The sequence below is a fragment of the Paenibacillus profundus genome, assembly GCF_021369635.1.
Classification (GTDB): domain Bacteria; phylum Bacillota; class Bacilli; order Paenibacillales; family Paenibacillaceae; genus Paenibacillus_B; species Paenibacillus_B profundus.
On the sequence record NZ_JAJNBZ010000013.1, the window covers coordinates 1 to 54,538 of the forward strand.

45 protein-coding genes and 1 riboswitch are annotated in these 54,538 nt (G+C 52.0%); of the genes, 11 read left to right on the forward strand and 34 right to left on the reverse strand.

Annotation, left to right across the window (positions count from 1 at the left end):
- Positions 1 to 493 precede the first annotated feature (493 nt).
- The 10 genes from LQV63_RS16035 to iolC form a co-directional block, all read right to left on the reverse strand.
- Complete coding sequence (locus LQV63_RS16035) at positions 494 to 2,005, reverse strand: tetratricopeptide repeat protein (protein ID WP_233697492.1); 1,512 nt, start codon at positions 2,003 to 2,005, stop codon at positions 494 to 496.
- Positions 1,992 to 2,411 (reverse strand): RNA polymerase sigma factor, encoded by a 420-nt coding sequence (locus LQV63_RS16040; protein ID WP_233697575.1) that lies wholly within the window; start codon positions 2,409 to 2,411, stop codon positions 1,992 to 1,994. The genes LQV63_RS16035 and LQV63_RS16040 overlap by 14 nt, the downstream gene beginning before the upstream one ends.
- A gap of 392 nt (positions 2,412 to 2,803) precedes the next feature.
- The gene (locus tag LQV63_RS16045; protein WP_019420217.1) at positions 2,804 to 3,676 is read right to left on the reverse strand and encodes a sugar phosphate isomerase/epimerase family protein; all 873 of its coding nucleotides are present in this window, start codon (positions 3,674 to 3,676) and stop codon (positions 2,804 to 2,806) included.
- Positions 3,677 to 3,921: 245 nt separating this feature from the next.
- On the reverse strand, positions 3,922 to 5,511 hold the full coding sequence (locus LQV63_RS16050; RefSeq protein ID WP_019420218.1) for a solute:sodium symporter family transporter: 1,590 nt from the start codon (positions 5,509 to 5,511) through the stop codon (positions 3,922 to 3,924).
- 39 nt (positions 5,512 to 5,550) lie between these two features.
- A complete protein-coding gene (locus LQV63_RS16055; RefSeq protein ID WP_233697493.1) occupies positions 5,551 to 6,618 on the reverse strand; it encodes a Gfo/Idh/MocA family oxidoreductase in 1,068 nt (355 codons plus the stop codon).
- Between the two features lie 173 nt (positions 6,619 to 6,791).
- Complete coding sequence (iolE, locus tag LQV63_RS16060) at positions 6,792 to 7,688, reverse strand: myo-inosose-2 dehydratase (RefSeq protein ID WP_019420220.1); 897 nt, start codon at positions 7,686 to 7,688, stop codon at positions 6,792 to 6,794.
- Positions 7,689 to 7,887: 199 nt separating this feature from the next.
- Entirely contained in the window at positions 7,888 to 9,822 is a 1,935-nt protein-coding gene (gene iolD / locus LQV63_RS16065) for a 3D-(3,5/4)-trihydroxycyclohexane-1,2-dione acylhydrolase (decyclizing) (RefSeq protein ID WP_233697494.1), read from the reverse strand.
- A gap of 14 nt (positions 9,823 to 9,836) precedes the next feature.
- Positions 9,837 to 11,288: a CoA-acylating methylmalonate-semialdehyde dehydrogenase gene (locus tag LQV63_RS16070; RefSeq protein ID WP_233697495.1), complete on the reverse strand. Its 1,452-nt coding sequence runs from the start codon at positions 11,286 to 11,288 to the stop codon at positions 9,837 to 9,839.
- Positions 11,289 to 11,387: 99 nt separating this feature from the next.
- A complete protein-coding gene (locus tag LQV63_RS16075; protein WP_233697496.1) occupies positions 11,388 to 12,236 on the reverse strand; it encodes a class II fructose-bisphosphate aldolase in 849 nt (282 codons plus the stop codon).
- Positions 12,237 to 12,282: 46 nt separating this feature from the next.
- Positions 12,283 to 13,278, reverse strand: a complete 996-nt coding sequence (iolC, locus tag LQV63_RS16080) for a 5-dehydro-2-deoxygluconokinase (RefSeq protein ID WP_233697497.1) — start codon at positions 13,276 to 13,278, stop codon at positions 12,283 to 12,285.
- A gap of 354 nt (positions 13,279 to 13,632) precedes the next feature.
- Between iolC and iolG the strand changes: the two genes are divergently transcribed.
- The 3 genes from iolG to LQV63_RS16095 all read left to right on the forward strand — a co-directional run bounded on the left by iolG (position 13,633) and on the right by LQV63_RS16095 (position 16,711).
- Positions 13,633 to 14,661: an inositol 2-dehydrogenase gene (gene iolG, locus LQV63_RS16085; protein ID WP_233697498.1), complete on the forward strand. Its 1,029-nt coding sequence runs from the start codon at positions 13,633 to 13,635 to the stop codon at positions 14,659 to 14,661.
- Positions 14,662 to 14,749: 88 nt separating this feature from the next.
- Entirely contained in the window at positions 14,750 to 15,553 is an 804-nt protein-coding gene (gene iolB, locus LQV63_RS16090) for a 5-deoxy-glucuronate isomerase (protein ID WP_233697499.1), read from the forward strand.
- Between the two features lie 153 nt (positions 15,554 to 15,706).
- Positions 15,707 to 16,711, forward strand: coding sequence for a LacI family DNA-binding transcriptional regulator (locus tag LQV63_RS16095; protein ID WP_233697500.1), 1,005 nt, complete (start codon positions 15,707 to 15,709; stop codon positions 16,709 to 16,711).
- Between the two features lie 488 nt (positions 16,712 to 17,199).
- On the opposite strand, the gene LQV63_RS16100 is transcribed toward LQV63_RS16095, so the two are convergent.
- The 7 genes from LQV63_RS16100 to LQV63_RS16130 form a co-directional block, all read right to left on the reverse strand.
- Complete coding sequence (locus LQV63_RS16100) at positions 17,200 to 18,912, reverse strand: adenine deaminase (RefSeq protein ID WP_233697501.1); 1,713 nt, start codon at positions 18,910 to 18,912, stop codon at positions 17,200 to 17,202.
- 175 nt (positions 18,913 to 19,087) lie between these two features.
- A complete protein-coding gene (locus LQV63_RS16105; protein WP_233697502.1) occupies positions 19,088 to 20,197 on the reverse strand; it encodes an ABC transporter ATP-binding protein in 1,110 nt (369 codons plus the stop codon).
- 23 nt (positions 20,198 to 20,220) lie between these two features.
- The gene (locus LQV63_RS16110; protein ID WP_233697503.1) at positions 20,221 to 21,012 is read right to left on the reverse strand and encodes an ABC transporter permease; all 792 of its coding nucleotides are present in this window, start codon (positions 21,010 to 21,012) and stop codon (positions 20,221 to 20,223) included.
- 14 nt (positions 21,013 to 21,026) lie between these two features.
- Positions 21,027 to 21,848, reverse strand: coding sequence for an ABC transporter permease (locus tag LQV63_RS16115; protein WP_019420231.1), 822 nt, complete (start codon positions 21,846 to 21,848; stop codon positions 21,027 to 21,029).
- Between the two features lie 131 nt (positions 21,849 to 21,979).
- The gene (locus tag LQV63_RS16120) at positions 21,980 to 23,032 is read right to left on the reverse strand and encodes an ABC transporter substrate-binding protein (RefSeq protein WP_019420232.1); all 1,053 of its coding nucleotides are present in this window, start codon (positions 23,030 to 23,032) and stop codon (positions 21,980 to 21,982) included.
- An 89-nt stretch (positions 23,033 to 23,121) separates the two neighbouring features.
- A complete protein-coding gene (locus LQV63_RS16125; RefSeq protein WP_233697504.1) occupies positions 23,122 to 23,940 on the reverse strand; it encodes an alpha/beta fold hydrolase in 819 nt (272 codons plus the stop codon).
- 69 nt (positions 23,941 to 24,009) lie between these two features.
- On the reverse strand, positions 24,010 to 25,413 hold the full coding sequence (locus LQV63_RS16130) for an NCS2 family permease (protein WP_019420234.1): 1,404 nt from the start codon (positions 25,411 to 25,413) through the stop codon (positions 24,010 to 24,012).
- Between the two features lie 243 nt (positions 25,414 to 25,656).
- Positions 25,657 to 25,756: riboswitch (purine riboswitch) on the reverse strand.
- A gap of 276 nt (positions 25,757 to 26,032) precedes the next feature.
- Here LQV63_RS16130 and LQV63_RS16135 point away from each other — a divergent pair.
- The 6 genes from LQV63_RS16135 to LQV63_RS16160 all read left to right on the forward strand — a co-directional run bounded on the left by LQV63_RS16135 (position 26,033) and on the right by LQV63_RS16160 (position 28,999).
- Complete coding sequence (locus tag LQV63_RS16135; protein ID WP_019420235.1) at positions 26,033 to 26,215, forward strand: hypothetical protein; 183 nt, start codon at positions 26,033 to 26,035, stop codon at positions 26,213 to 26,215.
- Between the two features lie 209 nt (positions 26,216 to 26,424).
- Positions 26,425 to 26,670, forward strand: coding sequence for a hypothetical protein (locus tag LQV63_RS16140; protein WP_019420236.1), 246 nt, complete (start codon positions 26,425 to 26,427; stop codon positions 26,668 to 26,670).
- 60 nt (positions 26,671 to 26,730) lie between these two features.
- Complete coding sequence (locus tag LQV63_RS16145; protein WP_233697505.1) at positions 26,731 to 27,039, forward strand: hypothetical protein; 309 nt, start codon at positions 26,731 to 26,733, stop codon at positions 27,037 to 27,039.
- 58 nt (positions 27,040 to 27,097) lie between these two features.
- Positions 27,098 to 27,448: a hypothetical protein gene (locus tag LQV63_RS16150; protein ID WP_233697506.1), complete on the forward strand. Its 351-nt coding sequence runs from the start codon at positions 27,098 to 27,100 to the stop codon at positions 27,446 to 27,448.
- A gap of 236 nt (positions 27,449 to 27,684) precedes the next feature.
- Positions 27,685 to 28,230, forward strand: a complete 546-nt coding sequence (locus LQV63_RS16155; RefSeq protein WP_019420239.1) for a PadR family transcriptional regulator — start codon at positions 27,685 to 27,687, stop codon at positions 28,228 to 28,230.
- The gene (locus tag LQV63_RS16160) at positions 28,211 to 28,999 is read left to right on the forward strand and encodes a CPBP family intramembrane glutamic endopeptidase (protein WP_233697507.1); all 789 of its coding nucleotides are present in this window, start codon (positions 28,211 to 28,213) and stop codon (positions 28,997 to 28,999) included. The genes LQV63_RS16155 and LQV63_RS16160 overlap by 20 nt, the downstream gene beginning before the upstream one ends.
- Positions 29,000 to 29,070: 71 nt before the next feature.
- On the opposite strand, the gene guaA is transcribed toward LQV63_RS16160, so the two are convergent.
- The 13 genes from guaA to tdh all read right to left on the reverse strand — a co-directional run bounded on the left by guaA (position 29,071) and on the right by tdh (position 45,889).
- Positions 29,071 to 30,612, reverse strand: a complete 1,542-nt coding sequence (guaA, locus tag LQV63_RS16165; protein ID WP_019420241.1) for a glutamine-hydrolyzing GMP synthase — start codon at positions 30,610 to 30,612, stop codon at positions 29,071 to 29,073.
- Positions 30,613 to 31,082: 470 nt separating this feature from the next.
- Positions 31,083 to 31,502 (reverse strand): exosporium protein C, encoded by a 420-nt coding sequence (locus LQV63_RS16175; RefSeq protein ID WP_233697508.1) that lies wholly within the window; start codon positions 31,500 to 31,502, stop codon positions 31,083 to 31,085.
- A 169-nt stretch (positions 31,503 to 31,671) separates the two neighbouring features.
- Positions 31,672 to 32,637 carry an ABC transporter ATP-binding protein gene (locus tag LQV63_RS16180; RefSeq protein WP_019420244.1) on the reverse strand — a complete coding sequence of 322 codons (966 nt, stop codon included), beginning with the start codon at positions 32,635 to 32,637 and terminating at the stop codon, positions 31,672 to 31,674.
- Entirely contained in the window at positions 32,630 to 33,613 is a 984-nt protein-coding gene (locus LQV63_RS16185) for an ABC transporter ATP-binding protein (protein ID WP_233697576.1), read from the reverse strand. The genes LQV63_RS16180 and LQV63_RS16185 overlap by 8 nt, the downstream gene beginning before the upstream one ends.
- Positions 33,614 to 33,627: 14 nt before the next feature.
- Positions 33,628 to 34,560: an oligopeptide ABC transporter permease gene (gene opp4C / locus LQV63_RS16190; RefSeq protein WP_019420246.1), complete on the reverse strand. Its 933-nt coding sequence runs from the start codon at positions 34,558 to 34,560 to the stop codon at positions 33,628 to 33,630.
- Between the two features lie 24 nt (positions 34,561 to 34,584).
- Entirely contained in the window at positions 34,585 to 35,538 is a 954-nt protein-coding gene (locus tag LQV63_RS16195) for an ABC transporter permease (RefSeq protein WP_019420247.1), read from the reverse strand.
- Between the two features lie 75 nt (positions 35,539 to 35,613).
- Entirely contained in the window at positions 35,614 to 37,362 is a 1,749-nt protein-coding gene (locus LQV63_RS16200; RefSeq protein WP_233697509.1) for an ABC transporter substrate-binding protein, read from the reverse strand.
- Between the two features lie 571 nt (positions 37,363 to 37,933).
- Entirely contained in the window at positions 37,934 to 39,565 is a 1,632-nt protein-coding gene (locus LQV63_RS16205) for a type 2 periplasmic-binding domain-containing protein (protein ID WP_233697510.1), read from the reverse strand.
- A 26-nt stretch (positions 39,566 to 39,591) separates the two neighbouring features.
- Positions 39,592 to 40,476: a carbohydrate ABC transporter permease gene (locus LQV63_RS16210; RefSeq protein WP_019420250.1), complete on the reverse strand. Its 885-nt coding sequence runs from the start codon at positions 40,474 to 40,476 to the stop codon at positions 39,592 to 39,594.
- 13 nt (positions 40,477 to 40,489) lie between these two features.
- Positions 40,490 to 41,374 (reverse strand): ABC transporter permease, encoded by an 885-nt coding sequence (locus tag LQV63_RS16215; RefSeq protein WP_267934081.1) that lies wholly within the window; start codon positions 41,372 to 41,374, stop codon positions 40,490 to 40,492.
- A gap of 229 nt (positions 41,375 to 41,603) precedes the next feature.
- Positions 41,604 to 42,770 (reverse strand): Gfo/Idh/MocA family protein, encoded by a 1,167-nt coding sequence (locus LQV63_RS16220; RefSeq protein ID WP_233697511.1) that lies wholly within the window; start codon positions 42,768 to 42,770, stop codon positions 41,604 to 41,606.
- Between the two features lie 858 nt (positions 42,771 to 43,628).
- A complete protein-coding gene (locus LQV63_RS16225; RefSeq protein WP_233697512.1) occupies positions 43,629 to 44,807 on the reverse strand; it encodes a glycine C-acetyltransferase in 1,179 nt (392 codons plus the stop codon).
- Between the two features lie 35 nt (positions 44,808 to 44,842).
- Positions 44,843 to 45,889, reverse strand: a complete 1,047-nt coding sequence (tdh, locus tag LQV63_RS16230; RefSeq protein WP_233697513.1) for an L-threonine 3-dehydrogenase — start codon at positions 45,887 to 45,889, stop codon at positions 44,843 to 44,845.
- Between the two features lie 162 nt (positions 45,890 to 46,051).
- On the opposite strand from tdh, the gene LQV63_RS16235 reads away from it, so the two are divergent.
- A complete protein-coding gene (locus LQV63_RS16235; RefSeq protein ID WP_019420255.1) occupies positions 46,052 to 46,618 on the forward strand; it encodes a helix-turn-helix domain-containing protein in 567 nt (188 codons plus the stop codon).
- Between the two features lie 88 nt (positions 46,619 to 46,706).
- Here LQV63_RS16235 and LQV63_RS16240 read toward each other — a convergent pair whose 3' ends face one another.
- A complete protein-coding gene (locus tag LQV63_RS16240; protein WP_233697514.1) occupies positions 46,707 to 47,747 on the reverse strand; it encodes a LacI family DNA-binding transcriptional regulator in 1,041 nt (346 codons plus the stop codon).
- A 308-nt stretch (positions 47,748 to 48,055) separates the two neighbouring features.
- Here LQV63_RS16240 and LQV63_RS16245 point away from each other — a divergent pair, with 308 nt between their 5' ends.
- Positions 48,056 to 49,024 carry a carbohydrate deacetylase gene (locus LQV63_RS16245; RefSeq protein WP_233697515.1) on the forward strand — a complete coding sequence of 323 codons (969 nt, stop codon included), beginning with the start codon at positions 48,056 to 48,058 and terminating at the stop codon, positions 49,022 to 49,024.
- A 112-nt stretch (positions 49,025 to 49,136) separates the two neighbouring features.
- Here LQV63_RS16245 and LQV63_RS16250 read toward each other — a convergent pair whose 3' ends face one another.
- From LQV63_RS16250 to LQV63_RS16260, 3 genes are read right to left on the reverse strand one after another with little or no spacing between them, the layout of a single operon-like run.
- Positions 49,137 to 51,782: a transglutaminase family protein gene (locus LQV63_RS16250; protein ID WP_233697516.1), complete on the reverse strand. Its 2,646-nt coding sequence runs from the start codon at positions 51,780 to 51,782 to the stop codon at positions 49,137 to 49,139.
- Positions 51,742 to 53,112, reverse strand: coding sequence for a DUF58 domain-containing protein (locus LQV63_RS16255; protein ID WP_233697517.1), 1,371 nt, complete (start codon positions 53,110 to 53,112; stop codon positions 51,742 to 51,744). The genes LQV63_RS16250 and LQV63_RS16255 overlap by 41 nt, the downstream gene beginning before the upstream one ends.
- A complete protein-coding gene (locus LQV63_RS16260; protein WP_233697518.1) occupies positions 53,109 to 54,272 on the reverse strand; it encodes an AAA family ATPase in 1,164 nt (387 codons plus the stop codon). Before LQV63_RS16260 ends, LQV63_RS16255 begins: the two co-directional genes overlap by 4 nt.
- Positions 54,273 to 54,538: the final 266 nt, after the last annotated feature.

Below are 54,538 nucleotides of genomic sequence, written 5' to 3' on the forward strand. Positions count from 1 at the left end.
TCTATTACACAAACGTTTCACTCGTTGTTCAGTTTTCAAAGAACAATCTTCATTTCATCAAGCAACCAATTTCTCAGTTACTTTCTTTTTCTCACCGCCGTATCAGCGGCGACTTATATAATATATCATGTCTTTCAATCGAAGTCAACATCTTTTTTCAAGTTGTTTGCTTCTTTGTCTTGCCTCCAACCTCTTTACGAGGCAGGAAATAGAATATACCATAGCTCAGCAATAGATTGCAACCCTTTTTTCAAAATTAATTCAAGCAAGATGTATTCAAAGCACGTTCCGTACAAAATCAATTCGCTTCAACTTATACCTAATCGTTGTGACGGACCATTAAACAGGCTCATCTGACTTCGGTTTTTTCATTGTACTTATCACCGCTTTCTTCTATATATATAACGCAATCAATTTCATCTCAAATATCATGGGGATGCCCGGTAATCATCAGGCACGATCACGGATCATCCCGTCATCCTTAACGTTTAGCTTAAGCGTTCTGTGCCAACTGCTTCAGCCTCTTCTGCACCGCCTGTTTCTTGGCTGCATTTTTCGTCTGATCGTAACACGCTTCCATCAGCTTCAAATCTCCGGTGGTCGGATGCTGAATACGTTCCAAATACGTAAGCGCCTTCGCATAGTCTCCGTCCTGCTCCCATTCAAGACCGCTGAAATATATGCGTGCGATTTTACGAATCGCGTCTTCCGAGCCTTCCCGTTCATACATAGCAATGGCCTCGGAATATTTGCCATCCAATGTCAAGCGATCCGCTTCCGTGAACCCGGCAGGTGAAGTGGTCAGCAGCGGCAATTCGCCTGTAAACTGCATATAATCGTTCGAGCTGCTTATTGCATTATCATTATGATCATAGCCTTTTACTGTCCATTTCCACTGGCTCCCCGGATAGGCAATTCCAAGAACATAACCATTATCAATATAATAATGATTATCGAGCGTTAGATACGTAGCCCCTCCTACTAATGGATAGTGCCGCAATTCATCCACCGTATACTCGGCCTCAGGCTTCACATGCTTCTCCTCAAGCAGATGCGTCCCCTTCATCTCCCATTTGCCTTCTGCCTGCTTCACGACTTCCGTCAATTCAACCTTATAGTAGGCAGCCTCTGGATCAGAGCTCCAGCGTAACGCGACAACATCCTCCGCATCATACACCGGCTGGGAGACGGGTTCATATCGGATGTTTTTTCGAAATCGCACATCCACGGTCTGCGTGCTCTTTTCTGAGGAAAGTTCGATTTCATCAACACCCGCAGATGATAGCGTATGGCCCTTGATATTTCGAAACACGGTGCCGAGAGTCAACGTATACGCTCCAGCTTCAATACCATAGAAGCGAAATCGCCCATTTTCATCCGTCATTACGGTCGGATAATGATCTGGCGGGGGCATATAATAAGAAGAAGCTTCTGTCGGAGCAAGAGATACATATGCCCCTGCCAATGGCTTCTCCTCCACCAAAACAGTACCGCTGAGCTTCGGCAGCTCATATGGCCGTTCATGTCTGGTGGCCAAGATCTTTATTTCCGATGCATTTCGGGAGTTGATATACTTTTCATTTTTTGACAGTTCCTGAAATATCCGCTCCGCCTCATCCCAGCGGTTTTGGTTCATATATAAATAGGCAAGGCGCCCCTTGGCTGCATTCACATATTTATAAGTAGGGAAATCCTGAAGCAACCATTCCAAACGCCGTACCGCCTCCTCTTCCGACATCGGTTCAGGCAACTCGGCAGGTCCTGTCATAAATGTGCCTTTCTCGCCGACATAGATCATTTGATTATCCCGAACGAACACCCCTTCAGTACTCTCATAAAGCACATCCGCCGTTACAGCAGAAGTTGGAAACCACCGGATTATGGCATTGTATTTTCCTGCTTGATAAAACAATGCCGGAGCAATAAAGCACATCATTAGCGTTAGCACGCAGGCAAGTCCTAGCCCCAATACAAGATGCTTCACCTTTATTTCAACGATACGCATCCTTCTCCCCCCTCGACAGCAAATCCTCACGTACCAGCCACTTTCCCTCTACAATATATGTAATCTGCTGTTGTCCCGGGACCGCATCTGTCTTCACGTACGACGAAGCCGCAAATGGCAGCCACAAGGGCGCTACAATAAGCAGCATTCCAAAACAACCGCACGCAATGGCTCTCGATAACCGAAAGCGAACGGTCCCCTCGGACGTTCCCAGCATGTCGCTCATTTCGGCCACCGATTTATCGTGAAAATAATGAAGCACGACCACTTCCCGATAAGGATACGATAGCTGGCCGATTTTGCGGTACACCGTCAAAAAGACCTCTTGAGCCATATCCTCCGATGTATGCTTATCTCTAAGCAGAAGCAACGCTGTCAGATACACCTCACCGCCATAGGCATCCATCAGCAACCCAAGTGCTTCCCGGTCTCCAGACCGCAGTCATTCAATCCATTCCCGCTCCGCTTCCATCTCCTCACCCCGTTTCTCTCTATAAGTATAGATGAGGCAAGGAATAAATTGGGTTGCAGGCTGAAGCATATTTGTAGAATTGCCTTCAGTTCCTGAGCTGTTCATTGCACTATCTGAATCATGGGGAGAGTGAACAAAAGGGCGCTTCGATAACTCTAGACCTTACTCAATCTGAGTCATTGGGCAAATAGACAAAAGGGCATACGTTACACGTCACAGCGTTTAGAGATACATAAGCGGCAGAGGGAATTAACAAAAAGAAAGTCCATTCCCCATCTGACTAGGGAACGAACTTTCCTCAATAAAAGCTTATAACTCGTTATGGATTATACTTCATCCCACAGACGGCGCAAATTTTCGAGTCCGAGCCGGGAGCCCATTCGGCACTCCTCCATCCCTTCGAATTCGAGCGTAATGTAACCGTCATAGCCGGATTGCTTGACAAGGCGCAAAATTTCACGCATCTCCAAATCACCCTGTCCGAGAATGGAGCCGCGCAGGAAGTTACCGTGGGCCGTCTTGAACCAGTCGCCGCCGCCCGGCGGTTGGTAATACGGACGGAAGTAGAAATCTTTGACGTGAACGAGCGAAGCATACGGCAGATTCTTTTTCACGCCGATAAGCGGATTCTCGTCTACGCACATAAAGTTGCCGACATCGAGCGTCGTTTTGAAATTAGGACGATTTACCGATAACAGCACGCGCTGTACGCGGTCGCTCGCCTGTGCCGAGAATCCGTGATTCTCCAGCGTCGTCGTAATGCCGAATGGAGCCGCATAATCGGCGATACGGCGGCTTCCCTCCACCATCAGATGCAGATTGCTCTCGAACCATTCGATGCTCATCTGCTCCTCCGGTATCGTAAATGCCGTGACATCGTGGCGCATATGCTTGATGCCCATGCGTACGAGCAAATCAACGTGCTGCTTCACCCGCTCCACTTCCGCCTCGAATGCTTCCTCCGTATCCTGCACGAAGTTCGCCGGCATGGAATAGTTGGACAGGGCGATGCCGCGGGACTTCGCCTTATCGCGGACTGCATCCGCCAACTCTGGATTGTCTACCAGCGTAAAACCATATGGGACAATTTCCATATGCTCGCCGCCATTATCCGCAATCCAATCAATTACGTCAAGGACCGTCATTTCTTCTGCTCTAATCGCCTGCAGCAGACTATACGTACTGAGACCTACCTTCATCGTTCCACCCCTTCGTTGGCTAGAGTTACCGTATTCAAAATGAGATATCGGTAACATTTAAGCCCGATTGTAATCGCTTACCGATTACTTAACTATATCATAGTTTTATGGAAGAATCATGTATCACCAATGCATTCCTAACTATGCTAGCCAAATAAAACAAGCTGCCGAAAGCTTCGGCAGCCCGATGTGATGACGCTTATCACTCTACTGCAATGCGACAGCGACAACGTATTTTTCTATTTTTATGCCGCGATGCCTAAAGGAGAGAACAGAACATACACAGCAATCATCAGCACCACCATAACGATCGTAAACGCTTTCGCATGTTTCCATGGCGTCAGATCGACTTTGCCCGATTCATACAGCTTGTAGTCTTGCTCGCGCGGTTTTATTTTGCCTACGATAAGCATGACCAGAACACAGACCGGGAACAGCACGCTTAAAATGTACAAGAAATTGAGCGTACCTAGATAGAACTTGGATAGCGTGTACAACACGATGTGCACGACAAGCGCAATCTTCGGCGCGATAGCCGGCACCTTTTTGCTGAAGAACCCTACGACGACTGCAGCGATAATCGGGATGTTATAAAATCCGAACATTTCCTGCAAGTAGTAATATAGTCCTGAAGGCGCATACAAAATGAATGGCGATACAATGACGGCCACGATACCGAGCGCTACGGCAAAGATTCTGCCTGCCTTCACCAATTGTTTATCCGTCGCATTCGGCTTGAATATAGGTTTATAAATATCTAATGTGAACAAGGTTAAGGAGCTGTTCAACGCCCCGTTAAAGGAGCTTAAAATCGCACCGAACAGGACGGCTGCGAAAAATCCGGACAACAGCGTCGGCAACACTTTAATAACAAGCGACGGATAAGCCATATCCGCATTGCTTAACGAATTGTTGAACAGATGATAAGCGATGATGCCAGGCAGCACCAGATAGAAGGCGCCAAAGATTTTGAACATGCCGGCGTACAACACGCCCTTCTGCCCTTCCTTCAGGTTCTTCGCCCCCAACGTGCGCTGGACGATCGCCTGGTTCGTACACCAATAGAACAGGTTGTTGAAGAGCAGCCCCGCGCAAATCGTAATCCACGGCACAGGAGATGAGCTGTCTCCAATCGAGTTCAATTTTTCCGGCTCTTTGTGCAGCAGCGTGCTCACACCTTCGACCAGATTGCCACCGCCGAGCGCGAACAAGCCGAGAACAGTAATGAGAAGCCCGCCGATAATGAGCCCGACACCGTTCAACGTATCCGAGAGCGCGCACGCGCGCAGGCCTCCGAGCACGACATAGGCGATACCCGTTATTCCGATAGCAAGGGACATAATCAGAATAATATTGAAATCGCTTAGACCGAACAGGTCTGAAATGTTGAATATCGTATCCAGCACCAGCGCCCCGGAGTAGAGCACCGTAGGCAAATAAGCAACGGCATATCCGAGCAAGAACAGAACGGAAATAATCTGGCGCGTCCGTAAATCATAACGCTGTTCCAAAAAATCCGGAATAGTTGTAATGCCTGTCTTCAAATAACGCGGTAAAAAGATGAAGGCCATAAAAATCAACGCAATCGGAGACGTCACTTCCCAAGCCATGACGACCATGGACGTCGCGTAGCTCTGTCCATTCAACCCGACCATTTGCTCTGTTGACAGGTTCGTAAGCAAAAGTGAGAAAGCGATTACAACGCCGGTCAAGCTGCGCCCGCCGAGAAAATATCCATCCGAGCTGTTGAGGTCAATGCTGCGCGTCTTGTACCAGGAGTACCAGGCGACGATTCCGGTATACAATAAAAAGGTAATGACAGTAATGTAGGTCATGAGAGCCCTCCTTCTCCATGCATAGAGAAATCTGTTTGCTTACCGCGCCTTGTGCGGGCTGCATAATGCCGCTGGCGTACTCACCTCAACCAATTGCCCGGTCTCGAACGATTCCTTGCATGCATAGCCAAGCGCAGTCGACAGCACGCCGTCTTCCACCTTCACTTCTGGCTGTCGTCCATCTAGAATCGCCCGCACAAAGTCAATGGCTTCGTCCAAGTAAGCCTGCTCGAACCGCTCCAAGAAGCCGTTCGCACATTCGCGCACCACACCGCGGTCATCCATAATTGCCACCTGGTTTTTCTCCGGCACCGTACCGATGCGCAGCGTTCCGAGTGTGCCGATAATTTCCGTTTCAATATGGTAGCCGTGCGCGCAGTTGCGCCCCGCTACGAACATCCCCATTTTATTCCCGGCAAATTGAACTAGAGCCGCACCCGTCTCAGCATCTTGCAGCTGTGCAAGCTCTGTATAGCGGTGAGATCCGCCAATCGCCCACACCCGCTCTGCTTCCGCACCCAAGTACCACCGCGCTAGATCGAGGTCGTGAATGGCCATATCCAGGAACAAGCCTCCGCTGTAGTTGCTCTTAGCAAATTGTAAAAAGCCGGGCATAGCTTGAGCCGGATCAATGCCATAGCAGCGGATGAGCACAGGTTCGCCGATCGCTCCCGCTTCAATTTTCCGCTTGGCATAGACATAGGAACGGTCATACCGCCGCATAAAGCCAAGCATAAACACTTGATCGGGGTGACGGCGCACCGCCTCTTGCACGCGCAGCGCTTCCTCCATATACAGTCCGAGCGGCTTCTCGCTGAATACATGAAATCCTGCCGCCAATGCCTTTTCAATCTGATCGCAATGATAAGAGGACGGTGAGGCAATAAAAATAGCGTCCAGCTCTTTGTTGCGCAGCATTTCCTCATAATCGGTATAGCCGTAAGGCACGCCAAGCTGCGCCTGTGCCTCCTCAACCTCCTCTGGATTGATGCTGCATACCGCCGCCAGTCTGCAGTTCGGAATACGGAATGCCAAATTGTCGGCGTGCTGTCGTCCGAGCCGTCCTAAGCCTACGAGCCCTACTGATACACATCTGTTGTGTCCCATATGTCAGCCTCTTCCCTTCCTCATATAGAGGTTGTTCAAAAAGTCACCTTTTGATCACGAAGCATACCGGGAGGCACATTCGACATCGAATCTGGCGCTCACCATCGAAGAGCTGATGCTTCTGGTTCATGCAACCTTCTCGGTGCTGAAAAGTCGACTTTTTGAACTCGTAATTATACGCCTGCTTGCCGTAAAATGTAGTCTCTCGCTTTTAACGCATATTCGAACGGATTCGCTTTGGCAGGATCCTGCTCCGCTTCTACGAGCATCCATCCGCGATATTTAGCCGCGGACAAGGCTTTGAACGCTGGAGCAAAGTCAATGCAGCCGTCTCCAGGAACGGTAAATACCCCTTCCTTCACCGCTTGCAGGAAACTGAGCTTATCTTCACGCACGCGGCGCGCCACATCGGCACGAACGTCCTTCAAATGGACGTGCTTAATCCGATCCATATAGCGGCTCAATATGCTCAATGGCTCTTCGCCCGAGAATACGAGATGGCCGGTATCATAGAGCAATGACACCAAGTTCGGGTCCGTGCCCTCCATGAGACGGACAATTTCCTCCGTAGTCTGAACGCCTGTACCCATATGATGATGGTACACAACATGCATCTCTTTCTCCCGGGCCAGCTCTCCGAGAACATGCAAGCCATCGATTAAGCGCTTCCAATCATCGTCGCTGAATACTGGCTTGCTATCGAACAGCGGCGTATTCATCTGACCTTGGACACTGTGTCCCTGCTCGGATACGACAATGACCTTCGACCCCATCGCGTGCAGGAAGTCACGGTGCTGAACGAATGCAGCCGTCGTTTCTTCCAATGGCTTTACGGTAAGGAACGCGCTGAACCAAGCGCTGGCCACCTCCAGGTTGCGCAAACGGAGCGCCTTTTGTAAGACACTTACATTCCGCGGGTACTTATTGCCCACTTCCGTTCCCGCATATCCTGCGAGCGCCATTTCGCTTACACACTGCTCGAACGTATTCTCACCGCCCAATTCGGGCATGTCATCATTCGTCCAACCGATGGGCGCAATCCCAATCTTTACGCTGCCTGCTGCAAACACGTCTATTCCTCCCCGATGTCATCGTAGCTTGGCAGGGCTGGCCGGGCGGCGCAGCCGCGATGGCCGTTACATGCTTTATTCTGATAGGTTGCATGCTCCGAGCCATCCCGTATCGCATGATATCTTCCTTCTATGCGATTATCATGCCGCTCTACGCGCCCGCTCCCGCCAATCTGCGATCTTTATTGTAGCTTCCGTGTCAATAAGGTCTCGCCTGCTGCAAAAATCGGCGGCGCTCCTCGCTTGCCTGCGCAATTTCCGGCTTGCCGGAAACTGCCGCGACGCCTACATTCCACCAAGCGCCGTATCCATTCGTCATTGTCTTCGGCAGCACTTTAATATCAATGAGCGTAGATACCGTCTGCCGCTGTGCGGCCGCGACGGCTTGCTCCAATTCCTCTAGCGTGCGAACCGTATACGTGAGCGCGCCGTAGCCTGCTGCGCTGAGGGCAAAATCAATGCCCACAAGCGGACCGTCCAGCTTGCCGGTCGACTCGTTGCGTGCGCGGAATTCAGTGCCGAAGCTGCCCATGCCGTTGCCCATTTGCAAGTTGTTAATGCAGCCGAAGCCGTTATTGTCGAACAACAGCACATTTATCTTCTGTCCTTCTTGAATGCTTGTGACCAATTCAGAGTGAAGCATGAGATAGCTCCCGTCACCCGAGAATGCATACACTTCGCGATCCGGCTCCGCCATTTTCACACCAAGCGCCCCGGAAATCTCATAGCCCATACAGGAGTATCCATATTCCATGTGGTACGAATGTGGCGCTTCCGCCATCCACATTCGCTGCAAATCTCCAGGCAGACTGCCCGATGCGCCGACGATGACTGCGTTGTCTCCAAGCAGCCTGTTCAATGCCGCGAGCACCTGTGTCTGCGTCAGGCAGCTGCCAAGCTCCTCCGCATATTCCGGCAGCGCCTCATCCAAGTGCCCCGCGATTTCAGGCGTGAATGAGCCTTGAACGTATTGGATGCCGGCCAGCCGCTTCCATTCCTTGCTCCATGCGGCGCGCGCCGCTTCAATCTCCGTCGTATAGGCAGAACGGTATCCGGCTGCCTCCAGCCGCTGATGCATGGCTGCAAGAGCTGCCTTCGCATCTGCCACTACCGGCGTTGCATCGAGCTTGAGCGCTTGGAACTCCGACACGTTCACGGTCAAAATATCTGCGCCAGGGCGGCCGAACAGCTCCTTCGAGCCAGTCGTAAAGTCGGTAAAGCGCGTGCCGACGCCGATAATGAGATCGGCTTCCTTGGCGATCTCGTTCGCCGCTCCGTTGCCCGTCACCCCGATGCCGCCGAGGTTGAGCGGATGCGAACCAGGCACCGCGCTCTTGCCCGCCTGTGTCTCGGCTAACGGGATGTGGAACGCCTCCGCGAAGGCTTGCAGCGCCGCTCCTGCCTCGGAATAGCGCACGCCGCCTCCGCATATGAGCAGCGGCTTGCGCTTGCGCGTGATGAGCCGGACCGCACCCTCGAGTGCTGCTTCCGTCGCCGGGCGGCGGTCTATCCGATGCACACGCTTCGCGAAAAATGATGCGGGATAATCATACGCTTCCCCCTGTACATCCTGCGGCAGCGCGATTGTGACAGCTCCCGTATCGGCCGGATTCGTGAGCACGCGCATCGCTTGAATGAGCGCAGTCATCAGTTGCTCCGGCCGCACGACACGGTCCCAATATTTGCTCACCGGGCGGAACGCGTCATTCGTCGATACCGTCAGGTCATGCGGCTGTTCAATCTGCTGCAGCACCGGATCCGGCTGGCGCGAGGCGAACGTATCCCCCGGCAGCAGCAGCACCGGGATTTGATTGGCCGTAGCGGTGGCTGCCGCCGTCACCATATTGGCGGCGCCGGGGCCGACAGACGATGTGCAGGCACAGATCTGCTTCCGCCGCATCTGCTTGGCGAACGCCACTGCCGCATGCGCCATCCCTTGCTCGTTGCGCCCTTGATACACTTCCAAGCCGCCGCTGTCTTCTTCCAGCGCCTGACCCAATCCCAATACGTTGCCATGGCCGAATATCGTAAAAATGCCTTTGACAAAGCGCTGCTCCACTCCATCAAATTCGACATATTGCTGATTGAGAAACTTTACGAGCGCTTGCGCCGTAGTCAATCGAATCGTTTCCATACCGAACACCATCCTTACCAGCGCAAAGTGACCATCTTTTTACGAGTGTAAAATTCCACTCCATCCGTGCCGTTCGCATGCAGGTCGCCATAGAAGGAATCTTTCCAGCCTGAGAATGGGAAGAACGACATCGGCGCGGGAACGCCTACGTTCACCCCGAGCATGCCTGCATCGATATGTTCGCGGAACTGGCGCATATACGCGCCGCTCGTCGTAAAGAGACAAGCGCCGTTGGCAAACCGGGATTCATTCGCCCACGCAATCGCTTCATCGATATCCTTCACGCGCACAATCGACAGCACCGGCGCGAAAATTTCATCCTGCCAGATCTTCATTTGCTGTGTTACGTCATCAAAAATCGTCGGTCCCATAAAGAAGCCCTCGCCGTGTGCTTCCGCATCTTGGCGGCCGTCGCGGACCAGACGCGCCCCTTCCTTGACGCCTGCGTCAATATAGCCGAGCGCGCGCTCCTTATGAGCTTCACGGATAACGGGACCGAGGAATACGTCCTCTTCCACGCCATTGCCGATAATCAGTTCATCGGATGCTTTCACCAAGCGGGATACAAGCTCATCTGCAACCGATTCCTGCACGAGCACGACAGAGCAAGCCATGCAGCGCTCTCCGGCGGAGCCGAAGGCAGCGTTAATGATTTGTGTCGTGGTCTGCGCCAAATCGGCGTCCTCCATGACGATCGAGTGGTTTTTGGCACCCGTCAACGCTTGCACACGCTTCAAGTTGGCCGTACCGCGCTTGTAGACATACTCGCCTACAGGCTGGGAGCCGACGAATGAGATTGCCTTGACCTGCTTATGGTCGAGCAGACCGTTCACAACGTCATGTGCACCGTGCACGATGTTAAGTACGCCTTGAGGCAGCCCCGCTTCTTCCATTAGCTCTGCCAGACGGCAAGCCAGCATCGGAGTACGCTCGGAAGGCTTCAGCACGAACGTGTTGCCGCAAGCGATAGCCAGCGGGAACATCCAGCACGGCACCATCATCGGGAAGTTGAACGGCGTAATTCCGCCGACAACGCCAATCGGGTAACGGTACATGCCAGATTCGATGTTCGTCGCAATGTCAGGCAGTTGCTTGCCCATCATAAGCGTCGGCGCGCCTGCGGCGAATTCGACGCATTCGATGCCTCGCTGCACCTCGCCGTACGCTTCTTTGTAGTTTTTTCCGTTCTCCAATGTAAGGAGCTTCGCCAGCTCGTCCCAATGCTCAACTAGCAGCTGCTGGTATCTGAACATAATGCGCGCCCGGCGCGGCACGGCGGTGCGCGACCACGTCTTGAACGCCTGCTCAGCCGTCTCTACCGCCTCATTCAGCTCTTCCATGCTTGAAAGCGGCACGTGCGCGATAATTTCACCTGTTGCTGGATTGAATACTGGCTCGGTCTTGCCCGATGTGGACGCTTTCCACTCTCCGCCGACATAGTTGCGAATGGTTGTTACTTCTGCCATGTTCCATTCTCCTCTCGTCATTTCCGTGTTGTATCGCTTAACCTATACTCATCCTGCTTCCTACCCGGATTCCGGGCCGTTTCCGTTGTTCCGTTTCCATTAAGCTTGCAGCGCATGATGCGCATTCAGCAGCAGCATCTTCTTCTTTGCTTCTTCCTTGACCGCCTCCATCGGGCGTGCAAACAGAGCAACGCGGTCGAACTCGTCCGGCTTAGCCTGCATCTCACTGCGCAGCGTCTTGCCGAAGGCCATCCGAAGTGCCGTACCGATGTTGACCTTGCCGATGCGAGTGCCTGCGAGCTTGCGCAAGTCATCATCCCGCACTCCCGTCGAACCGTGTAATACAAGCGGCACGGATACGAGGCGCTCGATGTCATCCAGCCGGCCGTAATCGATCGGAGCCGCCTGCTCCTCCATCCGGTGGAGCGTGCCGATCGCGACCGCCAACGCATCCACGCCCGTCTCTTCGGCGAATATTTTCGCTTCATTCGGATCGGTCAGACGCGCCTCCACGTTCAGCGCAGGATCGCTGTAGCCGACCGCTCCAATTTCCGCTTCGACGGGGATGCCGCAAGCATGCGCCATCATCACGATTTGTTGTGTGTTCTGAATGTTTTCTTTGAGCGGCAGCTGCGAGCCGTCGTACATGATGGACGTATAGCCGCTCATAATCGCTTCCGCCGCTGTCTCGTATCCGTCGCCATGGTCCAGATGGATGCAGACCGGTACGCTTGCCCGCTCGGCCAAGCTCCGATACAATGCCCCTGACACCTGCAGCGGCATATAGCGCATTGCAACCTTATTCGTCGCCAAAATAACCGGCGCCTTCACTTCCTCCGCCGCAGCGATAACCGCGGCAGCATCTTCATAGCCGAATACATTGAACGCCGGCACGGCGCCATTTTTCTCGGCAATGCCTTGCATCATTTCCGTCAAGGTGACGAGCATGTGCCGTTCCTCCCAACCTGTCTCATATATGTGCCTTCGCTATTCCTTACTCCCCTCGCTCCGCACTAGCTATAAACGTATCCAGCTCTTCTGATGTCGGCATGGCGTCAGAGCAGCTGTGACGGGAAATGACGATGGCGGCGGAAGCACTTCCGTATTCCATCGCACGCGGCAGCTCCCATCCTTGCATCAAGGCGTAAATCATAGCGGATGCGTAGGAGTCGCCGGCACCGAACGTTTTCAGCACCTTCGTCTTAAAAATACCGCCTTTATATGCCCCGCCTTCCTTCGTGTAAGCGATGGAGCCGTCCGAGCCGTGCTTGATGAGCACCACTTGCGCGTGATGCCCGAACCATTTCTCTGCCGTCAGCTTGTCATCCGCCTGATGACCGGCGAACTTCTCCATCATGTCGAACTCTTCGCGGGTGCCGATGATGAAATCGCACTTTTCCGCCGCAAGCTGATAATAGATCGAGGTTTCAGCAACGTTCTTCCATGTGTAAGGACGGTAATCCAAATCAAAGAACACAAATACCCCATGCTTGCGCGCATAGTCCAAGGCGACAAATACCGCTTCGCGCGACGGGCTGGCCGCAAGCGCCGTCCCCGAGATAAGCAGCGCCTTCGTCTGCTTGATATACTCCTCCGACACTTCCTCCGGCTTCAGCAGCATATCAGCCGCATTGTCCCGGTACATCAGAATGCTGCAGTCGGTTGGACTTTTGATTTCTGTAAAAGCAAGACCGGTCACAGCGCCCGTATCATCCACAGACAACTGCGACGTATCTATTGATTTATCGTTTAAATATTGTTCAATGTAACGTCCCATCTGGTCATCGGCCAGCTTGCCGATAAAGCCGCTCTTCATTCCGAGGCGGGCCGCGCCAATCGCTATATTAGCCGGTGATCCGCCCACATATTTCGTGAACGTTCTCGTCTCTTCCATCGGCCGATGAATTTCGTTCGCATTCAAATCAATGCACAATCTCCCGATTGCAATCAGGTCAAACGGCCGATTCGTTGGAAATGTTAATGCACTCATGCCCAGTCAGCACCTCCGTGTGGTCTGCTTCAAGCAATATCCAGCAGGCTGAAGCAAAGCTATGATGTAATCACTGAATTCATGCAATTTGAGTTAAGCGCTTACCTTGATGATAATTATAAACACACCTTTTTGGGAATGTAAACGCTTTTCCACACAAATTTTAAGTTCTTTTTTTCACAATCATATGTCTTTTCATATTGAAAATGATTCGTATATTTATCAACAACGACGCTAGTTTTCCCGCTTCATATACGTTTTCCATCTTGCCAATGTCTTGCTTATCACGTATAGTTAAATTATGAGTTAAGCGCTTTCCCTTGCTTTGACTATTTCATTATTCAGAAAGCAGGGATGTTCATGCTTCAAGTTGGAATCATCGGTGCCGGACGAATCGGCAAGCTGCACGCAGACCATATTCAACACATGTGTAATGTGCGTGTCCGCGCCATATCGGATGTATGTATTGCGGGATTGGACACTTGGGCTTCTGAGATGGGAATTCCCGTTGTAACGAGTGATTATCACGATGTGCTCCATGACCCGGAAATTCAAGCGGTGTTCATCTGCTCGCCGACGAGCACACACGCTGCGATTATCCAGGAGGCTGCAGAAGCGGGCAAGCATATTTTCTGCGAGAAGCCCGTCAGCTTCTCTGTAGAGACGACCGAGCAAGCATTGGCAGCGGTGAAGACAGCCGGCGTAAAGATGCAGGTCGGCTTCAACCGCCGTTTTGACCATAATTTCAAAAAAGCGCGTGACGTTGTGCAAGCGGGCCAGATCGGAGCTCCGCACCTGCTGCGCATCACATCCCGCGATCCAGAGCCGCCTTCGGCCGAATACATTTCCAAGTCCGGCGGCTTGTTCATGGATATGACGATTCACGACTTCGACATGGCGCGTTATGTCATGCAGAGCGAAGTGGTCGAGGTGTATGCGCAAGGAGCCAATCTGATCGATCCGAAGATCGGCGAATTGAACGATATCGATACGGCCGTAATCAACCTCCGCTTCGCCAACGGCGCGCTGGGCATCATTGAGAACAGCCGCAAGGCGGTATACGGTTATGATCAGCGCTTGGAAGCCTTTGGTTCCGCAGGCTGCGTCACTACGAACAATGACCGCGCATCCACCGCTATTGTCGCAACGGCTGATGGGGTGCAAATGGACAAACCTCTTTATTTCTTTTTAGAGCGATATACGCAAGCCTATATCCAGGAGGTCGAGGACTTCGTCCGCGCCGTCCTCCATGATGGGCCTATCGTGTGCGATGCGAACGACGGACTGCAAGCGGAACGAATCGCCCGTGCGGCGAAGGAGTCGCTGCTGAGCGGACGTCCTGTCAAGCTGGAGCATGGACCGGCAACAATGCAGCATCAATAAGCGCAACATTTGCAGTAGGAGTTTGGGCAGCGCTAGTCGCCCTTTTTAGCACAGGACATTTTCAATTGGCTCAGGAGGAGGTTCATTGATGTCGAAATTAATTGTGAAACCTAAACCGCGAGACGAACAAGGCAATATTTTATCCGTAACGCCGCACAGCGCGGGCTGGAAATATGTCGGATTTGAAGTGTATTCGTTGCGTCCAGGAGAAACCTTGCAGTCGGAAACGAAGGAGCAGGAGGTCTGTCTCGTATTATTGAGCGGAAAGGCGAAGGTCGATACTGCCAAGCAATCGTTCGGCGTGCTCGGACATAGAATGAGCGTCTTCGATCGCATTCCGCCCTACTCCGTCTATGTGCCGAACGATGATCGCTACACGGTTCAGGCGGAGACGGCACTGGAGCTGGCCGTATGCTCGGCGCCGGGGCGAGGAACTTATCCCGCTCGGGTCATCGCGCCCGAAGATGTCGGCGTAGAGACGCGCGGATCAGGAAGCATTGAGCGGCATATCCATAACATTTTGCCGGAACAGAAGGAGGCGGACAGCTTGCTTGTCGTGGAGGTGTTCACGCCTGCAGGTCATTGGTCCAGCTATCCTCCACATAAGCATGACCGTGACAACTTGCCGGAAGAGTCTTATTTGGAAGAGACGTATTATCATGAAGTCAATCCCGGACAGGGCTTCGTCATGCAGCGCGTCTATAATGACGACCGTTCGCTCGACGAGACGTTGGCTGTTCCTCACCGCCACGTTGTATTGGTTCCGGAGGGGTACCATCCCGTTTCGGCTCCTCCAGGCTACGATTCCTATTACTTGAACGTGATGGCCGGACCAGAGCGGACATGGAAGTTCCACAACGATCCTGATCATGAATGGCTGTTTACAAAATAGCACGTATAGGCTATCGAACTACGAAGGGAGAATGGGTGTAGTCCATTCTCCTTTTGTTGTCTATAATTATAGTAAAGTATAAGTGCGTGTTCACAATGGCCTCTTTTGATCACGCACAATATGTTTTCATTTGATGAGCCAGAGGAGTTAGGTATGAAATCAACTATTTATGACGTCGCCAGAGCTGCCGGCGTCTCTATCGCCACCGTATCGAAGGTTGTCAATCAGACTGGAAACATTAGCGTGAAAACGCGGGAACGCGTGCTTCATATTATGAAAGAGCTGCAATACCAGCCGAGCGTCGTCGCGTCAGCGCTGACCGGAAAGAAGACGTCTACCTTCGGACTGCTCATTTCCGACTTGGCGAACCCGTTCTTTGCCGAGGTCGCTCGCAATTTGGAGGATCAGGCCCAAGCGGTAGGCTACAGCATTGTCATGTGCAGCACCGACAACAAAGATGATAAAGGTCTTAATTATATTTCGCTGCTGCAGCGCAAGCAGATCGATGGACTTATCGTTGCTTGCCAATTCTCCAAATGGTCACTGTTGCAAGACAGCGTCACCGCCAATTTCCCCGTAGTGCTGTTCTCCAAAGACATTCCTTCCTTATCCATGCATACGGTCACCGTGGATGATTACAAAGGAGGCTATGAAGCAATACAGCACTTGATTTCCTTAGGGCATAGCCGCATCGGTGTCGTCACGGAGGACAGCCCGAGCGGCGATCACCGTGTGCGCGGTGCGAAGCAGGCGATGAGCGATTCCGGAATTACAGTCAATGATGATTGGATCGTGAAGGTGAATTCATCCATTGAAGACGGCTGCGAAGGCGCTGCGCGTGTGCTTCAGCTGGAGCATCGGCCAACGGCATTATTCACCTGCAATGACCTGATCGCCGTCGGCTCCATGCAGTCAGCGCAGCGGTTGGGCTTGAGCGTGCCAGACGATCTGTCGATCATCGGCTTTGACGATACGATTCTGTCCAAAATCGTCGTTCCGCGCTTGACGACCATTTTGCAGCCAATCCAAGAGATGGCCAAGGAGACCGTTCAACTGCTGCTGCGCCAATCTGACACCCCTGATATGCCGAAACAGAAGATCGTGTTCCATCCTCAACTGGTTGAAGGCCTCTCTACAAAGCTGCTGCAATCGGAATAATCGGGGGAATTATCGAGCTTCGTGAACGCATCCCGCGTTGCCATTGGAAAACATACAGCCAAATGTAGGGATGGTCCGGCTAAAGGGTATGTGGACTGCATTTTATCCAGTGGATCTGGCTGTTTTCAGAATTTGCTGCGGAATGAGTGTCAAAACGCTGTATGAATTCCAATGAAACCTGCCGTAATGAGATATACGCTGCTGTCTCAATGTATAAACTCCAACGGAAGAAGCGGTATGGACGGATACACCCCGTACTTCAGCCCTGCTTCATTAGTCGTAAGAGGATAATAGGATGAGGTCATTTTGGAAAGAGATTATGCGGGATAACACGATTGTAGAATAAAAGGCCGGACAAACTAACCCCTCTGGGTTGAGAGGCCACCTAACCGGTGGCCCGCCCCCATAGAACCCGGCGTGAGGTTTTCCCTCATCCGGCTTGTATGCCGATACTACCCTATGCTTAAAAATTACGAACTTATCATCATCTATTCTACGATAAGCGGAACCACTTGGCCCGCATGTGTGTCGATTAAGCCGAGATCCGTCAGCTTGAGCGCCGGACTCACCGGCAAGGAATGCGTGCTGATAGACATTATCGGATTGTAATGCTCATATCCGATCGACTCCATAGCTGCCCGTAAATTCTTAATGGTCTCCCCGAACGTGCTGAGCGGCTCTTCGGAGAGAATGCCGCCTACCGGCAGCGGGACGTGCGCCAGCACTTTGCCGTCTGCGACGACGCAGAAGCCGCCTTGGTCGGCAATGACCGTATTCGCCGCGAGCGCCATGTCTTCAGGCGAGTGGCCGACGACGAGCAGATTGTGATTGTCATGCGAATACGTCGTCGCAATCGCGCCGCGCTTAATTGTGTTGCCGGTAATGAGGCCGTAAGCGCGGTTGCCGTTCTTGCCATAGCGCTCGAACGTCGCGATAAGTCCGAACGGACTCGCCTCCCACTGCAGATTGCCGTCTTGCACCTGCACTGGCTTATGCAGCTCGGTCGTATTCGTCGTGCCGTTCTTGACCTCCATAACGCGGCATAGATGCTCGCCGTCCGCAGCCTTCACATCCACTGCGAAGTCGGCGGCGCTCATCGGCTGCAGCTGCACGCTGCGATAGAAGTGCGGTGGGAACTGGCCTTCCTCGCGCTCCTGCTCGTATGGCGCCTGCGCGTCATATGCCAGCCGGCCATGCTTATACACCGCCTCGATTCGGAACTGCTCTACATCACCGAGCAGGATGAAATCCGCCACTTTGTTCGGCGCAATCGCCCCGCGGTCATGCAGCTGCATGCGTCTGGCAGGCGTGTAGGTCGCCGCATAAATGGCACGCTCCGGCTTCATGCCCATGGCAATCGCCTTTTTGACGAGATGATTCAAATGCCCGTCCTGCACGAACGTATCTGCCATCACATCGTCGGTAACGAAGCAGAACAACTCAGCCACGTCCTCTTCGATGAGCACGTCCATAATATCGCGGTTCATCGATTTCTCCTGAATTTCCAGGAACATACCGTTGTAGAGACGGTCCTTCATGCTCGCCACTTCTTGCTCAGTATGGTCGGAATCGACGCCCGCGAACATGAAGCGCGCCAGATCAAGATCGACCAGCTTCTTAGGCGTATGCCCCTCGATCACGAGGTTCGGATAGTTCGTACGCACATGGTTCAAAATGCGGTTCGTCTTGCAGTCCGGGTTGCGCAGCACATCGACGGAGTTCATAATCTCGCCCAAGCAAATGACACGCTCATCCTGCAGCAGCTCATCGATATCCGCGATATCGATTTCCCCGCCTGTCGTCTCAAGTGGTGTCGCTGGAACCGAGCTTGGAATCGCATAGAGGATATCCGCCGTGCAGCCCTCGCTCGCGCGAATCATTTCCTTCACGCCTTCCACGCCGCATACGTTCGCCATCTCATGCGGCTCGGATACGATCGTCGTCACGCCGTTTTTGATGAGCCCGAACGAGAATGTCTTCGGTGTCACCATCGTGCTCTCAATATGAAGATGAATGTCCACGAGGCCCGGAATCATGTAACGCCCTGCGCCATCCACGACGCGCTCCGCTTCGAAGGTATCCTCGGCACGCGAACCGATGTATAGGAACCGCCCGTCCTTCACGGCCACATTGCCTTTCACGAACCGTTTCATATATGCGTTAAAGACCTGCACATTCTTCACTAACAACTCGATGTTCATTTCTGCACGCTCCCTCTTGTTTGTTAGTTCCCTTAACTGTATCTTGCAACCTTATCGGCGCTGAAAAGCGACCCATTCCGATTCGATTGCGCAGTGTATTCGCAGAACATCTGCCCGGCGCCCTGCTTGTTCCGGCGGCTCTGCGCTTTGAACCAGCACGACCTGCGTGCTGCGGTTACTTCGAGCTCTGTACCAGCACGACCTTCTCTCTCGGAAGCACCAGTTTCACCGTCGTACCGCGGTCGAACGGCTGCTCCATTTCACGGTTCACCGTAAATTCGCCGAGCGGCGTGTCCACGACATATTGATAGCTGCGGCCCAAGAAGGTGCTGATTTTCACACTGCCGTTAATAACGTTCAATCCGGACGCCAGCTCGGCAGCCGTCAATCCGCCGACCCCTTCCGCACACTCGCTGTCGGTCGCAACGAGCAAATCATCTGGGCGGATAGCACCCTTCATCGAATCCGTCAGCGGATGGCCAGAACGGTGGCTGACTTCAAGACGTGTGCCTTCGGCGCCGTGCAGCGTGACGACACTGCCATCATTATGCATTTCCCCGTACTCGATAAAGTTGTTGAAGCCGATAAAACGCGCGACGAACTCGGTCGTCGGGTATTTATAAATGGTCGACGGCGCATCCAGCTGCTCGATGATGCCTTTATTCATTATGGCCACCTTATCCGAGATAGAGAAGCACTCCTCCTGATCATGGGAGACGTATACCGTCGTAATGCCGAGCTGCTTCTGAATGCGGCGGATCTCGACGCGCATGTTGACGCGCAGGTTCGCGTCCAGGTTGCTAAGCGGCTCGTCGAACAGCAGCAAATCGGGCTGGATGACAAGCGCGCGGGCAATAGCGACACGCTGGCGCTGACCACCGGACAGTTCACCTGGGAAGCGCTTCTCGAAGCCCTTCAGGTCAACGACCTCCAGCATTTCTTGCACGCGCTTCGCGATCTGCGATTGGTCCACTTTGCGTAAGCGCAGGCCGTAAGCAACGTTGTCATATACCGTCATATGCGGGAAGAGCGCATAGCTCTGGAATACGAAGCCGAAGTTGCGCTTGTTGACAGGCACGCGCGTATAATCCTTCCCTTTGAACATGAATTTGCCGTCTTTCGCTTCGAGGAAGCCTGCAATGAGGCGAAGCGTCGTCGTCTTGCCGCACCCCGACGGGCCGAGCAGCGAAATTAACTCGCCTTCCTGAATATGCAGATTGAAGTCCTTCAAGATTAGATTTTTTTCGTAAGCTACGGATATATTTTGCAGGGATAATAATTCCATGGTCGTCTGGCCTCCGATGTATGCTAGTTATTTTTCGTAAAGTAGGAGAGTCCCATCAAGCGTTCAATCGAGAACATGAGCAACGCCGTTACTGCCATCAACAGCACGGAAATGGCCGCAATGGTAGGGTCGAAGTAGTTCTCCACATAAGTCAGCATCTGAATCGGCAGCGTGCTTACTCCCGGTCCGGTCATGAAGACCGAAATATCGACGTTGTTGAACGATTCCAGAAACGCAAGCAGCACGCCCGCGATCAGTCCGGAACGGATATTCGGAAGCACGACCGTGAAGAACGTCTTCAGGCGGCTGGCGCCCAAGCTCATTGCCGCTTCCTCGACCGCATAATCGAAGTTCGATAAGCTCGATGCAATGACGCGAATGATGAACGGAAGCATCAGCACGACATGACCGATAAGCAAGCTCGTATAGATCGGCAGATTGAAGGTGACGACCAAATATTTCAGCATTGTAAAGCCGAGAACAACGCCCGGAATCAGAATGGGCGAAATAAATATCGTATTTAACAATCCCTTGCCCTTAAAGTTAAAGCGGCTTAACGCGTATGCAGCGGGAACGCCGATCAACAGTGCGATCAGGTTGCCAGCCAGCGCCACCACTATCGTCACTTTAAAGGTGGTCATGAACATTTCCACATCAAATATATTTTTGTACCATCTAAAAGAGAAGCCTTCCGGCGGAAACTTCAACACCGTGCTATCTCCGAAAGATGTGGCCATAATGATGAACAACGGCCCGAGCAAAAAGATAAATACCAGTGTCGTAAATAGGGCGAGTCCGCGATGTTTTTCCTTCATGTTCGTTACCCCCGTTACCCCTTCGGATTCAATTTGCGGGCAAGCTGGTTCATAAGCCCGATAATAATAAAGGTGACGACGATCATAACCGTAGCAACGATCGAAGCCATGTACCAATCGTTCAGCGTCATCGCATTCTGATACAGAAATGTCGCTACGACCCGCTGCTTGCCGCCCAGCAGCTGCGGAGTCGTATAAGCCGTCAGGCTGCCGACGAATACCAGTATGCTGCCGACGATAAGACCCGGCACACACAGCGGCACGATAATGCTCATGAACCCTTTCATCCGCGAAGCGCCCAAGCTTTCGGAGGCTTTCAGCAAATCTTCGTCGATATTTTCCATGACGCCGACAAGCGAAATAATCATCAGCGGCAGGAACAGGTGAATAAGGCCGATCATCATGGCGGTCGGCGTATACAGTATTTTCAGCGGCTCGGCGACGAGGCCGACGCCGACCAAGAAGTTATTGACCAATCCATTCTTCCCGAGAATGACCATCCAGCTGAACGAGCGCACGATGGCGCTAGTCAAGAGCGGAAAGAGCGCCAACGCAAGCAGGATGCCTTTCGTGCGCGCCTTCTGCTTCGAAATATAGTAAGCGGTCGGAAACCCGAGCAGGATGCACACGATGGTTGTAACGAGGCTGACTTGCAGCGTCGTGCCTAATATTTTCAAAATGTACGGATCACCGAGCAGCTTGACATAGCCTTCTATCGTGAATGTGCCTTCGTGGAAGAAGGTCGAGCCAATCGTCATAAAGATAGGAATGATCATAAACAATGTCAGGAACAAGAGCCCCGGAAGCAGTAAAAGCCATAAATATTGTTTTTTCATGGATATTGTTCTCCTGTTGTCTAGGCTATGATTAGGAACTATGCTGGTTGTTGTTCCAAGAGAATATAAAAGGAGGGTGCTACGAAACGGCAGCCCTCCAACGTTCCAACTATACCTTGCTCATGAACCCGTTACTCGATTTCACGATTCCAACGATCTATCCAGCCGCTCATTTCTTGATTTACTTTGCGCAAGTCGAGCGTCTTCAAGTTCTCAACGACGTCTGCGCCGTACGTCATGCCTGCCGCTTGCTCCTCTGTCAATTCGACCAGCTTGTTCGTCGGGGAATCGACGCGGTCGATTGCATTCGCTTGCTGCACTTCTTGACTGAGGTGCCAGTTGATGAACTTCTCTGCCAATTCTTTATGTTTAGAGCCTTTGACGACATTTACGGTGTTCAACAGCGCATAGGCTCCTTCTTTCGGAGTTATAAACTTCGCGGATGGGACAGCTTGGGACACGCTGCCATAGAACGTATCTTGCATTGGCGCCGCAACCACCTCACCTTGAGCAAACATATTGACAAGGTCCGCGGATTTGGAATAATACTTCACGACACCCGGGTTAATTTCGGTCAGCGCCTTGAATGCGGCATCACTATTCATATCTTGGCTGCCTTCACGCTTGGCCGCCATGTCCATCAACATCGGACCGGTCGTAATCGTAATGTTCGGAAGCGCCAGCTTGTCCTTGAATTCCGGCTTCCACAGATCGTTCCACGACTCCACCGGAGTCTTCACTTCATCCCCGTTCACGACGAGCCCAAGCTGAGCTACCGTGTGGGCCGGACCGTAGTCTTCGCCAAGCGGGGCTTTTGCAATATCATACAAATGGTCCAGGTTCGGAATGTTCTTGCGGTCAATCTTCTCGAATAATCCTTCTTCAATGCCTTGCAGCGCATAGTAGTCAGACAAGTACACCAAGTCTACCTTCGAACTTCCTTGACGGATTTTATTCAAGCGGTCGGTATTGTTCCCGATTTCCGTCACAATCTTAACGTTGTACTTCTTCTCAAACGGCTCGTATACGTTTTTCTTCATCGCATCTTCTGCAAATCCCCAGGTGGAAATAACAAGCTCTGTCGGTTTGTCTTGGCCGCCTTCCGCATTGTTGCTGCTGGAGCATGCGGCAAGCAGTGTGCCGAGGGATAATACGATAGCGAGAGTCAAAGCGATTTTTCTCATGAAGTCATGTCCTCCTAGATGCTAAATCTGGGTGAGCCGATTGGGTTAACCATTTCGTTGCTCGTGCATATGTTTGCATGTGTTGTTCATCAAAATATTGAAAAGCTGTCAGCCAACCAGCGTTGAACTTGTTCTTCCTGCTCCAGATGGAGATAATGTCCCGCTCCGTTCAATATAGTAACGGCGCTATTCGGGACAGTGTCCGTTAACATTACGGCATCATGCCAGCCGACGATGCTATCCTGCTTCCCGACAATGATGCGCATCGGATAATCCGGCGGTTCGTCATGCTCGTCCGGCGGACACGACAAGGCGTATCCAGCGCTCCGCAGCGGTGTCAGCACATCCCAGTCGGCGAGCGCTTGCGCCGGCAGCACTTCCTCCGTGTATCGCTGCCATACCGGCTCGGTCTGCACGACCAGCTTCCGCGCGGCGACTTCGCGTTCCGCAGGCGTCAGCCTCGCGAGGAACGCATCGTCACGCACCTTCGCTTGATGCAGCGGCACAGTACGCACGGTCGGATGCACGACCGGAGCCAGCAGCACGAGCGCGCTGATCCGTTGCGGCATCAAGCGTGCGAGCCCGCGCGCAAGGTAAGCGCCGTACGAATGACCGCAGATGGCAAAGCTTCCGTGAGGGATGACTCGCTTCACGAATGCCCCCAACACCTCCAGCATGTCATCCGAAGTCGTAACAGGACCGCCCGAGTGGGACCGCCCCATTCCGGGGAGATCCGCATAGATGCGCAGCCAGCCGGATGAACCAGCCAACACGGGCTCTAGCGTCCGCATCATCGTACGGTGATCCAGCGTAAATCCGTGAAGCACGAGAAGCGGCTGTCCTTCGCCTATAGCCTCGAAGCAGATGCGATTCGCCGCTTCCCGGGTCGTTCCACATATTCCAGTCATGCACCGATTCCTTCTGTATTCACGGCAATCCGCTGCCGGATTGATGTAATGCCAGTCTGATTGGAGTGATTAGTGTCCGCCCATCGCCACATAGCGAATGATGACGAGCACGAACAATATCCACATGAGCCAATGAATTTTATATTTTTGCTCTCCTTTGCCAAATACGTTCGCTACGAATGCAAGCAGCACATAAGCGAGAATACCGAAGGAGACCCCGTTCGCAATGCTGTACGTAAAAGGCATGAAGGCAATTGTCATGAACGCCGGAATGCCGATGACGAGGTCTTGGAAATTGATCTCGCGCACGGCCTGCATCATGAGCACGCCAACCACAATCAGCGCGGCAGCCGTTGCGGAGCCTGGAATAAGCGCCACAGCCGGTGCCAGGAACAAGGACAGCAAGAAGCAAATGCCTGTCGTTACCGAAGTCAGACCGGTGCGGCCGCCTGCCGCTACCCCAGCAGAGCTCTCGACGAATGCCGTTACCGTACTTGTGCCGAGTACCGCGCCGCCGCCGACAGCGATAGAATCGACGAACATCGCTTTGCCGACGCGCTTGTTGCCTTCTTCGCGGTTCTTCATGAATCCAGCGCGATTCGCCGTCCCGACGAGTGTTCCGAACGTGTCGAACAGCTCCACGAAGGTGAAGGTCAAAATGATGGATACGATACCGACGCCCATAATGCCGGCAAAATCGAATTCAAAGAAGCTAAGCTGTCCCAAATCCGGGATCCATGGCGTCTTGTCTGTCGACAAGTTGTTGAAGTCAACGACACCCATGAAAATACCGATGATGGTCGTGCCAAGAATACCGAACAAAATCGCGCCCGGCACATTCAGAATCATAAGCACCGAGATAAGCGCCAAGCCGATAATGGTCAGCAGCACACTTGGATCGGTGAAGCTGCCCATACCGAATACCGATTCGAAGCCCATGAGCGGCGTGAACGTTCCCTTCGGAACATCATTCACCGTCTCGACCGATACGGACAACAGCCCGCTGTTCTTCAGGCCGACAATCGTAATGAATAGCCCGATACCGACCGTAATCGCATGCTTCAATGCGTCCGGCACAGCTTCCAGCAGCATTTGGCGTATGTGTGTAATCGTCAATAAGAAAAAGATAATACCTGAAATAAAGACCGCCGTTAGAGCCATCTGCCACGTAATCGGATGGTCCGATCCAGCCGTGGAGACGACGACCGTAGCGAAATATGCATTAAGTCCCATCCCTGGCGCCAATGCGACCGGGAAGTTAACGAAAATTCCCATGGCAATGGTGAACACTCCAGCGGCAATAGCCGTCGCGAGGAATACAGCGTACCAATCCATGCCCGTTTTGCCGAATGCAGTCAAAATGTCCGGGTTAACAGCCAAGATGTAAGCCATCGTCATGAAGGTCGTAATCCCTGCCATTATTTCTGTCTTAATTGTTGAACCTTGCTCCTTGATTTTGAAGAAGCGCTCCATGCTTGTAACATCCTCCCCATGAACTCTCATGAATGTTTACTTGTTTACTCCCCAGCAACCTATACGGACAAAAAAAGAACTCAGGATGATGATCTCCCGAGTTCTGGCGTTGAAAAGTACGGCGTGCTTCTTCCACTGTCCCTGTACATGCATCTATGCATCACAAGTTCCCATCTTGAAAATGACATTCAAAACGCTTAGGGAGCAGGATGGTAGAGACGAATGGTATCGATTCGTCAGACAGACAGCGCCGATGCTCTTCGTAGCCAGATCATTTACGGTGATCCGTAGAAACTCTCAGGCCAATTCCCGAGATTATACGAAAAAACTTGACGTATTAGGTTATCTACAACCATTGTAAAGCGAACCTAGAAGGTTGTCAACGCTAAATCCGAACATTTAAACAGTAAATATAATCCTTGTTCGTGTTTAACAATATTTCAATGGATATCGCTCATTATAATCCTGCACTAACTCAGTCACAGCTAATTGCTGCAAGGACTCAGCACAACCTTACAGGCTACATACTTATTTTGAATATACTCCGTAAATAAACACTAACGATTTTAATAGAATTTTCATAGATTGGTATGAAGTCTGACACAAGGAGGGAAGAAGTATGGTGAACTTGGATGCCGTAATTAAAAATTTAGACAAACTAATGAATAGAGGAAAAGACATTCAAGGTTTTGCGCAAAATCTAGACGAACTTAAGCAAAGCCTGACTGAACTAAATAATACGATAAAAGGGGTCGAGACGCTCCGCCAAGAAATTGAAAAGCTTGCCCGGGAAAAATCCTAATCTATTAAAATGCCTTATCCATTAGTTTAAATTCTAGTAAACACTATAAATTGCAATAAATTAAACGCTGTAAATCAGGGAAATATCGTTACCATAAAGAATTGTTCTTCATATACTATCATAAGCTCAGAAACAAACTGATAGTGCAAGAAAGAGATTTCAGCTTTGTCGCTGAGCTTTGATTGAGACGATATTGGGTGGTGATAAAGGTGACTGATCAAAACCAAGAAGAAATTAAGAGAAAGAAGATTGGACATGTCGCAGGTAAAAATGGCGTCGATGGTTCAAACGGAATCGATGGAAGTAATGGAGTAAATGGAATCGATGGCGAAGGTTCGAGCTTGGGCTTAGATGGTGATAGCGGGCTCAATATGGACATTCAGGGCGTCAAGTTGAACATCGACGTTGCGAAATTGATTCAACAGCTTATTTCATTGTCCAAGCTACAGAAGTAGCTTTCATGAAGCAAATTCAAGTCTTATGAAACAATTACAAAATAATAGGAGTGATCTAAGATGTGGGGAGAAGAAGAAAAATATAATCCAAATCATAAGAAAAAACCGGCGGTTGAAATAGAAGACAGCGGTAACGGCGGCGACGGCGGCGACGGTGGTGACGGGGGCAACGGTGGCGACGGCGGCAACGGTGGATTTGGGATCGGCGTCGGGGTAGCCGTAGCAGTTGGAGGATCCGTCGCAACTGCCAACGGCAATATGGGTAATGGCGGCAATGGTGGCAATGGCGGTGCTGGCGGTGCTGGCGGCGACGGCGGCGACGGCGGCGACGGCGGCAATGGAAATGCTGAAATCGACAAAGGCAACTAGCTGATAAGATGAATCAGGCTTAATCAAAAGAATATATAAACATGTTAGGGTGATGACGTTGAGTGAAGCTCGTCAGGACGAACGATTCGATAGTCAAAACGTTGTCGAAGCAAGCGAAAATCCGGATTCAAGCGTCGGCGCGAATGCAAATTCCAGTGCCATTGCTCACGGCGGCGTTGGGGGGACCGGTGGAGCCGGGGGCACTGGTGGACAGGCTCTTAATATTACGTACGTGGACAACTACTCCATAATCACGATGTTATACACCTTAATCTTAATGCTTGCGGACGGGACAAGTAATCAGAAAGCAAAAATTGATTTTTTTCTTCCCATGCTGCATTCGATTATGGAGGAGCAAAAAGAGTATCGCCAAACCTTATTGGAGACCCTCCAATCGGTTAAGAGATAATTCAATTTAATTCGGCCTAAATATAATTACCGGGCAAAGCCTAATTCTCCGATTCACTGATGGAGGACTAGGCTTTCTTTTGGTGGCATGCGCACAATGATTTTTTTCATACGATCTATTGACCAAAACGCAGATAGTGATCTATGTTATATATATATCGATTCGATATATCTGTTCGATATAAATGTATAGAGAGCAACAACTCCATATTTAAAACTAAATGAGAAGGTGAATCCATGCTTGAACATATCATTCTTGGTCTGCTGCTTGAAAATGAAATGAATGGATATGAGTTGAAGAAGACGATCGACCATACCGTCGGTATATTTTACAGCGCGAGTTACGGCAGCCTTTACCCCGCATTGAAACGGCTGGCCGACAAGCAATTGGTCAATGTGACCGCAATCGAAGACAGCAAGAACAAAAAAATATATTCCATTTTGCCTGCTGGCAAGGAAGCTTTTCTGAAATGGCTCTCGCAGCCGTTGCAACTGACTAAGAACGAGCATTTGCTCAAAATCTTTTTTTACGACTATCTCGATGAAGATACCCGGCAAACACGACTCGCCGAATACCAATTCAAAGTCGCAAACGAACGTGAACGGCTAAAAAACGTAGAACGGATTGTCGCAAAGGAGCTTACTCAACTCAGCAATCCGCAGCAGTATTACTATCGGCTGTCCGTTCTGCAGTACGGGCTCCATTATTTCGAGATGGAGAACAGTTGGGTGGAAGACATCATGGAAAGGAAGAATAGAAACAATGACGAACAGCATGACTAATCAACTTGCTCCATCCCGTACATCCTTTACACAAAGACGTCCGGTGCTAAGCGTCGTCATCATCGAACTGTTGCTGCTATTCGCGGTATTTGCGGCAGGAGCCTATGCGACCATTGCACAGCTGGATTATACGGCGCCTATTCTGATTTCGTTCATTCCGATTGCGCTCGTCTGCATCGTCTATTTCTCGGTACGCAAGAGATGGAAAGCATACGGATTCAACTCTTTATCGGCTCTCTCGCCAAGCTATCTGTTCTACTATGCGCCACTCTTGCTCGTATTAATCATTCTAAGCCTCAAAGGATTTAAAGCGGTGACTCTTACAGAGCTGTTATTCTTTGTATTTTTTACCGTTTTGGTCGGATTTGTCGAGGAAACGGTCTACCGTGGCATGATTTTGCACATTTTATTGCCGAAGGGAGTTGCGCCAGCCGTGATTACCTCGAGCATTTTATTTTCTCTCACCCATGTGCTGAACATGCTGTCGGGTCAAGACATAGCGCGGACCATTCTGCAGCTTGTATATGCCCTTCTTGTCGGAGCTGTACTGGCCTTGCTCATGGTGAAGACGAAGCAAATACTCCCGTTGATTCTGTTTCACACGTTGCACAATCTCATTCAGTTCTTGGGCAATGAAACCACAAGCACGATCGTATATAACACCATCGTCATCGTCATATTGGCCGCTGCTTGCCTCCTTCTCATCCCCGGCATCCGCAACGCGAACCATCGCACGCAGGAGCACCACGTGGCGAAGCGCACATTATAATACATGAATACATAGAAAAGGGCTATCCCGCAGTCTTAATAGACTGTGAATAGCCCTTTCTTTATCTTACACTATTCCCATTCAATCGTTGCTGGCGGCTTCGACGTAACGTCATAGACGATACGGTTCACGTTGTCCACCTCATTGACGATACGAACGGAAATCTTCTCGAGAATATCCCATGGAATGCGCGCCCAGTCAGCGGTCATGCCATCAATGGACGTTACGGCGCGAATGCCTACCGTGTAGGAGTACGTGCGCGCGTCGCCCATGACGCCAACGCTCTTCATGTCAGGCAGCGCTGTGAAGTACTGCCAAATTTCGCCGTCCAAGCCTGCCTTGGCAATCTCTTCGCGCAGAATCGCATCGGATTCGCGCACGATAGCCAGCTTGTCCTCCGTTACTTCGCCAAGCACGCGGATGGCGAGTCCCGGTCCCGGGAACGGCTGCCGCCACACGATTTCGCGCGGCAGGCCAAGCTCTTCGCCCACCTTGCGCACTTCGTCCTTGAACAACGTGTTCAACGGCTCGATGAGCTTGAACTTCATATCTTCCGGCAAGCCGCCCACATTGTGGTGAGACTTGATCGTCTGCGCCGTCGCCGTGCCGCTTTCCACGATATCCGTGTACAGCGTGCCTTGCGCTAGGAAACCGAAGTCACCAAGCTTCGCAGACTCTTCGTCAAAGCAATAGATGAACTCGTTGCCGATAATTTTCCGTTTTTTCTCCGGATCCGATACACCGGCCAGCTTGCTCATGAAACGCTCACGCGCGTCAATCTTCACCACATGCATGTCGAATTTGCCAACGAACGTCTCCATAACGCCTTCGGCTTCACCCTTACGCAGCAGGTTGTGATCGATGAACATGCAAGTCAGCTGATCGCCAACAGCTCTATGAATGAGCGCCGCAACGACGGAAGAGTCCACCCCGCCACTCAAGGCGCATAACACTTTGCGATCGCCGACCGTTTCGCGGATTTCACGCACTTTGTCCTCAATGAACGTCTCCATCGTCCAGTCGCCGTGGCAGCCGCAAATGCTGAACAGGAAGTTGCGAATCATTTCATTGCCGTAGACGGAGTGCCGCACTTCCGGATGGAACTGCACCGCATAGAAACGCTTCTCCGGATGACTCATCGCCGCGATCGGCGCATGCTCCGTACCCGCGTCCACGCGGAAGCCCTCCGGCAGCTCGACAACCAGATCAGTATGGCTCATCCATACTGTCTGATTTGGCTCTAGGTCATGAATCAAGCCGCTATCCGGTTGGAAGACTACATCGGCTTTACCGTATTCGCGCTTGCCTGCGCGTTCCACCTTGCCGTTCAATTGATGGGACATCATTTGCATGCCGTAGCAGATACCAAAAATCGGCAGACCCAAGTCATAAATACGCGGGTCTACGAGTGGCGAGTTCTCTTCGTACACACTTGCCGGACCGCCAGAGAAGACAATGCCCTTCGGATTCAGCTCCTGAATGCGTTCTACTGGTGTATTGTAAGGAATGAGTTCGCTGTACACGCCCAAATCGCGAATGCGGCGTGCGATGAGCTGGTTGTATTGTCCTCCAAAGTCGAGAACAACGATCATTTCATGATGTGGCTTTGTCATTGCCGTGCCTCCCTAAACATATTGTCCCTAATTATAACGAACTGACAAAAGCGGAGTCAATCTGCAATCTAACCGCATCCGCTAGAACCGCGCTTACTCAGGCAGTATTTGAGCGGGGGATGCCCTTGAATTCCATGAACACCCGGTTGAACCGCTTGATATGTCCGTACCCGACGCGCTGACCGATATCGGCCAATGAGCGCTTCAGCATCCGAATCGCCTCCGTCATGCAATGATTAAGGTTGGTTGTAACAGTCTGTCCGCCATATGGATGTAGTAAACACCACTGCGGACATGTCCGCCCCCCTCCTTGATTTCCTTGATTAGGGAGCATAGTCTATGGATTGTCGTTAGTGTTGGGGTGAAGTCCCTTTTTTATGTCTGAAATCCTTGTGGCTCAAGAGCTCTGATTAATGAAAAGCGCTCTGAATAAAAAAAGCACCTTTTACAGGTGCAAAATGGAATCCCAATTATTTGGTTGTTTTAATAGCCAATCCACTAAATGATATAGGACCTACTACATCAGCTCTAGTTCCCGCTGTGGTGTTTTCTGCAGTTACCGTATAGGTATGCGAACCCGATTCTACGTTAAAATCTATGGCTTGGAAAGTTACGATATAATTTTGCTCCGAGCCTGCGGATTCGATTCCTTGCTTGGTATTGAAGATTTCTGTTCCATCACGAAAGATCTTAAATAAAATTTGGGCAATGCCTGTGATTCCGCGAACACCGACGCTCGCAATTAATTGCACTCGATTCGCGCGCTTCGGAAGGCGCAGCCGTATCGATGCAAGGCGAACCCTTCTTGGAGAAAACGGGATAGTGAACGATTTAGCTCGGTTAAATCTCCGAAGTGGTTCCGTTGCTTTATAATCAAGAATCTGTGCCAAAAGATCATCTCCCCTGGATTAGTAACACAGAATTCAGAATATGTAATCCATGAGATGGTTGTTTGTGCGAAAGCCTACTCGGTATTTTTATCATAATAATATAATGCGCTTATCGATTAAGAAAACAATGCCCCGCTGCCGAGTACTCGACTTGCGGGGCATACACTCTTTAGACCAGATGACAAGCTACATAATGATCCCCGCCCATATGGCGAAACACGGGTACCTGCTCGCGGCAAACATCCGCAGCAAACGGGCAGCGCGTATGGAACTTGCAGCCTGCTGGCGGATTGGCCGGATTCGGGATGTCGCCCTTCAGCACAATCCGCTCCCGCTTCAGCCTGGGCACAGGAATCGGCACGGCTGATAACAGCGCCTTCGTGTACGGATGCAGCGGATTTTTGAACAGCTCGTCTCGCGAAGCGGTCTCCATCATCGTGCCGAGATACATGACGCCAATGCGGTTGCACAGATGCTCTACGACGCTCAGATCATGGGAAATAAATAAATACGTTAGTCCGCGCGTCGTCTGCAGCTTGCGGAACAAATTAATGATTTGAGCCTGAATCGACACATCCAGGGCAGATACCGGCTCATCCGCAATGATGAGATCAGGATCCAATATAAGTGCACGTGCTATGCCGATGCGTTGGCGCTGTCCGCCCGAGAATTCATGCGGAAAGCGGTCGATATGATAGGACGATAGACCGCAGGAATCCAGCACGTCCAAGACTCGATCCCTAACTTCTTCCTTCGGCGCAAGCCCGTGGTTGATGAGCGCTTCACCGATGGCATCCCCCACTCGAACCCGCGGATTGAGCGAGCTGTATGGATCTTGGAAAATAAGCTGCATCTTCGGTCTTAGCTTGCGCAGCTCCTTCTCCGGCACATTGTACAGGTCAATGCCCTTGAACTTCACTTCCCCGTCCGTCTTGTCGGTCAGACGGATAATCGTGCGGCCCACTGTGCTCTTCCCGCTGCCGGACTCGCCGACCAAGCCGAACGTCTCGCCCTGCTGGAGGGTAATGCTAATATCATCCACTGCCTTCACATGACCGATGGTACGGTTGAATAGCCCGGACGTAATCGGAAAGTATTTCTTCAGATGGTTCACTTCTAACAACGGCTCAGACATGCTCGACCACCTCCTCGTACAGCCAGCAGGCCACTTTCTGTCTGCCGGCCACGTCCCGGAGATACGGCAGCTTCGTCTGACAGATCGCCATGCAGTGCTCGCAGCGGTCATGAAAATAGCAAGATTCCTTCAGTTCAAGCGGATTCGGAACCTGGCCCGGTATGGAGTACAACTCCTCCTGACGCTCGCCCATAATCGGTTTCGAGCGAAGCAGACCTTGTGTATACGGGTGCTTCGGATTTTCGAACAGCTCGACGACATCGCCTTCTTCCACGATTTTGCCGGAATACATAACGATGACATAATCCGCGATTTCGGCCACGACGCCGAGGTCGTGCGTAATTAGCAGGATGGACATGTTCGAGTCTGCCTTAATCTGACGCAGCATATCGAGGATCTGCGCTTGAATGGTGACATCCAGCGCAGTTGTCGGTTCATCCGCGATCAGCAGCTTCGGATTGCAGGAGATCGCAATCGCGATCATAATCCGCTGCAGCATGCCACCGCTCAGCTGGTGCGGATAGCTGTCCGCAATTTGCTCGGGACGTGAGATGCCAACCATTTCGATCAGCTCGATCGCCCGCATGCGGGCCTGTTTCTTGTTCATCCGCTGGTGCTCCATCAACGGCTCCATTATCTGCTTGCCGATCGTGAGCACCGGGTTAAGCGAAGACATGGGCTCTTGGAAGATCATCGCGATGTCGTTGCCGCGAACGTGCCGCAGCTCATTTTTATGAAGTGACAGCAGATCCCGTCCATCAAACTGAATCTTGCCTTCCACCACCTTGCCGGCCGGCTCCTCGACGAGTCCCATTACTGACATCGCTGTCACACTCTTCCCGCAGCCGGATTCGCCGACGATGCAGACCGTTTCCCCCTCGCGAACGCGCAGACTGACGTCGTTGACCGCCTTCACGGCCCCTTCTTCCGTATAAAAATAAGTGCTGAGATGATCAATCTCGATTACATTTTTCATCACATGTCATTCCCTTACTTCTTCTGTTTAGGATCAAGCACATCACGCAGACCGTCACCAAAAATATTGATGGCGATAACCGTTGTAAAAATGGCCACACCTGGCGGTATCCATAACCAAGGGTGCTTCTCGAAATCAATCAGGTTGTTCGCCGCATCAATCATATTCCCCCAAGTCGGCGTCGGAGGCATGACGCCAAGACCAAAGAAGCTCAATACAGATTCACTCAAAATAGCGCCGCCAATGCTGAGCGTAGCAACGACGATGAGCAGCGGAATGATGTTCGGAATCATATGATTGAACAGCTTCCGTCGGTCATTTAAGCCGAGCACGATCGCCGCCTGCATGAATTCACGCTCGCGGATGCTAAGCATCTGGCTGCGAACGAGCCGCGCCAGTCCCGGCCAGCCGATGAAGCTGAGCATCAGCATGACGATATACATGCGATATTCGGATGGGATTTTCCACTCTGAGAGCAGGGCGCCCATAATAAACAAAATTGGCAAGCCTGGAATCGTTAGCAGCAGATCAGCCACGCGCATGATGATCTGATCAACAATCCCTCGATAATAAGCAGCAACCGCTCCAAGAATAGACCCGAGAATCACGGAAATACACATAGATGCAATGCCGACAGTGAGAGAAATGCGACCCGCCTGCAGCAGCCGCGTCAGGACGTCCCTTCCGAGCATATCGGTACCGAGCCAATGCTTCAGCGACGGCGCGGCATTCATATTGGCCGGATTAATCTTGTTGTCGGCATATGGTGAGAACAGAGGCCCTGCAAAACAAGCCAAAAGCATAAACACAATAAAAATAAAACCGGACATCGCCAGCTTATTTTTGCGGAGGCGGTGGAGCGCTTGACGCCACAATGATGAACGGATCGGCGTGACTGCTGCCTGATGAGCTTCCGTCTTCGTCACACTGCCTGATATGGATGACATGGTGAAACCTCCCTATTCATGCTGTTACAATCTGACGCGCGGATCGGCAGCATGGTATAAGATGTCCGACAAAAGCGTGCCGATGACCGTCAAGACGGCGATAAACATGGTGAAACCCATCAGCAGCGGGTAATCCCTTACAGTGAAGGACTGCATATACAATTGGCCGATACCCGGCCAGTTAAATATTTTCTCGATGATGAGCGATCCGCCGAACAAGCCCGGCAGCTCGAAGCCGACGAGGGTGATGGCCGGCAGCATGGCATTTTTCAACGCATGCCGGTACAGCACGACTCGTTCCCGCATTCCTTTGGCACGGGCGGTACGAATATAATCCTGACGGATAACATCGAGCATGTTGCTGCGGAAATAGCGGGTCAGCGAACCGACGCCGAGCAGCGTCATGACGATAACCGGCAGCATCATATGATCGACGACTTCGCGAACGAACTCCATGCCTGTGGCATTGCTCCCTGTCGTCAGCATCCCGCCCGGCGGCAGCCATTTCAGGTCGACAGCGAACATCTTGATCAGGAAGAGACCGATAAAGAACGACGGAATCGACATCGCGGCGAAGATGCCGATCATGACCAGCGTGTCGAACCATGAATATTGCTTATAGGCGGCTATGACTCCGATAATGACTGCCAACAGCCATGTGAAGAAGGTCGACGTTACCGCTAGCAAAAATGAATTCCAAATATATTCGTTAAACAAGGTCAATACGGGCTTCTGCTGCGCCAACGAATAACCGAAGTTGCCGTGGAAGGCATTGTTCATCCAATTGAAATAGCGTTCCATAACAGGCTTGCTCAAGCCGTATATTTCTCGCAGCTCGGCCTTGCGTTCTGCGGTCAGCTTCATGTTGTTCGAGACGAAGTCGCCCGGCATCAATGCATACAACATAAATATGAGCAACGACGCCGCAAACAATATAAGAATCATGTACAGAAATCTTCGCAGCAAATATGTACTCATGATCGGCTCCTTTGGAAGTCATTCACCCCCGTCAGACGGGGGCATAAAGTTCGAGTTTGAACAACCTCTACAATCCTACTTCAACGACCAGTCAGGCAGGCTGGTGGCGAGTCCACGGAACGGACTCACGTTCAACCCTTCAATACGTCCGTTGTAGGCGTATACTGATTTTCGATAGCTGGTGAAAATGTAAGGCGCATCATCGTTGATGACTTGATATAGCTCTTTGTATATCTTTTTTCGCTCTTCGATATCGGTGGTCTCCAAGCCTTTGTCATACAGTTCCTTCACTTTCGGATTGTCGTACCCCTTCACTTCTCCGTTGACAAAAGAAGATACGCCATCAGATGGATCTATCAGCATCGGTGTAGAGAAGGATACGAGATCAAAATCACGACTTTCGAACTTGGACGACAACGCGTTGAAATCCGCGAACTGCTCGGCTTCCAACTGAACGCCAATCGCCGCATAGTTCTCTTTTGCCACCGCAATAAAGATATCCGTCCCTTTGCTCTTCGAACCGATGAAATGAATCGTCAGCTTCTGTCCGTCCTTCTCCCGAATGCCGCCAGCCCCTTCTGTCCAACCGGCTTCATCCAGCAAGGCCTTTGCTTTTTCCGGATCGTAGTTGTACGGGTTAATCCCCTCTTCCGTGTATGACCATGAGATCGGCGCTGTCGGAACGTTCGCGATTTGTGCGCCGCCTTGGTTCGCATCGACGTAAATGGTTTTACGGTCCAAGCCGTAAGTCAGCGCCTGACGCAGCTTCTTATCCTTGAGCGTTGCATGCTCCAGATTGAACTGCAAGTAGCCGTAAGAGCTGCCTGTCGACGGAACGATGTTCAGGAAGCCGAGCTTCTTCAGCTTATCAATATTGTCTTGTGTCGCCGTAAAGCTGCCATAGTCTTGCTCCCCCGTCTCGATAAACTGCCATGTGTCGCCTTCTGTCGTTTTGTAAATAAAATGTTCTGTCTTCGGCTTGCCTTTGTAATAGTATTCATTAGCTATGAAGCGCACCTCTTGACCTGGAATGAACTTATCCAGCTTGTAAGGCCCATTGCCCACCGGAGTGGCATGCAGCTTTTTAATATAATCCAGACTGCCGAACGTATAATCTTTCCCGTAGTACGCTTTCGACAGCACATTACCGCCAAGCGTCAGTAAAGCCTTCGCGTTGACCTTCTCAATAGTTACCGAGATCGTCTGCGGATCGATAATGGTAATGCCCTCAATGGACTTGGCCTTGCCCTCCTTATAATCTTGGCCGCCCTTAATCCTGAGGACCGTCGAAACTTCAGAGTCTCCGTCGTACGCCTTGTCATGGAGAATCGTCCATGTGAATGCCACGTCCTCAGCCGTCAGCGGGGAACCGTCACTGAACTTCAAGTCTTTGCGCAAATGGAATGTATATGTAAGCCCATCTTCGGAAATGTCCCAGCTCTCCGCAAGGTCTGGAATCGGAAGTCCCTTGTCATCCACCGTCACGAGTGAAGCGTACAGGACGGAAGACACGTTGCCGTCATAGCCGCTCTGGTGGAAATAAGGCGTAAACGCGCCGCTCGGATCCGTAAGCCCAACAATTATCGTATCTGTACGCTTCTTCGCTTGCTCCGGAAGCTTCGACATGTCGGAGGCTGCGACCGGACCCGCAAGCAGTTCCGCGGTATTCGCCTCTGCCGTCGTGCCGCCCGAATCTGAGCTGCTTGCCGGCGCGGCCTGATTGCCGTTGTCGGAGGCAGGTGCGGAGCTGTCGTTAGAGCAGGCTGCAAGAAGCAAGCTGCTTGCCATCGTCAAAGATAATAACGTCATCAATATTTTCTTCATGGTGACCCTCCCGTTAATACGGATATTTTAATAATTTCTTATTATTCCTATAAACTCAGTAGGAATTATAATGACCCCTATTATAAGCCTCTAGTAAAATTATGTAAACCATAAATTCAAAATTACTTATGCCTCATTTTTTGACCTCTGTAATTCCAAGGAACATACTATCCACTCTACTTGGTTAAGCATGACAATTGTTTAGCTTTCGAGTGATTCTAGGGGTAATATATGTATCAGTTTCAAAAAGTAGAATTACAGCGTTGCACGGTACTGTGGTTAAGCTTCCGTTTTCATTGGCGAGGTGGATGTATACTATTTTTAAGGAGTGTCCGTGATGTGGAAATAGGAAGGACCAATAATTCTATCGCATCATATAAATTCGAGACTGATCGTGAATATATGATTATGCTTCAGTTGCATGTGGATAGGTGCGTTACAATAATAAGGAGCATCTTCCCGCATTGAAGGTGAATGCAGGAAGACGTTGACACATCACCTGACTTATGATGCATGGTGGTGCGTCAATCCCTTGCGATCGTTGACCGCAAGGGACTCTTAGAAAGGGCGGTTATTTCGAAGAGGTATATCGGTCATACGCCGCTTGGTAGATCTCGAGATAACGCTTCACATTCATCTTATCCAGCTGCTGCACGTAGCTGTCCCATTGGTCGAAGCCGAGGGCGCCGGAAGCGAACTTGTCGCGCATCTCGTCAACGAACGTGTGGATGTCCGTCTGAATTGTCGTTAATTCATCCTGCTCTTCCGGCGTAAAGTTGAATGCCGGCCATATGTCGTCCAATTTAATGGAATTAGGCGCCGCATCCTCGGCGTTCTTGACAGAAGACGGCAAGCCTTCCGCACCTTTAAAGAAATGTTGCTTGACGATGCCCGGATAATATCCGCCAGGCCACACGAGGTATTGGCTCACAGCCTGATCCAGATTCAAGCCATCCGGATTTTTCGCAATGCTGTCTAAATACTCATATTCCCCTTTGTCGGTCATTTTGTACGTGACACCCTCAAAACCCATGAAAAACATCTTCGCGCCTTCATCGCTATAAAAATGATCCATCCAACGGATGGCGGCTTCCGGATTTTTTGCCTTGTCTGTCAGTACGAACATGCCAATATTGCCGAGCGGCGAGCCGATATTAGTTGCCATCTTGTCTCCATACGGCCCCTCAAGGATCGGCATCCCCACATAACCTTCCTGATTGTAAATCGCCTTCGGATCGACACCGTCCAGGAAGCCGTACACACCTGCGGTTGCCTTGGAAGAGATGTCGGTATCCTTCATCGTGAATGTCTCTTTGTCGAACATGCCGTCACGGTACAGCTTGGCCACATACTCAAGCAATTCCTTGTACTGCTTCGTTGCCGGCACGAAGCGCAGCTTGCCAGTGTCCGGATCGAGATCAACGTTTGGATTTGCGACACCATTCTTGTTCAGGCCGAACGAGCCTTTCAAGTAGTTGATCATAATCCATACGCCTTTGGAGCCCCACGGAATTTCATCATTTTTGCCATTTCCGTTCGGATCGCCTTCCTTGATGGCCTTCAACACGTTATACAGCTCCTCCAGATTGGTCGGCGGCTTCAGGTTGAGCTTGTCGAGCCATTCCTGCTTCATCCACGGCGTACCATAGAAGAGCGATATGAATTCCGGATCAAATACCGTCGGCAGTCCATAAATGCTGCCATCTGGCATCGTAATGCCTTTTTTGACGATCGGATATTTTTCCATCATGGCCTTGAAATTGGGGGCATTCTGATCGATGAGATCGTTCAGCTTCAGGAATGTGCCCTGGCTGCCGTACTTAATCAGATCGCTCTTGGCGAAGGCCGAGGCGAAGAAGATTTCCGGGTAATCCCCGCCTGCCAGCTTAATGTTGCGCTTTTCCTTCAGGCTGTCAATCTGCACCGTTTCCCAGTCGATATGAACGTTCGTTATCTTCTCGTACTCTTCCCACAGCATGAGCTTGCTCCAGTCGGCTGATGCATACAGCTTCGCGGCAAAGCCCGTCATCGTTATTTTCTCTTTGGCGATCGGCATGCCTGCTTGATTCAGGTTCGCAAGCCGCTCCTCGCTCTTCCCCGAATCCGTTCCTTCATTACCGCCGCCTCCACTGCACGCCGTTACGAACAGTGAGAGGCTAAGCACCATGCTCATTGTCATCGCAAACCATTTTTTTGCACGCATTACAAGTCCCCCTTACGTATTGAAATTTATCCTTTTAGAGCCCCAATCATGATGCCTTTCACAAAATAGCGCTGCAGGAACGGATACAAGATGAGCATTGGCAAGTTGGCCACGACCAGCACCGCATATTTTAATCCTTCGACGCTCATCTTCATCTTGATGGCCGATTCCGAAGTCAGCTTCACCATATCCCCGGAGTCGCTCTGGATAAGAATTTCCCGCAGGATGAGCTGCAGCGGAAATTTGTCTTTGCTTGTCAAATAAATTAAGGCGTTAAAGTAGGAATTCCAGTGCCCTACCGCATAGAACAACACCATGACGGCAATAATCGGCATCGATAACGGCAGCACGATACGAAGCAGCGTCTGCATGTGGCTGCATCCGTCAATCATGGCCGCCTCTTGAATTTCACCTGGTATCGACTGCTGGAAGAACGTCCGCATAATGATGATGTTCCATACAGCGACCGCATTCGGGATAACCATGACCCATAGTGAATCGAGCATATGCAAATTTTTAATTAAGAGATAAGTCGGGATCAGGCCGCCGCTGAAGAACATCGTGAATACGATCATGCCGGTGATGAGACCCCGGCCGAAAAAGTCTTTGCGCGCAAGCGGATAAGCAGCGCATATCGTCATGACGAGATTGATGGCCGTGCCGACTGCCGTATACAAAATCGTGTTGCCGTAGCCACTCAAAATATCTTTGTTCTGAAAAATCGTGTGATACGCATCAAAATTAATTTCCCGCGGGATGAGCCACATCTCTCCGCGCAGCACCGTCTCTGGATTGCTGATCGACGCGCTCATGACGAACAGGAGCGGATACAGCACAATGATCGTAATGAATGATAATAAGATGTAATTGACGACATCGAAGATGCGGTCACCAAATGAACGGTCTATCATGTCTGTTCCTCCTTTACCATAAGCTCGTCTCATTTACACGCCTCGCTATGAAGTTCACAACGACCAGAAGCGTGAAGTTGACAAGTGAGTTGAACAGGCCGATGGCTGCGGAGAAGCTGTACTGAGCGTCCAAAATACCGGCGCGGTACACGTACGTCGAAATGACGTCAGAGCTCTCCAAGTTAAGCGAGTTTTGCATCAGGAAAATTTTCTCGAAGCCGATCGCCATCACGCTGCCCAAATTGAGAATGAGCAGGATGACGATGGTCGGTGCAATGGTTGGAATGTTGATGTGCCAGATGCGCTGCAGCTTGCTCGCCCCATCAATTGTCGCCGCTTCGTGCATCTGGTGATCGACGCCGGACAACGCAGCCAGATATATAATCGAGCTCCAGCCCATCGTCTGCCAGACGTCCGACATAACGTACAGCGTCTTGAACCATTTGGGATCCGTCATGAAGCTGGCGGATTCGCCTCCGAGCGCCACGATGAGGTGATTGATAATGCCTGTGCTCGGATTAAGGAAAATGAAAAGCATGCCAACCACGACGACAACCGACAGGAAATGCGGCGCGTACGTAATCGTCTGCACGGTCTTCTTAAACCATTTCGTCTGCACCTCGTTCAGCATGAGCGCCAATATAATCGGTACCGGGAAGCTGACAAGAAGGGTGTACAGACTAATTGTAAGCGTGTTCAAAATTAAGCGTTCGAAGAAATAACTGTTAAAAAAACGTTCGAAGTGCTTGAATCCAACCCATGGGCTGTCCCATATTCCTTTTGACGCGATAAAGTCTTTAAAGGCGATCTGAACGCCGTACATCGGCAAATAGTGAAACACAATGTAATAAATGACGACCGGTGCAATAAGTGCATATAGCTGCCAGTTACGCTTCATGGAACGCCATATCCAGTTCGCCTTGCTCTCCTGGACCGGTAGGCGATTCGCAGCCTGTTCAACCGCGCCTGCTCTGCTCACGCATTGATCCCCCCTTTTTATTTACAAGAAATCCTAATATATGTTAAATCCCAGATCTTGTAAAAATGAGTCCAAAGTTATTTTTTAGCTTTTAAAATTTTGAGCATTTATCGGTATAAAGGGAGCGTCAAGACGCCCCCTCTGTTAGTTATTGTCCGATGCCTTGCAGCGTGGATAAGTCAGGAGTCGGAGACACTTGAACAACACCGCCTCCGGAACGGATGGATTCTGTGGCCGCACAGCCGACGGCGACGCTCATGCGACCTGCCAGGGGCGTAGCGACCGGCTCTTTGCCATCGAGAATCATGTCGACAAAGTCTCGGCAGATGTTCGGATCTGCCCCGCCATGAGTTCCCTTCGCTTCCTTCACCTCGTAAACGCGGTTCGAAAGTTCACGCGATGAGTTCGAGCTGCGTGTCCATACATACACCTTGTTCTCCAATTCGTTGTTCTCCATGCGCCCTTCTGTGCCGATAAACGTATAATTCCGTTGGTAGTCCGGCGTAAAATGGCACTGCAAGTAAGATGCCTTAATTCCGCCTTCCAACTCCATAATGACCATATTGTTGTCTTCCACGTTCACTTCCTCGCGGAATGCGCACTCAATCAAATGCCCCGGGCTTGCTTCCGTACACGTCTCCTTCTCATTGCAGGTCGGGCACGTTAAATCATTCGGCTTGTCACCGCCGTAAAAATCAAGCCCGCCGAACGCCGATACCTTCGTCGCGTAACGTCCGGTAATCCAATGGATGATATCAATGTCGTGGGAACCTTTCTGCAGCAGCAGTCCGGTCGAATTTTTAGAATTCGCGTGCCAGTCGTGGAAGTAGAAGTAACCTCCCCAGCCAACGAAATGCCGTACCCATACCGCCTTAATTTCGCCGATGACTCCAGAATCGACAATTTCCTTCATCGTGCGGAACATGTTCATATAGCGCATGTTGAAGCCGACCATCAGCTTCTTGCCTGATTCCTGCCAAGCTTGCAAAATGTTGTCGCAGCCATCGACTGTAATGGCGAGCGGCTTCTCGCAGAATACGTGCTTGCCTGCCTTCAAGGCGGCCACCGCATGCTCCTCATGACAGAAGTCTGGCGATGTAACCGCAATTGCGTCGATATCATCGCGTGCAATCAGTTCACGATAATCCGTCGTCACGAAGGCGTCTGGATTTACCTCCTGCTTGAACTCCTCCAGCTTCTCTGGATAAATGTCCGCTGCGCCAACGACGATCGAACGGCCATCCGGCTGATGCCAATATTTGGCGATGCCGCCTCTTCCGCGAGCTCCAATCATTCCAATTCGAACTTGCTTCATGTTGCATTCCCCTTTCGGATTGTTTGTCAATGCAGTAAGTTAATGAACTAAAGCAACATAGTAAATAGGTTTGCTACTTTCCTCATCATATTGAAAGTCATCTGCCGCACTCTCTCTATATAAAACGCTTACATATTACGGTGAATATATACCGGCGGCACATGTTTACTGCTTGAATGCATTGGCGTAGCTTTGGCCTTAATTTGGCTAATTGATTGTGCATAGTGCAAATATATCATTTCAATTTGGGTAAAATTATTGTGGAGTTTTGCATTGATATGGAATTTATTGTTGTGGAAAATCTCTATGGTGACGGCTTGTGGTCATTATATTACGATGTCAACTTTGGAGTCAATACGTTTTTGTTCACATTTCAGAAATTATTTTGCACTTTATTTGGGCCCAAATAAATAGGTTCACCCTCCTGCTTTTCAGGTAGAAGTGGGAGCTTAACTCTATCGAATGGCATGCGTTTGGATTAGATTATGACCTCGCCGATCCATCGGCACGCTTCTCCATCGGGCTTCCGTTGAACTCCGTACGTTGTCATTTCCCCCTTAGCTGCACTCTCCCTTTGCATCAGAAAAGATTGTTCGTCATCTACACTGAATTCAGAAAAAGTTGCTTGTCATCTAGACTGTACTCAGAAAGCGCTGCTCGTCCATCTCATCCTAACAAGGGAGTAACGCCAAATAACGATGATCGTCTCATCGATCCGATATCATCTCCTAACCCGCTTCTATTTCCTGAGTTCAAGGGAGATTGGGCATATATATATAAACAGCACGCCTTCCTATCAGCTCATTCGCTGCAGAAAAGCGTGCTGTGACGCACTATAACTTGCATCTGTCGATTATATTAGATCAATCCAAATTCCTTGCCCACCTTCGTCAATGCTTCCAGTGCGAAGGCCAGGTCTTGATCGGTGTGCTGTGCCGTAATGATAAGGCGCACGCGCCCCTTATCCATAGCTACGGTCGGATAGACGATGCCTTGAGCGCAGATGCCTTCCTCCAACAGACGGCGGGAGAAATCCAGCGCGCGCGCCGGCTCGCCGACGATGATCGGAATGATCGGCGTTTCGCTGCCGCCGGTGTCGAAGCCCGCGGCTTGCAAGGAAGCGCGGAACGAATTCGCATTCTTCCACAGCCGTTCCGTCAGCTCCGGCTCGTTCCGCAGCACCTCAATCGCAGCCAGGCAAGTGGCGGCAACAGAAGGCGGGAGCGCAGTGCTGAACAGGAAGGAACGTGCCGTGTGCGTCAAGTAATCCTTCAGCACCTGCGAGGTTGCGACATACCCGCCCACGGCGCCGATCGCCTTCGACAACGTGCCGACTTGAATATGCACGCGGCCGTGCAGGCCGAAATGGTCCGTGGAGCCTTTGCCATGCTTGCCAAGCACGCCGCTGGCATGCGCATCATCCACGTAGACCAGCGCGTCATAGCGTTCGGCCAGCTCGACGATCTGCGGCAGCGGCGCAATGTCGCCGTCCATGCTGAAGACGCCGTCCGTCACGACGAGGCGTTGACGGAATCCTCCGCATTCCTTCAGCACCGCTTCCAATTGATTCAAGTCCTTATGCCCATAAATACGCTTGTTCGTCTTCGTCAGACGAATGCCGTCGATAATGCTGGCATGGTTCAGCTCATCGCTGATGACCACATCGTCCGGTCCAAGAATGGACGACAGCACTCCTTGGTTCGTCGTGAAGCCAGATTGGAATACGAGCGTCGCTTCCGTGCCTTTGAACTCAGCCAAGCGGCGCTCCAACATATCATGAATGTCCAGCGTTCCGGTAATCGTACGCACCGATCCTGCGCCGACACCATAGGTCTCGGTCGCTTCGATAGCAGCTTTTTTCAGACTTGGATGCTGTGTAAGCCCCAAATAATTGTTCGAAGACATTTGCAGCACCCGCCGGCCGTCATCCAGCGTCATCCACGAATCCGAGCCGCCTTCCCATACCGTAAGCGGACGATAACGCCCCGCTTGCTTCAGCTCGTTCAGCTGCTGTTCGATATGTTGAAACCCTGCCATGCTTCAGCACCTCCGTTATGTTTTTTCGTTATTTGTTATTTATCATGCCAGAATACAATCTTGCCGCAGTTCCCGGAAGCCATCAATTCAAACGCTTCTTCATATTGATTCAGCGTGAAATGATGCGTCACGAGCGGGGCCAGATCCAATCTGCCCCAACCCAAGAGCCCTTTAATCTGGTACCACGTATCGAACATGCGCCGCCCTGTAATGCCCTCAATATGCAGTCCTTTGAAAATAATGTCCTGTGCCAAATCGAGCGGCACCTCTTGGGTCGGGATACCGAGCAGCGATACGCGTCCTGCCATTGCAGCCGCTTTCAAAGCGTCGCGAATCGCATCCGGATGGCCAGACATTTCGAGCACGACCTCGACGCCTTCCCCATTCGTCGCTTCCATCAGCGCCTGTGCCATCTGCACCTCGCGGCTATTAATGACGACATCCGCTCCCATCGATTTGGCCATCGCCAAGCGATACGGATTAATGTCCACGGCATAGACAGATCCGCTGCCGCACGCTTTCGCCACGGCAATCGCCATCAGCCCGATCGGTCCAACCCCGATGACCGCTACGCTCTTTCCAACCACGTCTCCCGACAACGCCGCTTGCACAGCATTGCCGAGCGGATCCTGCAGACACGCGATGTCGAACGGCAGCATCGGATCATTCTGAATGATATTGCTCGCCCGGACGACTGCATACTCGGCGAAGCAGCCCGGAATCGTAATCCCGAAGCTCTTCGTATTCCGGCACACGTGCGCATTTCCGGTGCGGCAAGCTTTGCACACCCCGCATACGACATGGCCTTCTCCAGATACATAATCGCCTACCTTGACATTCGTTACCTCATCGCCAATCGCCTCGACGACACCTGCAAATTCATGCCCGAATACATTAGGAGTAACGACCGTGCGCGCTGCCCAATCGTCCCACTTATAAATATGCACGTCCGTGCCGCAAATGGAAGAGGCTTTGACGCGCACCAGCACTTCATGGGGACCGCAAGTTGGAACAGGCACTTCCTTGAGCACGGCGCCGGGTTTACGTTCCTCTTTCACCAAACCGATCATCGTTCTTGTCATAAACCGATTGCCCCTCCTTCGATTTTTTTTTACAATAGAAAGAAAAACTACTTTTAAACACCCATCTGTATAACATATTATACGTTTGTGCGTTATATTGTACATGGTGTTTTGTATTCTATTGGAAACCTACTGTACGAATCGTTGGAGAGGAGATCGGCAATGCACGAACCGATACACAAAAAAATCGGAAAAAACCTTCAGGATATACGCAAATCGCGGAATTTAAGCTTGGATCAAGTGTCTGAAATGAGCGGTGTCAGCAAGGGCATGCTCGGGCAAATCGAGCGTGGAGAGTCTAATCCTACCATCTCTGTATTATGGAAAATTGTGAATGGCTTGCGCATTTCCTTCGCTACGCTGATGGAGGAATCGACACCGAACGTAACGGTTGTCCATATGGAAGATACCTCGCCGCTGGTGGAGGAAGAAGGATCGTACCGCGCATACCCCATTTTTCCTTTTGAACAGGACAAGGGATTCGAAGTATACAGCGTCGTCATCGAGCCAGGCTGCTCCTATACGTCCGAGCCGCACTACGACGGAGTGGATGAATTCATCATGGGCATGGAAGGGGAACTGCACGTTGTTATCGGCGGCAAGACCTATGTGCTCCATCCCAGCATGGCAATGCGCTTCACGGCGAATCAAAGCCACACCTATACAAATGTAACAGACAAGCCGATCCGTTTCATTACGTTAATCCATTATCCGGCTGCAAATAAATAAGCCGGAGGGGCGATATCGTCCTCCGGAACGACAACACACCTTGACGGATAAAAATTCCGCTCAAGGTGTGTTTATTGGGTCAAGATAGTTACTGGAGCTTCATCGTCGACTCCCGATTCATGAGGCGAAACGGCAGCAGCATCCGGAACGGAAACGGATACGGATTATGCATGCTGTCCAGCAGCGTCTTGGCGGCGGCATAGCCCATCTCAAATTTTGGGATATGAATCGAAGATAACGGAGGCGAGCTGTATCTGGAAAATTCGATATCATCGATCCCGATGAACGCCATGTCATCCGGAATGTGCAGCCCTTGCTCGATGACAGCCCGCATCGCCGCAATGGCCATCATGTCGCTGGCACAGAACATCGCCGTTGGACGGTGCTTCTGCTGAAGCAGAAGCTGCATTTCCTTATAGCTGCGATCGGCATCCCACGCCGCATCAATCGTCCATTCCGGTCGAACTTCGACCCCCGCCTCCTCACAAGCAAGCTTGTATCCGCGGTATCGCTTCTCCCGTTCCATCTGCCCGAACAGTCCTGCCCCTCCGATAAATCCGATGTGGCGGTGCCCGTGATTGAGCAGATGCTGCACGGCTGTTCGCGCGGCATTCATGCGATCGTAGGAGATGACCGGAATATCCGGATCCGCCACATCAATGCCAACCATAAATGGAACCCGCTCCTTCAACCAGCGGTAGGTCGCTTTATCCATGCCTTCCACACAGATGATGCCGCTTGGAGGCCTGTCTTGCAGCAGCGCATGCCGCACAGCATCGCTCTTTAATTCAGCCTGTGTATGAATGAAGGAGAGCGTAATGCCCTCTTCCAGCAGCTTCGCTTCAATCCCCTGCAGAATCGGGGAATAGTAGGGATGATTATACTTGTTATCCGGCAGTGATAAAATGCAGCCGATTGTTTTGGCAGAAGATTGGGTCTGCGCTCGCTGTCCCGTTGTTGCCGAACGTCTGGGTGCGAGGTTCGTGCGGTAATTGAGCTGCTTGGCCGCCTGCCAAATTTTGTGCTTCGTCTCTTCACTAATGCGCCGGCTGTTATCGTGATTCAAGACGCGAGACACGGTTGAAATGGATACTCCGACTTGTTCTGCAATATCCTTCATGGTGGCCATACTCCGCTTCCCTCCCGATTACAAATTCGTTAGGCTTTTGCAATGATTTTGTATGGTAAATTATACTGGCTGGATGGACGAATGAAAAGAGCTGGAGCATGGTGCGCATCGATACAGACGTTCGCCCGAATGCATCAACGTTTAGGCGAGAAGCCTATTCCCTCGTTCCTTGATTTGCATTTACTGTATACAGAATGACTTCTCGGTCCTTATAGTCCTTCCCCATTCGAACGAACCGCTCTATAATATCAATTCGCTTAAACTAAAGATTCATGTTCAATAGAAATGATGGGAGCAGGGGGGCAGGGATGCATCACTTTCTTATTATTAACGCGGATGATTTCGGATTATCACGCAGCGTAAATGAGGGAATTGCAGCAGCACACCACGCCGGAACCGTAACCAGCACTTCACTCATGGTCAACATGCCTGGCTTCTATGATGCGGTTTCGTTAGCGAAGGCCATCCCTTCGCTCGGAGTCGGTTTGCATTTTAACTTAACTTATGGAAGCCCCATATCCGAACCGGCACAAGTCCATTCTCTTATTCGTCATGACCGAACATTTAACGGTACGCATACGGATTGGATAGAACAAGACGTCGAACGAGAGCTGTACGCTCAATATCGTCTTATGATATCCAATGGGCTAGCGCCGACGCATGTCGATTCGCATTGTCATATTCATTTTGACAGTCCTGTCGTATATCGGGTCTTGAAGCGATTCGCTCAGCTTCTGCGTCTGCCATTGCGAGTGCATCCGGATCGTCCGGACATCGAGCTTCCATACGCCGCCGACCATCTCATTATGCATACGTATGATCGGGACACTAGCGTTCAACATCTCATCTCTCTTCTGGATCAACTGCCATGCGGTGTGTCGGAACTGCTATGCCATCCCGGTTATATTGATGCGGACGTACGGCGATATTCCCAATGGATCGAGCCGCGTGAAGCGGAACTGCGCGTATTTACAGACGCTTCCATCATGTCCGTTCTCCAGAACAGACCACACATCCGGCTTATCCATTATGGACAATTGGCTGAAGCAAGAAACATACTCGTGGAGATGACAGATGTCGCGTTGTCAACACCAAATCAGATTTTGACACCCGCTCATGAACCGCGAACCGCAAGAACCCGCCAGAGAGCTTCTCGCCTGAGAAAGCAGAGAGGCAAAAAGAGCAGGGCCACACGACATAACTCCAGTACACCCGTAAATCAAAAAAAACGCAATCGAAAGCAAGGCCGAAATCGAACGAGCAGACCGCACCGGTAACAACAGGTTGCGGTCTGCATCAGCGGCAGGAGGCTTTTATGATACTGCAGTTATATGGCATCCGTCAGCGTACATGAAATATCGCTGCATATCGCTGCTATATTACGTTATATTACGTGCATTGGCGAAGCACGAAGGCGCACCCATCTAAAAAGCGCTGCCTCACCGCCCGCTCTCCCTGTGGACCGGCAAAGATCAGAGCGTTGCAGTCCGCAATGAATTGCTCGAGTGGCGAACCGCTCAACGGCTCGGACAAGCTCATCGAATTGCGCTTCATAGTCAAGTATTCGCTCCATGTCATGCCGCAAGGGCGCTCGCCATACTTGCGTTCGATAAGCTGCCAAGCAATGCGTCCCATTTCTTGCACACGTTCGTTCTGGAATCGGCGCTCTTGCGCCCGAACGAGCCGGCGCAGACGCCACTGCGGAGCCATCTTGCGCCACCGCTTAACGCTTAGGAACAACAGCAAGGCAATCATCCACACACTAAGGATGATCAATATCGGCATCCGTATTATGAGATGGCGAAGGAGAGCTGCAAATGCGGACAAGCCCTCTTCTTCAGAGGTCAGCCCCTTCCATACCGAGCTAAGCTGTGTCAGTGTCTCCCATTCCGAGACGAAATGCTTTCTTATCTCCTCCACCCCATTCCGCCAAGCTTGAACGGCGACGGAGCCGGCATGCTGCACCCCCTCCCAGCCGGTGAGCGGCGCTTGCGGCTGCAGTGATTGCTCGAGCAATTCTTTGACATCCGCTGGCGTATCATAGGTTGATACCATCGCATGTGAGTCAGTTCCACCAGCCTCCGCCTCTATCCGATCTTGGGCGACAGAATGCATAACGACGTCCGCCACCCCCGTATCAGACCCGCCTGTCAGACTGATAGCTGGGGTCGCTTCGAACGGAACCCAGCCGACAGCAGGGAAATACACTTCCACCCATGCATGCACATCCGAAGCGCGCACGGCATAATGGCCGGGTGATTGCGCTTCGCCTGGGGAGAATCCTTTAACCCACCGTGCAGGAATTCCTTGCGTGCGCAGCAGAATGGCCATTGCTGTCGAGAAGTGATTACAGTACCCTTGGCGGGCATCGAACAAAAAGTGGTCGACAAAGTCCCTTCCCTCTGGCGGAACGGAAGTCTCTGTCTTCGTGTACGTATATTCCCGCAGCAAAAATTGTTGAATGCGCTGCACCTTGTCGTACTGCGTGTCTGCCCCGGCGGTCAACCGGGCACCGAGCTCGCGCACACGCCCCGGTAAAGAGGCGGGAAGCTGCAAGCCAAGACGCCGGACCTCTTCTGGCAGTTGGGTCTCTCGCGGCGCGGGACTCTCTGCAACTGTCCGCAGCATCTCTTCGTCCAAGCGGAACACGCGCGTTTCATATTGATACGTTACGGATGAAGCTTGCCCAGACGTTGCCGCTTCATATCGTTCGCCGATAGGTAGGTAGCGCAGCGCCGGCAAGCTCTGCGCCAGGTCAGGGTCAGCCCCATTGGGTGACCACGAAATAAGCCTCTCCACTTTGCCGCCGAACAGAAGCGGAAGCTCCGGCATGAACCGGGACTCCGTTATCGTCTGCGTGATCGGGTCCGACCATCCTTTGAGCGTGGCGGTCGAATCGTCTCGCAGCGCTCCCGAAGCATCCAATGTCTGTGCCTGCTCCGGCTTCGACGTCCACCCTTGTCCGGTATAGACTGTCTTGCTCTCCCCGCGCCAATACGTCGGCTCCGGCGAAGCAGCTGTGAACAGCAGGCGCGAATCATCCTGAATCGGACCGCCTAGCTGCGTATCGTCTTGACTGTATCCCGTAAGGCCTGTCTGTGGATTCGCCCCCTTATTGACGGCATTGGCTGCTGTCTGTCCCGGAGGGTTGAAGCGTGAATTGTAGGAGGCGGTCAACGACTGCGTCCATTCCTGCAGCGAAGGCAAGGAGCGCGGATTTGCCCACTCATGCGCGTTCAACAAGCCGACCCCGATGCCGACTACCGCCGCTGTTGCGATTAGGGAGGACAGCAGCCAGCGGAACGAGCGGCTTCTGTGGTCGCGTTCCGTCTCCAACGCCAGGTGATCGTCCAGGTGGAGCCACGCCGACAGCAGCAAGCTCCAGCCCACCACGCGGATAATCGACATCGTCGCATCCATGCCGAATCCCCATTGAAATCCGAATAAATAACAGAGAGTAGCGATAGAAAAAAACAGCACCGTCCGCCTGCTCAGCATCAGCGATTGAATGGAGGCCGTCAGCATCGCCCAGCCGATTAGCAGCAGCAGCGTGCGTGTCTCCCCGCTCGTGCTGAGCCACTTCCCATCCAGCCAGCGGCTCACATCCGATGAGAGGGCTGACGCCATAAGCGATAACCCTTCCGACATGATGCCTGAAAAGAAAGAGAGCGCCCCGCTGACGGAATCTGCTTCATAGTTATGCCGGACGGAGCCGAACATCCATGCAGTTACGCCGATGGCTGCTGCTCCCCGCAGGATAAGGGAACAAGCTGTGTTGCGGATAACGAGGCCTATCCCTAAATAAATTGCTATCGCCCATAAAAAAGGCCGCATGTCATCCATATCAATCTGTCGGCCGAATTGATGCAGCGGATAAAACCATTCGGCGAACAATGCATACAGCAGCGCGGAAAACACGGTGTGCTTCCACAAGGTCAATCCATTTCGCCCTGACTCCCGTTGCGCCTCGGCAGGCTGTCCCGCTTGATGCTCGTTACCCTTCAAATGTTGCCGGATGCTCGGCGTGTGCATCATTCTCACCTCTTTTTCGCCCGGCTCGTCCAGGTCCGGTAAATGCGAACTTAGCGCGATAGGGCCGATCGTTGAAATTAGCAGCTGAATTGGCCTGGGCCGATTGGAACGCTTGAACAGCTTCAAGGTGTTGCTCAGCAACAAGCCACCGCTCAATATCCTTGGCGCCAGCGTATGCCAGCACCCGCTTGACAGCGGCCCCATCCCGGCTCAAGCTTACGACCGTCAGTTTCCCGCTTGTCGTGCTGTCCGGCTGCGATGGTCCCTGATCATGCTTCCAAGGAAGCTCGCCGCGCTCGCCTAGGCGTTCCGCCGCAAGAGCAATGACCGCATTCCAGGTCCCTTCAATCGCAGCGCCATCGCTAAGCCATATGAGCCGGACGGAGATGTCCTTCTCCGTCGCCTCCCGCAAGGCCATCGCTGCTACGGACAGCACGGCTTCCATCTCTGCTGCATGCCGGCTTATGGCGCCAGAGCCGTCCCTGTTTGTATGCCTCGGAGCAGACTTGTCACTGTCACCTGAAGCAGTCCGCCATTCAGTGTCATCGACAACGAGATCGAGGCAAGCTGCCGCCTTGCCCGACTCTAGCGGCCGGACGGCAAGAACACGGCGCTTGGCATAGGTGCGCCAGTCGATGGCTCGCTGCGAAGCACCTGTACGGTAAGGCTGCAGCTCCACTCCAGACATTCCGGATGCGCTGTGCCGCATTACTCGGCTCGCATCGTCATCGACTTCGCTGCCATCGTTCGCGTCCGGCTCCATATCCCATGGCGCTGCTCCAGCTTGCACAGTTCTGTCGAAGGGCTCGCTTACAACGGCAGGCGGCGGGATGACGCATATCGGCGCGTCCGCTTCTTCTGCAGCGAGCGACACTGTTCGTCCGAACCAGCCGAACCAATCCCCGATCGTCAGCTCCGTCCGAGCCAGCTGGTAGACGCCGCGCGGCGCTCCCTCGAAGGAACTCATATAGGTGATCGCGCGCCGGCCGCGGGGAAACAACAGCCTGCGGCAGATCCAAGCGCCTCCATCTCCGCCTGTGCGCGTCCATACATCCGTCGCCATAAGCCAGAGCGCAGGCATACGCCGCCTTGAGGCAAGCGTAACCTTGAAGCGCATCGCCTCCAGCCCTGAGCTCCATTCTCCAGAAGGCTTATGAACAATCTGTACGGAGCGCAGCTTGGTCCCTGTCCGGTAGAGCCATAGCCCGTGCATCAGCATAAGGGCGAGCAGAATGGCAAGGAAGCATTCAGCCGCGCTCTCGCGATACAGGCCGAGAAAGGCGAGCAGCCCGCAGCCAAGCGCAGTGAACGCATAACGCAGCAACAGCTTCATCGGAACAACCCTCCGAACCAGATGCGGCTGCCTGCCGAACGAGCGGGAGCCCCTGATACCGGCCGCGTTCGAGGACTGACGTACCGGGATGCCGCTCGCCCGCGCTCCTCTGGCTGCCGCACCGGCTTGGCAGGTCTGCCTGCACCTTTCGCGCCGGCCGGAAATCCAGGGACTGACGTGTGCAGCAGCACCTCGGCCAGCACCTCTTCCTCCGTTGCGCCCGCCAGCGAGGCTTCGCGCTGCAGCAGCAGCCGATGCGCCAACACCGGCAGCGCGACCGCCTGCACGTCTTCGGGAACGGCATAAGTGCGCCCCTCCACCCAAGCATGCGCTTGGGCTACCCGCATCAATGCCAACGTTCCCCTTGGGCTCACGCCCAGCTTGACGGCCGGATGGCGGCGTGTCGCATCAGCCAAGTCCGCCATGTAGCGGCACAGGACGACGTCGAGGTGAACCTGACGCACACGCTCGATTAGAAGCTGCCACTCCTCCGGCGACCAGAGCGGCTTCAGACGGCGCAGCGGCGTTCCCTCCTGCTGCCGCAGCAGCATGTCTGCCTCCTGTTCCGCCTGCGGATAGCCAAGCGACAGCCGCATCGCAAAGCGGTCCATCTCCGCCTCCGGCATCCGGTACGTGCCTTCGAAAGCGATCGGGTTTTGCGTCGCCACTATCAGGAACGGCTGCGGCAAAGCGCGCGTCACTCCGTCCACAGTGACCGTCCCCTCCTCCATCGCCTCCAGCAACGCGGACTGCGTGCGTGCCGGAGCCCGGTTCAGCTCGTCCGCCAGCACGACGTTCGCGTGCAACGCGCCTTCGCTATACCGCAAGCTGCCGGAGGACGGCTCCCACATCATGCTGCCGGTAATATCGGCAGGCATCATGTCAGGCGTCATCTGTATGCGCCGGAAGCTGCCGCCCGCCACTTGTGCCAGGGTGCGCGCCAGCAGCGTCTTGCCGACGCCCGGCACATCCTCGAGCAGAATGTGCCCGCCCGACAGCATCGCCAGACCGGCCAGGCGGATCACCTCCCGCTTCCCGACGACTACCTGCTCCAATCGTTCCATGAAAGAGGTCCAGCCTCGTTCCGCAAACGCGGCAAGCCACACATCATAATCCCGGGCAACAGGACCATCCTTGCTAGATTTCATATCATTGGACACGTGATTCCCTCCCTTGCAAACCTATCCATATTCATAGATTGTGAAATGACAACAACAAAAAGCCCGGAACGATTCCCGCGCATCTACGCACGTACTGTGAACCGTCCCGGGCCGTTCTAGCATTAGTCTCGCCCAAAATAATAGTTTATAAACCTGCTAGAGGATGTTTAAAATGGACTCATTTGATAACGATGCTGCACTGATAGTATTTCGGCTTCGAAACTCGGATTCATGTGGAAACTCCGGTACTCACGTAGGTTTCCCCT

What these genes read in the sequence shown, in the direction of transcription:
- LQV63_RS16035 (WP_233697492.1), bottom strand. Translation starts at nt 2,005, where the DNA reads ATGCGTATCGTTGAAATAAAGGTGAAGCATCTTGTATTGGGGCTAGGA.
- LQV63_RS16040 (WP_233697575.1), bottom strand. Translation starts at nt 2,411, where the DNA reads ATGGATGCCTATGGCGGTGAGGTGTATCTGACAGCGTTGCTTCTGCTT.
- LQV63_RS16045 (WP_019420217.1), bottom strand. Translation starts at nt 3,676, where the DNA reads ATGAAGGTAGGTCTCAGTACGTATAGTCTGCTGCAGGCGATTAGAGCA.
- LQV63_RS16050 (WP_019420218.1), bottom strand. Translation starts at nt 5,511, where the DNA reads ATGACCTACATTACTGTCATTACCTTTTTATTGTATACCGGAATCGTC.
- LQV63_RS16055 (WP_233697493.1), bottom strand. Translation starts at nt 6,618, where the DNA reads ATGGGACACAACAGATGTGTATCAGTAGGGCTCGTAGGCTTAGGACGG.
- iolD (WP_233697494.1), bottom strand. Translation starts at nt 9,822, where the DNA reads ATGGAAACGATTCGATTGACTACGGCGCAAGCGCTCGTAAAGTTTCTC.
- LQV63_RS16070 (WP_233697495.1), bottom strand. Translation starts at nt 11,288, where the DNA reads ATGGCAGAAGTAACAACCATTCGCAACTATGTCGGCGGAGAGTGGAAA.
- LQV63_RS16075 (WP_233697496.1), bottom strand. Translation starts at nt 12,236, where the DNA reads ATGCTCGTCACCTTGACGGAAATGATGCAAGGCATTGCCGAGAAAAAT.
- iolC (WP_233697497.1), bottom strand. Translation starts at nt 13,278, where the DNA reads ATGAGTGCATTAACATTTCCAACGAATCGGCCGTTTGACCTGATTGCA.
- iolG (WP_233697498.1), top strand. Translation starts at nt 13,633, where the DNA reads ATGTTCATGCTTCAAGTTGGAATCATCGGTGCCGGACGAATCGGCAAG.
- iolB (WP_233697499.1), top strand. Translation starts at nt 14,750, where the DNA reads ATGTCGAAATTAATTGTGAAACCTAAACCGCGAGACGAACAAGGCAAT.
- LQV63_RS16095 (WP_233697500.1), top strand. Translation starts at nt 15,707, where the DNA reads ATGAAATCAACTATTTATGACGTCGCCAGAGCTGCCGGCGTCTCTATC.
- LQV63_RS16100 (WP_233697501.1), bottom strand. Translation starts at nt 18,912, where the DNA reads ATGAACATCGAGTTGTTAGTGAAGAATGTGCAGGTCTTTAACGCATAT.
- LQV63_RS16105 (WP_233697502.1), bottom strand. Translation starts at nt 20,197, where the DNA reads ATGGAATTATTATCCCTGCAAAATATATCCGTAGCTTACGAAAAAAAT.
- LQV63_RS16110 (WP_233697503.1), bottom strand. Translation starts at nt 21,012, where the DNA reads ATGAAGGAAAAACATCGCGGACTCGCCCTATTTACGACACTGGTATTT.
- LQV63_RS16115 (WP_019420231.1), bottom strand. Translation starts at nt 21,848, where the DNA reads ATGAAAAAACAATATTTATGGCTTTTACTGCTTCCGGGGCTCTTGTTC.
- LQV63_RS16120 (WP_019420232.1), bottom strand. Translation starts at nt 23,032, where the DNA reads ATGAGAAAAATCGCTTTGACTCTCGCTATCGTATTATCCCTCGGCACA.
- LQV63_RS16125 (WP_233697504.1), bottom strand. Translation starts at nt 23,940, where the DNA reads ATGACTGGAATATGTGGAACGACCCGGGAAGCGGCGAATCGCATCTGC.
- LQV63_RS16130 (WP_019420234.1), bottom strand. Translation starts at nt 25,413, where the DNA reads ATGGAGCGCTTCTTCAAAATCAAGGAGCAAGGTTCAACAATTAAGACA.
- LQV63_RS16135 (WP_019420235.1), top strand. Translation starts at nt 26,033, where the DNA reads ATGGTGAACTTGGATGCCGTAATTAAAAATTTAGACAAACTAATGAAT.
- LQV63_RS16145 (WP_233697505.1), top strand. Translation starts at nt 26,731, where the DNA reads ATGTGGGGAGAAGAAGAAAAATATAATCCAAATCATAAGAAAAAACCG.
- LQV63_RS16155 (WP_019420239.1), top strand. Translation starts at nt 27,685, where the DNA reads ATGCTTGAACATATCATTCTTGGTCTGCTGCTTGAAAATGAAATGAAT.
- LQV63_RS16160 (WP_233697507.1), top strand. Translation starts at nt 28,211, where the DNA reads ATGACGAACAGCATGACTAATCAACTTGCTCCATCCCGTACATCCTTT.
- guaA (WP_019420241.1), bottom strand. Translation starts at nt 30,612, where the DNA reads ATGACAAAGCCACATCATGAAATGATCGTTGTTCTCGACTTTGGAGGA.
- LQV63_RS16180 (WP_019420244.1), bottom strand. Translation starts at nt 32,637, where the DNA reads ATGTCTGAGCCGTTGTTAGAAGTGAACCATCTGAAGAAATACTTTCCG.
- LQV63_RS16185 (WP_233697576.1), bottom strand. Translation starts at nt 33,613, where the DNA reads ATGAAAAATGTAATCGAGATTGATCATCTCAGCACTTATTTTTATACG.
- opp4C (WP_019420246.1), bottom strand. Translation starts at nt 34,560, where the DNA reads ATGTCATCCATATCAGGCAGTGTGACGAAGACGGAAGCTCATCAGGCA.
- LQV63_RS16195 (WP_019420247.1), bottom strand. Translation starts at nt 35,538, where the DNA reads ATGAGTACATATTTGCTGCGAAGATTTCTGTACATGATTCTTATATTG.
- LQV63_RS16200 (WP_233697509.1), bottom strand. Translation starts at nt 37,362, where the DNA reads ATGAAGAAAATATTGATGACGTTATTATCTTTGACGATGGCAAGCAGC.
- LQV63_RS16205 (WP_233697510.1), bottom strand. Translation starts at nt 39,565, where the DNA reads ATGCGTGCAAAAAAATGGTTTGCGATGACAATGAGCATGGTGCTTAGC.
- LQV63_RS16210 (WP_019420250.1), bottom strand. Translation starts at nt 40,476, where the DNA reads ATGATAGACCGTTCATTTGGTGACCGCATCTTCGATGTCGTCAATTAC.
- LQV63_RS16215 (WP_267934081.1), bottom strand. Translation starts at nt 41,374, where the DNA reads ATGAAGCGTAACTGGCAGCTATATGCACTTATTGCACCGGTCGTCATT.
- LQV63_RS16220 (WP_233697511.1), bottom strand. Translation starts at nt 42,770, where the DNA reads ATGAAGCAAGTTCGAATTGGAATGATTGGAGCTCGCGGAAGAGGCGGC.
- LQV63_RS16225 (WP_233697512.1), bottom strand. Translation starts at nt 44,807, where the DNA reads ATGGCAGGGTTTCAACATATCGAACAGCAGCTGAACGAGCTGAAGCAA.
- tdh (WP_233697513.1), bottom strand. Translation starts at nt 45,889, where the DNA reads ATGACAAGAACGATGATCGGTTTGGTGAAAGAGGAACGTAAACCCGGC.
- LQV63_RS16235 (WP_019420255.1), top strand. Translation starts at nt 46,052, where the DNA reads ATGCACGAACCGATACACAAAAAAATCGGAAAAAACCTTCAGGATATA.
- LQV63_RS16240 (WP_233697514.1), bottom strand. Translation starts at nt 47,747, where the DNA reads ATGGCCACCATGAAGGATATTGCAGAACAAGTCGGAGTATCCATTTCA.
- LQV63_RS16245 (WP_233697515.1), top strand. Translation starts at nt 48,056, where the DNA reads ATGCATCACTTTCTTATTATTAACGCGGATGATTTCGGATTATCACGC.
- LQV63_RS16250 (WP_233697516.1), bottom strand. Translation starts at nt 51,782, where the DNA reads ATGATGCACACGCCGAGCATCCGGCAACATTTGAAGGGTAACGAGCAT.
- LQV63_RS16255 (WP_233697517.1), bottom strand. Translation starts at nt 53,112, where the DNA reads ATGAAGCTGTTGCTGCGTTATGCGTTCACTGCGCTTGGCTGCGGGCTG.